This is a genomic window from Ignavibacteria bacterium, from assembly GCA_016707005.1.
Classification (GTDB): domain Bacteria; phylum Bacteroidota; class Ignavibacteria; order Kapaibacteriales; family Kapaibacteriaceae; genus UBA10438.
Map to the genome: position 1 here is coordinate 1 of JADJIQ010000001.1, position 57,500 is coordinate 57,500.

Annotated in this window: 58 protein-coding genes, 3 tRNA genes and 2 rRNA genes (1 of these 63 running past the window's edge); 49 read left to right on the plus strand and 14 right to left on the minus strand. The window is 53.1% G+C overall.

All coding sequences use genetic code 11. The features are described 5' to 3' along the window. The first annotated feature begins 130 nt into the window (after positions 1–130). From IPI29_00005 to IPI29_00170, 34 genes are all read left to right on the plus strand, one after another. Positions 131–430, plus strand: coding sequence for a hypothetical protein (locus IPI29_00005; protein MBK7410931.1), 300 nt, complete (start codon positions 131–133; stop codon positions 428–430). Positions 431–471: 41 nt separating this feature from the next. Then, positions 472–612 (plus strand): hypothetical protein, encoded by a 141-nt coding sequence (locus IPI29_00010; protein MBK7410932.1) that lies wholly within the window; start codon positions 472–474, stop codon positions 610–612. A 390-nt stretch (positions 613–1,002) separates the two neighbouring features. Continuing rightward, positions 1,003–1,440, plus strand: coding sequence for a hypothetical protein (locus IPI29_00015; protein MBK7410933.1), 438 nt, complete (start codon positions 1,003–1,005; stop codon positions 1,438–1,440). Between the two features lie 171 nt (positions 1,441–1,611). Then, positions 1,612–1,866 (plus strand): hypothetical protein, encoded by a 255-nt coding sequence (locus IPI29_00020; protein MBK7410934.1) that lies wholly within the window; start codon positions 1,612–1,614, stop codon positions 1,864–1,866. Positions 1,867–1,876: 10 nt separating this feature from the next. Then, the gene (locus tag IPI29_00025; GenBank protein ID MBK7410935.1) at positions 1,877–2,107 is read left to right on the plus strand and encodes a hypothetical protein; all 231 of its coding nucleotides are present in this window, start codon (positions 1,877–1,879) and stop codon (positions 2,105–2,107) included. Next, complete coding sequence (locus IPI29_00030) at positions 2,064–2,306, plus strand: hypothetical protein (GenBank protein ID MBK7410936.1); 243 nt, start codon at positions 2,064–2,066, stop codon at positions 2,304–2,306. The genes IPI29_00025 and IPI29_00030 overlap by 44 nt, the downstream gene beginning before the upstream one ends. A 162-nt stretch (positions 2,307–2,468) precedes the next feature. Then, a complete protein-coding gene (locus IPI29_00035) occupies positions 2,469–2,681 on the plus strand; it encodes a hypothetical protein (GenBank protein MBK7410937.1) in 213 nt (70 codons plus the stop codon). Beyond that, positions 2,638–3,351 carry a hypothetical protein gene (locus IPI29_00040; protein ID MBK7410938.1) on the plus strand — a complete coding sequence of 238 codons (714 nt, stop codon included), beginning with the start codon at positions 2,638–2,640 and terminating at the stop codon, positions 3,349–3,351. The genes IPI29_00035 and IPI29_00040 overlap by 44 nt, the downstream gene beginning before the upstream one ends. Then, the gene (locus tag IPI29_00045; GenBank protein ID MBK7410939.1) at positions 3,348–3,653 is read left to right on the plus strand and encodes a hypothetical protein; all 306 of its coding nucleotides are present in this window, start codon (positions 3,348–3,350) and stop codon (positions 3,651–3,653) included. The genes IPI29_00040 and IPI29_00045 overlap by 4 nt, the downstream gene beginning before the upstream one ends. Positions 3,654–3,744: 91 nt before the next feature. Continuing rightward, positions 3,745–3,948: a hypothetical protein gene (locus IPI29_00050; GenBank protein ID MBK7410940.1), complete on the plus strand. Its 204-nt coding sequence runs from the start codon at positions 3,745–3,747 to the stop codon at positions 3,946–3,948. A gap of 73 nt (positions 3,949–4,021) precedes the next feature. Beyond that, the gene (locus IPI29_00055; protein ID MBK7410941.1) at positions 4,022–4,456 is read left to right on the plus strand and encodes a hypothetical protein; all 435 of its coding nucleotides are present in this window, start codon (positions 4,022–4,024) and stop codon (positions 4,454–4,456) included. A gap of 52 nt (positions 4,457–4,508) precedes the next feature. After that, positions 4,509–5,204: a hypothetical protein gene (locus tag IPI29_00060; GenBank protein MBK7410942.1), complete on the plus strand. Its 696-nt coding sequence runs from the start codon at positions 4,509–4,511 to the stop codon at positions 5,202–5,204. Between the two features lie 49 nt (positions 5,205–5,253). Continuing rightward, positions 5,254–5,535, plus strand: coding sequence for a hypothetical protein (locus IPI29_00065; protein MBK7410943.1), 282 nt, complete (start codon positions 5,254–5,256; stop codon positions 5,533–5,535). A 64-nt stretch (positions 5,536–5,599) separates the two neighbouring features. Further along, complete coding sequence (locus IPI29_00070) at positions 5,600–5,956, plus strand: hypothetical protein (protein ID MBK7410944.1); 357 nt, start codon at positions 5,600–5,602, stop codon at positions 5,954–5,956. A 283-nt stretch (positions 5,957–6,239) separates the two neighbouring features. Beyond that, the gene (locus tag IPI29_00075) at positions 6,240–8,948 is read left to right on the plus strand and encodes a hypothetical protein (protein MBK7410945.1); all 2,709 of its coding nucleotides are present in this window, start codon (positions 6,240–6,242) and stop codon (positions 8,946–8,948) included. Positions 8,949–9,137: 189 nt separating this feature from the next. Continuing rightward, positions 9,138–9,740, plus strand: a complete 603-nt coding sequence (gene rpsD, locus IPI29_00080) for a 30S ribosomal protein S4 (protein ID MBK7410946.1) — start codon at positions 9,138–9,140, stop codon at positions 9,738–9,740. 206 nt (positions 9,741–9,946) lie between these two features. After that, the gene (locus tag IPI29_00085; GenBank protein ID MBK7410947.1) at positions 9,947–10,879 is read left to right on the plus strand and encodes an ROK family protein; all 933 of its coding nucleotides are present in this window, start codon (positions 9,947–9,949) and stop codon (positions 10,877–10,879) included. 44 nt (positions 10,880–10,923) lie between these two features. Next, a complete protein-coding gene (locus IPI29_00090) occupies positions 10,924–11,571 on the plus strand; it encodes a DUF2723 domain-containing protein (protein MBK7410948.1) in 648 nt (215 codons plus the stop codon). Beyond that, positions 11,568–14,006 carry a hypothetical protein gene (locus IPI29_00095; GenBank protein MBK7410949.1) on the plus strand — a complete coding sequence of 813 codons (2,439 nt, stop codon included), beginning with the start codon at positions 11,568–11,570 and terminating at the stop codon, positions 14,004–14,006. The genes IPI29_00090 and IPI29_00095 overlap by 4 nt, the downstream gene beginning before the upstream one ends. Further along, positions 14,003–14,671: a rhomboid family intramembrane serine protease gene (locus IPI29_00100; GenBank protein MBK7410950.1), complete on the plus strand. Its 669-nt coding sequence runs from the start codon at positions 14,003–14,005 to the stop codon at positions 14,669–14,671. The genes IPI29_00095 and IPI29_00100 overlap by 4 nt, the downstream gene beginning before the upstream one ends. Before the next feature lies 1 nt (position 14,672). Beyond that, the gene (locus IPI29_00105; protein ID MBK7410951.1) at positions 14,673–15,887 is read left to right on the plus strand and encodes an MFS transporter; all 1,215 of its coding nucleotides are present in this window, start codon (positions 14,673–14,675) and stop codon (positions 15,885–15,887) included. A gap of 123 nt (positions 15,888–16,010) precedes the next feature. Further along, positions 16,011–16,799, plus strand: coding sequence for a T9SS type A sorting domain-containing protein (locus IPI29_00110; protein MBK7410952.1), 789 nt, complete (start codon positions 16,011–16,013; stop codon positions 16,797–16,799). 50 nt (positions 16,800–16,849) lie between these two features. Then, positions 16,850–16,923, plus strand: a tRNA-Pro gene (locus IPI29_00115). A 417-nt stretch (positions 16,924–17,340) separates the two neighbouring features. Then, on the plus strand, positions 17,341–20,490 hold the full coding sequence (locus IPI29_00120; GenBank protein MBK7410953.1) for a T9SS type A sorting domain-containing protein: 3,150 nt from the start codon (positions 17,341–17,343) through the stop codon (positions 20,488–20,490). Positions 20,491–21,011: 521 nt separating this feature from the next. Beyond that, a complete protein-coding gene (locus tag IPI29_00125) occupies positions 21,012–21,227 on the plus strand; it encodes a helix-turn-helix transcriptional regulator (GenBank protein MBK7410954.1) in 216 nt (71 codons plus the stop codon). Beyond that, positions 21,220–21,546, plus strand: a complete 327-nt coding sequence (locus tag IPI29_00130) for a HipA N-terminal domain-containing protein (protein ID MBK7410955.1) — start codon at positions 21,220–21,222, stop codon at positions 21,544–21,546. Before IPI29_00125 ends, IPI29_00130 begins: the two co-directional genes overlap by 8 nt. Next, on the plus strand, positions 21,543–22,517 hold the full coding sequence (locus tag IPI29_00135) for a HipA domain-containing protein (GenBank protein ID MBK7410956.1): 975 nt from the start codon (positions 21,543–21,545) through the stop codon (positions 22,515–22,517). Before IPI29_00130 ends, IPI29_00135 begins: the two co-directional genes overlap by 4 nt. Beyond that, positions 22,507–23,883, plus strand: a complete 1,377-nt coding sequence (locus tag IPI29_00140; GenBank protein MBK7410957.1) for an MATE family efflux transporter — start codon at positions 22,507–22,509, stop codon at positions 23,881–23,883. The genes IPI29_00135 and IPI29_00140 overlap by 11 nt, the downstream gene beginning before the upstream one ends. A 76-nt stretch (positions 23,884–23,959) precedes the next feature. Then, complete coding sequence (locus IPI29_00145) at positions 23,960–24,253, plus strand: DUF1778 domain-containing protein (protein MBK7410958.1); 294 nt, start codon at positions 23,960–23,962, stop codon at positions 24,251–24,253. Beyond that, complete coding sequence (locus IPI29_00150; GenBank protein ID MBK7410959.1) at positions 24,250–24,741, plus strand: GNAT family N-acetyltransferase; 492 nt, start codon at positions 24,250–24,252, stop codon at positions 24,739–24,741. The genes IPI29_00145 and IPI29_00150 overlap by 4 nt, the downstream gene beginning before the upstream one ends. 10 nt (positions 24,742–24,751) lie before the next feature. Beyond that, positions 24,752–24,940 (plus strand): type II toxin-antitoxin system VapB family antitoxin, encoded by a 189-nt coding sequence (locus IPI29_00155; GenBank protein MBK7410960.1) that lies wholly within the window; start codon positions 24,752–24,754, stop codon positions 24,938–24,940. Next, positions 24,937–26,085 (plus strand): exo-alpha-sialidase, encoded by a 1,149-nt coding sequence (locus IPI29_00160; protein MBK7410961.1) that lies wholly within the window; start codon positions 24,937–24,939, stop codon positions 26,083–26,085. Before IPI29_00155 ends, IPI29_00160 begins: the two co-directional genes overlap by 4 nt. Positions 26,086–26,087: 2 nt before the next feature. Continuing rightward, positions 26,088–26,342 carry a hypothetical protein gene (locus IPI29_00165; GenBank protein ID MBK7410962.1) on the plus strand — a complete coding sequence of 85 codons (255 nt, stop codon included), beginning with the start codon at positions 26,088–26,090 and terminating at the stop codon, positions 26,340–26,342. A 99-nt stretch (positions 26,343–26,441) separates the two neighbouring features. Further along, positions 26,442–27,035, plus strand: coding sequence for a hypothetical protein (locus tag IPI29_00170; GenBank protein MBK7410963.1), 594 nt, complete (start codon positions 26,442–26,444; stop codon positions 27,033–27,035). 2 nt (positions 27,036–27,037) lie between these two features. Here IPI29_00170 and IPI29_00175 read toward each other — a convergent pair whose 3' ends face one another. Then, the gene (locus IPI29_00175; protein MBK7410964.1) at positions 27,038–29,860 is read right to left on the minus strand and encodes a TonB-dependent receptor; all 2,823 of its coding nucleotides are present in this window, start codon (positions 29,858–29,860) and stop codon (positions 27,038–27,040) included. Positions 29,861–29,942: 82 nt separating this feature from the next. On the opposite strand from IPI29_00175, the gene IPI29_00180 reads away from it, so the two are divergent. The 6 genes from IPI29_00180 (at position 29,943) to folP (ending at position 35,739) form a co-directional block, all read left to right on the plus strand. Further along, positions 29,943–30,395, plus strand: coding sequence for a MarR family transcriptional regulator (locus tag IPI29_00180; protein MBK7410965.1), 453 nt, complete (start codon positions 29,943–29,945; stop codon positions 30,393–30,395). Continuing rightward, positions 30,392–32,365, plus strand: coding sequence for an NAD(+) synthase (locus tag IPI29_00185; protein MBK7410966.1), 1,974 nt, complete (start codon positions 30,392–30,394; stop codon positions 32,363–32,365). Before IPI29_00180 ends, IPI29_00185 begins: the two co-directional genes overlap by 4 nt. Positions 32,366–32,437: 72 nt before the next feature. After that, positions 32,438–33,094: a response regulator transcription factor gene (locus IPI29_00190; GenBank protein MBK7410967.1), complete on the plus strand. Its 657-nt coding sequence runs from the start codon at positions 32,438–32,440 to the stop codon at positions 33,092–33,094. Between the two features lie 27 nt (positions 33,095–33,121). After that, positions 33,122–34,021, plus strand: a complete 900-nt coding sequence (locus tag IPI29_00195; GenBank protein ID MBK7410968.1) for a DUF58 domain-containing protein — start codon at positions 33,122–33,124, stop codon at positions 34,019–34,021. Between the two features lie 21 nt (positions 34,022–34,042). Then, positions 34,043–34,939, plus strand: a complete 897-nt coding sequence (locus IPI29_00200) for a 4-hydroxy-tetrahydrodipicolinate synthase (GenBank protein MBK7410969.1) — start codon at positions 34,043–34,045, stop codon at positions 34,937–34,939. Between the two features lie 8 nt (positions 34,940–34,947). Continuing rightward, complete coding sequence (folP, locus tag IPI29_00205) at positions 34,948–35,739, plus strand: dihydropteroate synthase (protein MBK7410970.1); 792 nt, start codon at positions 34,948–34,950, stop codon at positions 35,737–35,739. Between the two features lie 80 nt (positions 35,740–35,819). Here folP and IPI29_00210 read toward each other — a convergent pair whose 3' ends face one another. The 6 genes from IPI29_00210 to sppA all read right to left on the minus strand — a co-directional run bounded on the left by IPI29_00210 (position 35,820) and on the right by sppA (position 41,947). Beyond that, the gene (locus tag IPI29_00210; GenBank protein MBK7410971.1) at positions 35,820–37,310 is read right to left on the minus strand and encodes a sigma-54-dependent Fis family transcriptional regulator; all 1,491 of its coding nucleotides are present in this window, start codon (positions 37,308–37,310) and stop codon (positions 35,820–35,822) included. A gap of 5 nt (positions 37,311–37,315) precedes the next feature. Then, positions 37,316–37,759, minus strand: coding sequence for a hypothetical protein (locus IPI29_00215; protein ID MBK7410972.1), 444 nt, complete (start codon positions 37,757–37,759; stop codon positions 37,316–37,318). After that, a complete protein-coding gene (locus IPI29_00220) occupies positions 37,759–39,207 on the minus strand; it encodes a glutamate--tRNA ligase (protein ID MBK7410973.1) in 1,449 nt (482 codons plus the stop codon). Before IPI29_00220 ends, IPI29_00215 begins: the two co-directional genes overlap by 1 nt. Next, positions 39,204–39,626, minus strand: coding sequence for a 6-pyruvoyl tetrahydropterin synthase family protein (locus IPI29_00225; protein ID MBK7410974.1), 423 nt, complete (start codon positions 39,624–39,626; stop codon positions 39,204–39,206). The genes IPI29_00220 and IPI29_00225 overlap by 4 nt, the downstream gene beginning before the upstream one ends. 4 nt (positions 39,627–39,630) lie before the next feature. Next, complete coding sequence (gene queF / locus IPI29_00230; protein MBK7410975.1) at positions 39,631–39,969, minus strand: NADPH-dependent 7-cyano-7-deazaguanine reductase QueF; 339 nt, start codon at positions 39,967–39,969, stop codon at positions 39,631–39,633. 142 nt (positions 39,970–40,111) lie between these two features. Continuing rightward, a complete protein-coding gene (gene sppA / locus IPI29_00235) occupies positions 40,112–41,947 on the minus strand; it encodes a signal peptide peptidase SppA (protein MBK7410976.1) in 1,836 nt (611 codons plus the stop codon). 184 nt (positions 41,948–42,131) lie between these two features. Between sppA and IPI29_00240 the strand changes: the two genes are divergently transcribed. Continuing rightward, complete coding sequence (locus IPI29_00240; GenBank protein MBK7410977.1) at positions 42,132–43,373, plus strand: S-adenosylmethionine:tRNA ribosyltransferase-isomerase; 1,242 nt, start codon at positions 42,132–42,134, stop codon at positions 43,371–43,373. Here IPI29_00240 and IPI29_00245 read toward each other — a convergent pair. From IPI29_00245 to folB, 4 genes are read right to left on the minus strand one after another with little or no spacing between them, the layout of a single operon-like run. After that, positions 43,334–44,296, minus strand: coding sequence for a hypothetical protein (locus IPI29_00245; protein MBK7410978.1), 963 nt, complete (start codon positions 44,294–44,296; stop codon positions 43,334–43,336). The two genes, IPI29_00240 and IPI29_00245, sit on opposite strands and share 40 nt — an antisense overlap. Next, positions 44,269–46,185, minus strand: a complete 1,917-nt coding sequence (locus IPI29_00250) for a DNA primase (protein ID MBK7410979.1) — start codon at positions 46,183–46,185, stop codon at positions 44,269–44,271. Before IPI29_00250 ends, IPI29_00245 begins: the two co-directional genes overlap by 28 nt. 6 nt (positions 46,186–46,191) lie before the next feature. Next, positions 46,192–46,671 (minus strand): 2-amino-4-hydroxy-6-hydroxymethyldihydropteridine diphosphokinase, encoded by a 480-nt coding sequence (gene folK, locus IPI29_00255; protein MBK7410980.1) that lies wholly within the window; start codon positions 46,669–46,671, stop codon positions 46,192–46,194. An 8-nt stretch (positions 46,672–46,679) separates the two neighbouring features. Continuing rightward, entirely contained in the window at positions 46,680–47,063 is a 384-nt protein-coding gene (gene folB, locus IPI29_00260; GenBank protein ID MBK7410981.1) for a dihydroneopterin aldolase, read from the minus strand. Between the two features lie 96 nt (positions 47,064–47,159). Here folB and IPI29_00265 point away from each other — a divergent pair, with 96 nt between their 5' ends. The 3 genes from IPI29_00265 to rfaE2 are packed head-to-tail and all read left to right on the plus strand — an operon-like array spanning position 47,160 to position 49,166. Further along, positions 47,160–47,675: a ferritin gene (locus tag IPI29_00265; protein MBK7410982.1), complete on the plus strand. Its 516-nt coding sequence runs from the start codon at positions 47,160–47,162 to the stop codon at positions 47,673–47,675. A gap of 19 nt (positions 47,676–47,694) precedes the next feature. Continuing rightward, the gene (gene rfaE1 / locus IPI29_00270; GenBank protein MBK7410983.1) at positions 47,695–48,702 is read left to right on the plus strand and encodes a D-glycero-beta-D-manno-heptose-7-phosphate kinase; all 1,008 of its coding nucleotides are present in this window, start codon (positions 47,695–47,697) and stop codon (positions 48,700–48,702) included. Beyond that, on the plus strand, positions 48,699–49,166 hold the full coding sequence (rfaE2, locus tag IPI29_00275) for a D-glycero-beta-D-manno-heptose 1-phosphate adenylyltransferase (GenBank protein ID MBK7410984.1): 468 nt from the start codon (positions 48,699–48,701) through the stop codon (positions 49,164–49,166). The genes rfaE1 and rfaE2 overlap by 4 nt, the downstream gene beginning before the upstream one ends. On the opposite strand, the gene IPI29_00280 is transcribed toward rfaE2, so the two are convergent. Genes IPI29_00280 through IPI29_00290 form a run of 3 tightly spaced genes read right to left on the minus strand, consistent with a single transcriptional unit; the run spans position 49,144 to position 53,050 of the window. Then, complete coding sequence (locus tag IPI29_00280) at positions 49,144–50,364, minus strand: hypothetical protein (GenBank protein ID MBK7410985.1); 1,221 nt, start codon at positions 50,362–50,364, stop codon at positions 49,144–49,146. The genes rfaE2 and IPI29_00280 overlap by 23 nt on opposite strands. After that, a complete protein-coding gene (locus tag IPI29_00285; GenBank protein MBK7410986.1) occupies positions 50,361–51,572 on the minus strand; it encodes a hypothetical protein in 1,212 nt (403 codons plus the stop codon). Before IPI29_00285 ends, IPI29_00280 begins: the two co-directional genes overlap by 4 nt. Positions 51,573–51,574: 2 nt before the next feature. After that, entirely contained in the window at positions 51,575–53,050 is a 1,476-nt protein-coding gene (locus tag IPI29_00290; GenBank protein MBK7410987.1) for a glycogen synthase, read from the minus strand. Positions 53,051–53,188: 138 nt separating this feature from the next. On the opposite strand from IPI29_00290, the gene IPI29_00295 reads away from it, so the two are divergent. The 5 genes from IPI29_00295 to IPI29_00315 form a co-directional block, all read left to right on the plus strand. Then, the gene (locus IPI29_00295; GenBank protein ID MBK7410988.1) at positions 53,189–53,914 is read left to right on the plus strand and encodes an SIMPL domain-containing protein; all 726 of its coding nucleotides are present in this window, start codon (positions 53,189–53,191) and stop codon (positions 53,912–53,914) included. A gap of 284 nt (positions 53,915–54,198) precedes the next feature. Next, positions 54,199–55,683: ribosomal RNA gene (locus IPI29_00300) — 16S ribosomal RNA — on the plus strand. Positions 55,684–55,841: 158 nt separating this feature from the next. Further along, positions 55,842–55,915: transfer RNA gene (locus IPI29_00305), tRNA-Ile, on the plus strand. A 15-nt stretch (positions 55,916–55,930) separates the two neighbouring features. Next, positions 55,931–56,003: transfer RNA gene (locus IPI29_00310), tRNA-Ala, on the plus strand. Between the two features lie 294 nt (positions 56,004–56,297). Beyond that, positions 56,298–57,500 (plus strand): 23S ribosomal RNA (locus tag IPI29_00315) (it continues 1,584 nt past the right edge of the window). Together the 16S and 23S rRNA genes with 2 tRNA genes alongside form the textbook arrangement of a ribosomal RNA operon.

The window sequence follows — 57,500 nt, forward strand, 5'->3', positions numbered from 1 at the left end:
TCACACCAGGTAACAACCAGATCCTAATCTCCGGGTCCCGTAGGTGTTCCGGTGTGGTCGAGCTCGCTTCCAATAGCTACAACGGTTCCGTTCCAACCAGATCTCTACTGGAGCCAACAGCACTGCTGGGATGACAGTAAACAATGGAGCATCGATTGTTCTCTTAACAGCCGGCGCGATCAATGAAGCAAATAGATTCATCGGCAGCGGTTCCACAACCAATGCTGTTGACCTCGCAACTGCAGAAGTAATGGTGTCCTTCCAATCGCTAACGGGGGTACGGGGCTCAGTACTACGCCACTCTCGAATCAGATCCTCGTTGGAAATGGGGCCGGCTACTCACTTACGAATCTCAGCACGATTGCTTGGATACCGGGTGGTAACACAGGTATCACAGGAGCTAACAACATCCTTGGTATCACAGATGTAAACGCAAATCCTCTTCGGATTTTCACAAACAATGTTCAGCGCATGACCATTGCGTCTGATGGATTAGTCGGTATTGGAACTGCTCCAGTTGCAACGTATCAGTTGGCATTAGCTGGGAATCAGCGATTCACAGCAGTAGGCACCCTCAACAATCTCAGCGGCTGGAACGGAACCCAGGCTTGAGCAGACCACCGACGTGTTCGGCTTTCACGACTTCGTCTTCAACATCGCAATGGATCCAATGGCATTGTTCGAAACAGATCCAGCTGGTCCGGCCTTGGTCGACTGGGACTAAGCGGGCACTGGTGTTCAATCTAACATCTGCCTATAAACCCGTGGCGCTGCTCAGAATATTGCCAACACTGCGAATGGTGAGTTTCAGTTTCCCGCGGCTTCAACCACCCTCGCCCCCTTGTATGTTCTCCCATTGGACGTGCCGCCGCGGCTTTTTCGAGAATGTTGATGTCGGTATCGGCGACGCTACTCCTAAATACGTTTCACCGTTGGTAACGCTTCTGAGTTTCGGGTTAGCGCAACCGGCGATCTGATTCGCATTAAGAACGTTCCGTACGTATGGCCCGCAGCAAAACGCAACTGGTGTGCTTACAAACGACGCAGCTGGCAACCTTTCTTGGTCTCCTGTTAGTGCAACGTCGCTCGCCAGGAGTTCTACCAATCGCCAACGGCGGTACTGGTTCTTCAACAGCAGGTGGCGCCCTGACAAATCTTGGCGCACAACCGGTAGATGCAGAACTCACAGCGATCTCTGGGCTAGCAGGCACTGGCTTCGCTGTTCAAACAGGCGCCGGTACATATGGACAACGCACCATCGTAGGCGTTTCGCCGATCAGCGTTGCTGATGGGGTGCACGGTGTTGCGGGCAATCCTACGATCTCTTACTGGCATCGTTCCAGTAGCGAATGGCGGAACAGGTCAAGACTCTCCTCTGCGCAGCAACGACCGGTTCGATCATGTATGCAAGTGCCCCCTGGCGTGTTCTCAACACTTTAGTGTTGGTGCAGCAGGACAGATACTTACGGTATCTGGCGGAATTCCTAAAGTTGGGCTGCCCGGCTAGCAGTTCGTTCTCTGCTATCACAACCGGTGTGAACGCAGGTCAGACACCAGAATTTGGTTTGAGTTCATCACTCGCGCCAATCTCGACAGGAACCATCACTGCGAATGTATTGTCCGGCCCTCGCCGTAACGGTATGGTTTTGCACGCACAGCTGCAGGCACGTTCACAAACCGCACCATCGTCGGTTATCACCCATCAGTGTTGCAAATGGCAGCGGTGTTGCCGGTGACCCAACGATCTCACTCACAGGAATTGTTCCTGTAGCGAATGTGGAACAGGGCGGACTTCTGCCGTACCAATTGATCAATCATGTACGCCAACGCGGTCGGTGGCTTCACAACCTTACCAGCAGCATCTAACGGCGACGTCTTGACACTCACAGCTGGTGTGCCATCAGGGTGCCAACAGCTGGAAGCTCCATTTCTCGCGATCACAACAGGAACGAACGCCACTGCAACGATGACCGTGAATAACGGCGCATCGATCTTGCTTGGTACTGCTGGCGCGATCATTCAGTCGAACGAGTTTTATTACCCAAGCATCGGTTGGTGCGCAGTTGATCTCGCCACAATGGAAGTCAACGGCATCTCCGATCGCTAACGGCGGTACGGGTTCGTCAACAGCAGGTGGCGCACTTACAAACCTTGGCGCACAACCGGTAGATGCAGAACTCACAGCGATCTCTGGACTGGCAGGCACTGGCTTCGCTGTTCAAACAGGCGCTGGGACATATGCACAACGCACAATCGTTGGTGTATCTCCGATCAGTGTTGCAAATGGCAGCGGTGTTGAGGGGTAACCCAACGATCTCACCCACAGGAATTGTTCCTGTAGCGAATGGTGGAACAGGGCAGGACTTTCTGCCGTACCAATTGATCAATCATGTACGCCAACGCGGTCGGTGGCTTCACAACCTTTACCAGCAGCATCTAACGGCGACGTTTGACACTTCACAGCTGGTGTGCCATCATGGGTGCCAACAGCTGGAAGCTCATTCTCAGCGATCACAACAGGAACGAACGCCACTGCAACGATGACCGTGAATAACGGCGCATCGATCTTGCTTGGCATCGCTGGCGCGATCATTCAGTCGAACGAGTTTATTACAAGCACATCGGTTAGTTCTGCAGTTGATCTCGCTACAACGGAAGTCATCGGCATCCTCGATCGCTAACGGCGGTACGGGTTCATCAACAGCAGGTGGCGCTCTTACAAACCTTGGCGCACAGCCGGTTGATGCAGACCTCACATCTATCGCTGGTGTTGCTACAACAGGCATCCTTGTTCGCACTGGTGTAGACACTTACAATACCCGACTCATCGCAGGTACAGCCAACGAGATCACCGTAACAAATGGCGATGGTGTTGCTGGTAATCCGACGATCTCAATTCCAACTGCAGTGACATTCACTGGTAAGACAGTGACTGGTGGTACGTTCACCGGTTCAACGCTCTCCGGTGTGACAACCAAGACCGGTACTATGGTGAACACAGCCAATACAGCAGCCGCTGTAGCACCAACGGCACTTGGAGCGCCATTGGCAGCCTTTGTGAACACATGGGAGAAGGTTGAAATCAGCAACAACGGAACAGGCGGAACAGCCTATGTGTCTCTTCCTGCCGGTACAGATGGTCGCAAGTATGCACGCTTCCGGTACAGCTGGACAGCTGGTGCGAACGCCGTTGTTGTCCAGCCGGGGACAATGCAACAGCTACTGCCATTGCATTCGGTGGTGGCGCTGTGGGTACAATCGTTGCCCACATGGTCTACTCTGGGGACGAATCCGCTGGGTTATCCTGTCAGCAATCAACAATCCGTAATCAGCAAGGAATCATCCAAATGAAACGCACAAACATCTTCATCGTTGCGATCACAGGGATTCTCCTTGGAGTCGTTGTTGGTAACGCTCAGCCTCAATCTGGTTCCCAGGTTAAGGGTTGCGCTCGTACACTCACGGACCAAATGAGAAACTGCAACGGCCAACAACCGTCAGTTAAAGAGAAGTCGAAGTCAGGGGGCGAATCGGCTCAAGGACGCGAAGAAAAGGAAACGTCTTGTAATCAGTGGGCATTGTACGACTACTACAACTGTGGCAACCTCGGAAAAGCAGGCCAGTTCCTACGATCCCGTATACCGGCACAGTGACAACGCCGAAGTCGACAACCGTAGTGCCGGCAAAGAAGACGGCAACTACGCAGCACTAAGTGATTCTTGCATTAGAACTCAACGAGCAATCATGATCTCTCGAATACTGTTGTCACTTCTTCTCACTGTGGTGTGCAGCCTGCCTGTTTGGGCGCAACAGCACAACGCACAAGAACTTCGTGTTACGCAACCAACGAATGGTCAGTCATTCGTATTGCTGCCATCAAGTTCAACCGTGCAACAGACGATCATTTTCCCGACGGACCCACCACTCACTACGGGTTTCGCCTGGTAGTGCGTTCTGTGTCTGGCGATACAGTGACCACCGCTTGGGGCCACCATGGGACCCATCGGCATCATCGTATTGGGTGAGGAAAACAGCTGATCAAGCGGAGGCTGCGCAGGCCTACGTTGATGCAACGGATATGCGGTTCTACGTGGCTCCGAACAAGGCATACTACGTTGAAGGCTTCTTCCGGATAAATAACTCAGGCGATGCAAATGCTGACATGCGGATCGACTTTGAGGTTCCCTCCGGCACCTCGATCAACTATTATTACGTGAGCTCCACACAGACCACTGGAACGTTTCAAGTAAACGATGCCGACGTAGCGGCCGGCTTTACGGAGTCGGTAGATGCACTGCTTCAAGTGAACAGTGCGCAAGTGCGTTACTACAACATCCAAGGCTATATCGTAACTGGCACAACACCTGGCTTTGTGCAGCTGAGGTTCAGACGCGATGGCGGAGCCGGTTCTGTGAATCTCTTGCAGAACTCGGTGATGAAGATTTTCACGGACTAAAAACAACTGCCGAAACTCGAAAGAGTTCTTGGTGTACTGGGACGAGCATACAATGAACCAACGCCGAATTGTAACAGCGCTAACCGTTTTGGTATGGATGGTAACTGTTGTTGCTGCGCAGAATCATGGAATGACGAGGCTGAACCTATCTTCTGGCACCAACGGCAGATCCGTTTCAATTGTAACAGGCCAGATCCTTGTACAACAGTCTCTGATGTTTCCTTCGTCATTACCTACGGTAAATCAGCTTCTCGTCGTAAATACGGTGAATGAGGCTGATATTGTCTCGCAGTGGCAGGATCCTGCTGGTGCAGGAGCAGTTGCGACATTTGTTGTGAAGGCTGCTGACCAGGACATCGCAACGAATCCCGCCTATGCCGATGTGACTGATTTAACGTTTCCCGTGATCGCCAACCGACTCTATGAATTCTGCGCCTTCCTGCGTTGCAGACGAGTCGGTGGTGGAGCCAATATGCAGATACAATTCACTGTTCCAGCAGGAACAACGATGTCGTATTATTTCATACGAAACAATGCTGTAGCAGACGATGCAGGAAACTTTGTTGAAACGTCGGACTGTAACCTTCCTTTACCAGCTGACCCCAACGTTCTCACATTTGAAGTGCGCGGAACGATTCTGACGGTGGGAACACCAGGAAACATCCAGATGAGATTCCGTTCTTCGGTCAACGGACAAACCGTTCGCATGCTCGCTAACTCGTACATGCGCGGCACCTCACTACCGTAAGAAAAGCACTCAAAGAATCACGACACAGGCAACATGCAGTATGATGACCATGAACTATCGACTTGTTTCCTTTCAGATCATCCTTTTGATGATCTTCAGCTTCATGGGCGTCTCGGCTCAGAATCAGATCACAACGAACTTCAACTTGTTCGACCCGATCACGGGTAAACCACTGATCTTTCTGCCGGGAACAAACACTGTTCAGCAGAATGTGACCTTGCCTTCCACTCTCCCTACTGTTGGTCAAACGCTTGCAGTAACTGCAGTTTCCGGGAATGACATTACAACGGAGTGGGTCAGCGGGTGGCACGATTGCAAAATCTACGTTTAAGGTTCAAAAGACGGATGAAACGAATACATCTAATGTCACGTTCGAAAATGTGGACGACTTGTTCGTGCCAGTTGCCATCAACAAGGTCTATGAGCTCAATACTGTTATTCGATTCTACTCGTCATCTGCGGCAGCGAATATTCAGGTCAACTTCTCAGTTCCCGCAGGTACTACCATTGCATGGTACTACATTATGATCTTCCCTGGAGTCAGTGATGACAACGGTAACTACACAGAAGCCACGAATCTGGAGTTTGCAACAGATGTTGCACCAACTCAACGCATCTATGAGCTTCGTGGTATTGTTATCACAGGTGGAACTGCCGGGAACGTCCAATTGAGATTCCGAAGAGTAAATGGTGCAGGTGGCGATGTTGTAACCTTGCTCAAGAACTCTATCCTGCGCTTTACAACGAACTGATATACCATTGTTTCATATCAAGCCCCTTCGTGAGTTTCACTGAAGGGGCTTTTTCGTACGTGTAGATACCGCAAAAAGGTACGTGGGAACCCTGATAGAGTTTCTACTGTTGAACCCTAGCCCATGAGGCGATAGTTTTGATGCCCCGATATTTCTGAGAGGTTGTCATGGCTTGTATCTGTACGCTTACACACGCGTTAGCTCACCTTCGAGCCATGCCATTCGACCGACAAGAAGATGGGAGTGAGTCAATTTTAACACAACGTTGCTTTGTAATCTCACCATGCGAACACCAATAGTACTCCTCTTCGGTCTGCTGATCTCGTCAGTTGCAGTCCAAGCACAAGGCGGATCAATCGTTCCGTCTCTGATGCTCGTTCAAAGTGGCAATGCTAATCGCGCTACGTTGTTGCCACCGTCTGGTCTTACGAGCCCTGTTAACTTCACTCTTCCAACCGTTGGTGGAACGCTTCTAGTAAGCTCCTCAACGGCATCGCCCACCTTTGGTGGTCTTACGGTCTCGGGCGGATCGATCTCGCTCGACCCGGGTGTGGGGAACGACCTTACGCTGCTAAACATCCCGGCTGATGGAGCTACAACGATATTCCTCACCCTCGATGGTTTAGGAAGACTTCGTACCAACACCGTCTCTGGATCTACTTCGTGGTCGCTTAGCGGCAATGCGATAACATTGGGTGGAACTGGTGGAGGTCAACAATACCTCGGAACCAGCAATGCACAGGATCTGGTCCTTGGATCTGGTGCCACAGAGCGTATGAGGATTACGTCCGCTGGTAATGTGTCCATCCCCAGCATCGTCACTCCACAGGGCTCTCGTCTTAGTGTCTCGAGCAATCAAACCGCAGCTCTTACCCAGGACGCTGCAATGGTGAACCTCAATGCCACTTTTAACGGAGCTGCGGCATCGTTCGCAGCGCGGGGAGTTGCAACCACTACAATTTTGACGAACAGCTCGGGTGGAATCACTCCTCAAGGGGTTTATGCACGCCTAACAGTTCAGAATAGTAGTGGAACCATTGCCGATGCTGCCGGCGTGTATGCAGACTTTTCACGCACATCAGGTGGTGGTTCACTTACACTTACCCGTTATACTGGTTTGCGCACTCGGTTTATCGCAAACAACGCGAGCATCCAGAATGGTATTGGCTTGTTTGTTGACGGACCCAACAACACCGGTGTCTTGCTTCCGGCTACGGGATATACCGGCATCCTCATCGACACGATCCCGGCTTCCGGTACTTCTACCAGACGTGTGTTCTTCTACAATGCACCTCCCGGAGAGCAGGTACTGATCAGTGCTAACGGAGCGTTGGCACTTGGGACGGCAACTCCAGCCGCAACTTCGCGCTTCGAAGTAGCGGGAACGGCAGGAACGCCCAATGTTCGGCTTAGTTCAGTAGGGGGCGTTGCAAAGGCGATTCTTCCGGTTGGCTTCGATCGTGTCCTCGTTTCGAATTCGTCCGGTGATGTTGACAATGTCTCATCTGCTACACTCGTTGGTTCTACAGCGTGGTTGCTGGGTGGTAACACCGGCATTACAGCATCAAACAACATCATCGGTATTGCTGAAGCAAATGCGAATCCGTTGCGTTTGTTTACGAACAATGCGGAACGAATGCAGATCGCCTCGGATGGTAGAGTGGGCGTTGGTGTAGCACCTGTTGCAAGTTATCAGCTTGCGATCGCCGGAAATCAGCGCTTTACGAATGCCACGTCATCAACGATCACGTCCAACCAAGAGCTGATTCTCGAGCAATTGGGAGATACCTATGGTACATCTCGTCTGCGCATACAGCATAGGGATGGCTCCAATGGAGCACTCTTCGAAACGCAAGCAGGTGGTGGTGCGCCAGACCTCGTAGACTTTGGTTTCAAACCGGGTTCTGGTGTCCAGTCGAATATCCGCCTGGAATTCCGTGGCAGCTCACTGAGGAACCCAGCGAACAGTGCGAACGGTGAGTTTCAATATCTCATGGCTTCAACCACATCGCCCCAGTATGTATTCTCCATTGGACGAGCAGCCGCGGCATTTGAGAATGTTAATGTCGGCGTAGGAGATGCAACGCCTGATGACAGGTTCACCGTTGGAACAACAAGCCAGTTTCGGGTCAATGCTGCCGGAGACCTCATCCGTATCAAGGATGTTCCTTACGTATGGCCAGCAGCAAATGGGGCTGGTGTTCTCACCAACAACGGAAGCGGAACCCTGAGTTGGACTCCATTGCCATTGCCGGCCGGAACAACCACAAATTCCACTCTTCGTTGGAACGGCTCTGTGTGGGCTGAAAACACCGCCGTTCTTGCCGAGGCAGGGGGCAACGTTAGCACAGCCGGTGATGTTACCATCCAGAATGCCAAAGAATTGCGACTCGTTGAGGCACTTGCCGATGGCACGAACTTTAGTGCGTTTAAATCAAGCGCACAGGCAAACGACATCATCTATACGCTGCCAACAACACAACCTTCAAACGGTCAGGTCTTGTCGGCATCAACGGTTTCCGGCAGCGGCCCCTACAACGTTTCACTTGGCTGGACAGGCTCAAGCGGCAACCTCACCATCGTCCGCAATGCCACCACCGACGCAACGAATAGTACCACCTACCAAGATGTTGTGGAATTGAGTGTGACTGTTGTTGCCAACACCACGTATACGATGGATGCATTGCTACGCACACAGAACTCAAGCGGTAATGATAACATGGACATCGCTGTGGCATTTCCGAGCGGCACTGCCACGTATTCGATTGAACGCGCAGATGCCAACGGTGGTGAAACCACCGTTTTTGATGCAACATCTCCTGCTGAGATCCAGAACGTTGATTCAGACAACAACGAGAGAGTCTTTCGCATTCAAGGTGTAGCGTACATCGGAGGCACCGGAGGCACACTGAAGTTGCAGTTCCGGCGTAGAACAGCTGGTCCTGAAGACGTACGGATCCTCTCCGGCTCCTATTTCTCCGTTGGCCGTTAACGACAAACATCTAGCTGAGTAACCCCGTAACTGAGTAACCCTTTAACTGGGTAACTACGTAACTCTGTAACTAGGTAACTAGGTAACTAGAAGATTTCTTATCTTCGTGGCTCTCCCATTCCGGCGATACCCCGGGTGGAGGAGGATCATCCACTAATATTGCCCCGATTCATTCGGGAGCGAGGTACCATGAAGTACAATGGCCCAAAGGTCAAGCTATCCCGCAAGGTGGGATTTGCGATGACGCCAAAGGCGCGCAAGTACATGGACCGCAAGCCGGCCCCTCCGGGTCAGCACGGTGCATCGAAAAAGCGTGCGAAACTCTCTGACTACGCAAAGCAGCTGATGGAAAAGCAGCGCCTGCGTCTTCAGTACAATCTCCACGAACGTCAGATGACGAACTACATCAAGAAGGCTTCCCGTATTCAGGGAAACAAGGTGGACATCTTCGTCCAGCTTCTTGAGCAGCGTCTCGACGCCCTGGTGTTCCGCTCGGGCCTCGCTCGTTCGATCTATGCTGCACGTCAATATGTCCGCCACGGACACGTTACGATCAACGGCAAAAAGGTCGATATGCCGGCATATTCGGTTCAGCCAAATGACGTGATCGCCGTGAAGGATAAGAGCCGCAAGCTCGAAGCCATCCAAGAAGCCATCCGTTCATCTGCACCGCCGCCCTATATCGAAATGAGCAAGGCAGATTATTCGTTCAAGTTCCTGTACATGCCGCCACGGGAAGAAGTCCCGATCGTGTGCGAAGTACCACTTGTGATCGAATACTATAGCCGTTAATCGGCTTGATAAGCGCCTTTTTCAAGCGCCTTCTTTAAGCCAGACTTTCTACAATGGTAGTGCTACGGGTGACCGTGGTGCTACCATTTTTTTTTGGCCGACAGGTGCCACACCTAAACAGGTCACCTAAACAGGTCACCTAAACAGGTCACCTACACAGGTCGCCTACACAGGTCGCATTACAGTCATACAGGCTAACTTGCATGATGAACGGAGCAATCGACATCGGCGGAACCAACATCAAATATGGTGTTGTGTCCCATGATGGATCGGTCTTGTGGGACCAGTCCAAGCCAACGTTGGCAGCGGAGGGTCGGGATGCGGTAGTGGAACGTATCCGTGGTGTGGTGAAGCAGATCCTTGAACGGAACCCGGAGGTGGAGTCTATTGGGATCGGCGTTCCGGGCGTGGTAGACCCCGTCACAAAACACGTGCAGGCGCCCCCTAACCTACCGGGGTGGGATGATGTTGACCTCATACGTGAGATACAGAGATACGGAGATACGGAGATAGAGAGTTACGGAGGTACGGAGATACAGAGATACGCTCCGCTGACGATTGGTTTGGAGAACGATGCCAATGCGGCGGCTCTCGGTGAGGCAATGATGGGGTCGGGGGTCGGACATCCCGATTTTCTCTACGTGACCCTTGGGACGGGCATTGGCGGGGGAGTGATCCTGGGCGGTGAACTTTACCGCGGACCGCACGGCGATGCCGGTGAGGTTGGACATATCATCCTGGACGCATGGGCTAGGGAAGGGGCGTTGGACCCCCGACCATTCCGCACGGGCGTGATGGAAGAATACGTGGGGATCCAAGGGATCCTGCGCATGGCCAGGGAGCAGGGCGAGGATGTGGAGAATGTTCGCCGGATCCAGAATGATGCGGTGTTCAAGGAGGCCGGACGTCTCATTGGACTTGGACTGTGCTCAGCCCTGGCTGTCTTGGGATTGCGGGTGGTGATCCTCGGTGGGGGAGTGGCGCAAGCCCCCTTCATTGTAGAGTCGATCAGGACTACAATGGAACGGTATGCAATACCGACAATAGCTCGCTCGTTGACAGTGCTACCTGCACGCTTCGGATCACAGGCCGGACTCATTGGCGCCGCCGCCGTTGGGAGGGCTGCCGTCCGTGGTTGATGTCGTACCTTTGCAAGATTCACACCATCGTATCATCAGGGCACATGCAGAATTCAAATCGTTCGCTGCACTATGCGTTCGCCTCGATCGCGTTCCTCGTTTCATTGGTCACCTTCCTGCTCACGGTTCAACCAACCGTCCCGTTCTGGGACTGCGGTGAATTCACAGCAGCTGCCGTTCAGCAGCAGGTACCACACCCACCGGGAGCTCCGCTCTTTCTGATGTTGGGCAAACTGTTCCACCTGTTGCCGTTTGGCGACCCGGGGTGGAGAGTGAACCTTGTCTCTGTGTTCTCGAGCTCAGCAACAATTGTGTTGCTCTATCTCATCACGGTACGCGTGATCCGCAACTTCTTCACGGAAGATCTTGGGAAGCTCAGCAATGCAATGTTGGTCTACGGTTCTGCCTTTGTTGCAGCAATGACGTACACGTTCACCGATACGTTCTGGTTCAACGCTGTTGAATCGGAAGTGTATGCGGCATCATCACTCTTTGTTGCGATCATCGTCCACCTGATGATGGTATGGAACGAAAAGGCAGACGATCCGGGTCACGAACGCTACCTGCTTCTTATCGCCTACATGATCGGCCTTTCCATTGGCGTACACCTTCTGTCGATCCTCACGATCTTCTCCCTGGTGCTGATCATCTATCTCCGCAAGTACCAGTCTCAACGAAGACCTTCCTCATGACGCTTGGTATCGGACTGGTGTCGTTCTTCGTGATCTACACGCTGGTGATCATGAAGCTTCCTGCACTGTTCGCCGGACACTTCCCATTCAAGAACGATGCGGGCGAGTTCCTCTCCGACGGCAGCATTTGGACGTTTGTTGGCATCGCCCTCCTGGGTGTTGCTGCATATGGCGTGTACTATGGAAAGAAGACCAATCACGGTGTTCTTTCGCTTCTCTCTACGTCCTTCCTGCTCATCTGCCTTGGATATTCAACGTACGGACACATCCTCGTCCGTGCTAACTCCAACCCGCCGATGAACGAAAACAAGCCCGATGATCTCGGCAAGCTTGTAAGCTACCTTGGTCGCGAACAATACGGCGAAGCTCCAACATGGCCCCGTCGCTACCAACAAGAACAACGATTCATCAATAACTACTTGAAGTTCGGTGCATGGGAACGTGCTCCGATGCAGGTTGTGACACGTAAGGATGGAGCTCGCTTCCAACGTCCGGACTTCAGCTCATGGAAGACCAACGGGAAGTCCAAGTACAACGGTGCAGAGTTCGCCTATCTCTGGGACTATCAGATCGACCACATGTATCTGCGGTATTTCCTCTGGAACTACATGGGTCGGACCAGTGACGTACAAGATGCACCCGCCTATAGCCCCCTTACAGATGCAAAGGTGGTTGAGTCCTTCAATCACAAGAACGGCTATGCATCACACTTCCCGATCAACTACTTCGCACTTCCTCTGATCCTTGGTCTGGTTGGAATGTTCTTCCACTTCCAGCGCGATCGAAAGATGGCATGGGTCTACCTCGTGCTCTTCCTCATGACCGGTGTGCTCGCTGCTATTCAACAGAATCAGCAGAATCCGCAACCACGTGAGCGCGACTACTTCTATGTGGCCTCGTTCATGATCTATGCGATGTGGGTTGGTCTTGGTGCCTTCTTCCTCTTGGAAAAGCTCAAGAACAATGTTGCTGCGGTAGGGGGCGGATTGGCTGCCGTATTAGCACTTATCCCCGTCAACATGGCATCGCAGAATTGGTTCACGCACTCACGTGCAGGGAACACACTTGCGTTTGATTATGCATACAACATCCTGCAGTCGGTGGAGAAGGATGCGATCATCTTCACCAACGGCGACAACGACACCTTCCCTGTGTGGTATCTGCAGGACGTTGCTGGTGTACGTCGTGATGTACGTGTGGTGAACCTCTCGCTTGGTCAAACAACATGGTATGTGGAGCAACTCAAGAACCGCGAACCATTCGGTGCAAAGAAGCTGCCTCTTACGTTCACAGACGAACAACTGCTTGTACCAGAGGATGATCCCAAGGCATTGTCGTATGACTTTGCTCCGGCACGTGTTGTTGAGATCCCTGTGCAACGTTCCATCCTTGCCAAGTTCACGACGGACTCGGCGATCATCAATGGCGGCGTGATGCGCTTCACATTCAAGGGTGGTGGCGGACGTCAAGGACAGACAGGACAACCGGAATACTTCATCGGCGTGCAGCACAAACTCGTGCTCGATATCCTTCAGCAGACCAAGTTCGAACGACCGATCTACTACTCCACGTCTGTTGGTGATCCATCATGGGCCGACGAATACGTTGGTCTCGATAACTATCTCCGTCTCGAAGGTATGTGCTTCCGTGTCTGCCCTGCTCCACAAGCATCGGCTATCGGTGAAGGTGTGAACGAGGCCATCATGGAGAAGACCCTCATGACGGACATGGCCTTTGATGAGGTTCATAACGACCCGAACATCGGTCTCAAGTTCCGCAACCTGAACAACCCGAAGGTGTACTACGATGACGTTCATCGCGGATACATCCTCAACTACCGCAACATCTTCTACAAGTACGCAACCTATCTTCTGTACGACAAGAAGGACACCGTACGTGCCGGTAAGGTTCTGCAGAAGATGAATCAGACATTGTCGCTCGATCTCTTCCCATTGAGCGTAATGTTTGAGTTGCAGCTTGCTCGTTTCTATGAGACATGCGGACTTCAGAAAGAGGCGGACGACATGGCAATGCGTGCACTTGCCAGTGCCGAAGCCATCATGAAGACGCCATCACTCCGCGCTCAGGAATCCAATATGCCGGAAGATGCCCAGCCGGAACTCATCGCTGCTGATGCATCGGTCATTGCCGGGAAGTGGGATCTTGCTCTGCGCTACTATCGACAATTGGGTCAAGGCTCAACAGCCGATCCGATCCTGAACTACAAGATCGACGAGATCGAGATCATGAAGAAGGAACGTGCAAAGGACTTCGCAGGGGCACTTGCCGTTGCTGAAGGACTGCGCGGGAAGTACTCCATGATGGCGCCTGATCGCAGGACACAACAAGCGGCACAGGAGCTTGAGCAGCACATCGTGACCCTTCAGAGAAGGCTTGGACGTGCACCGCAACCAGCCATTTCCATGGTGCCGTGAACGACCTCTCGTTATCGCCGTTAACACTCACGATCGTGATCGCCACCTCGGCGGTCACGATCGTTGCGTTTCGGAATAGACGACTCTTTCACATGCTCATGATGGATGTTGATGCCGTCCTCGGTGAACGGGGCGAATGGTGGCGTATTCTCACCAGCGGATTCGTTCACGCAGACTATCCGCACTTGTTCATGAACATGTTGTCGCTGTTTCTCTTCGGCACCTGGTTCGAACACGTCGTCACCTCCTGGCGCTTTGGTCTTACCTACGCCCTAGGCATCATCATCGGTTCCTTTGTCTCGCTCATCGTCCACCGTCACAACCCCAACTATCTCGCCGTGGGTGCATCAGCCGGCGTCTGTGCCATTGTTGGTGCTGCCACTGTTGTCTTCCCCGATCTGCGCATGATGGTCTTCCCATTGCCGTTCCCCGCACCGGCATGGATCGTGGGAGCGTTGTTCATTGTGTATTCCGTTGTTGGTTCAAAATGGGGTGGTGACAACATTGGTCACGAAGCCCACCTCGGCGGCACCTTTGCCGGTGTCAGACTCATTGCCGCATTCTATCCCGCACTCGCCCTCGAGCATTGGCCCTACATCCTCGTGATGATCGCAGCAGGGGCAGGGGGCTATGTGGTTTCTCGACGTATCAACAGGCACAGGTAGCATGATCGCCATTGTTGACCTTGTACGTAACAAGAGCAACCTCGATCCGTGGCAGCGCAACCTCCTCGTCTTGTGGTTCGCACAGTTCATCGCCATGGTTGGCATGAGTGCATGTATTCCGTTTCTTCCGCTCTTTGTGCGTGACCTTGGTGTTGCGCAGGAAGACGCTGCGTTGTGGAGTGGGATCATCACCGCAGCCCCCTTCGTAATGTCGAGCCTTCTTACGCCGCTCTGGGGAAGCCTTGGCGACAAATACGGTCAGAAGAGCATGGTCGTGCGCGGCATCCTTGGTCTTGGAATTGCCATGACCCTGATGGGATTTTCCAACAGCATCTGGATGCTCCTTGCGCTCCGAATTTTCCAAGGGGCTGCCAGTGGATTTGTGGCTTCCAACAATGCCTTTGTGAGTGTCCAGACGCCCCCTGAAAAAGTCGGCATTGCCCTTGGGACATTACAGACATCGATCAGTGCCGGAAACATCATGGGTCCACTCGTTGGTGGTGTGATCAGCGATGCCATCGGATTCCGTCCGGTCTTCTTCTTTGTTGGTGTGATGTGTGCCATCAGCCTTGTGATCCTCATCTACAAACTCCGTGAGGAACGTGTTACCGTTTCGTCGCGTGGTGCGCGTGTATTGGGCAACGTACGAGTTGCGTGGCGGAGTGCGAACATTCGATCCCTGCTCATCATGGTGATGATGGTGCAGACCGCCATCGTGATGGCAACACCGATCTTCCCGTATTACCTTGAACAGCTCGGTGCACCCACGTCCATGCTTTCAACGCTTGCAGGTATTGTGGTGAGCATTGTGGGAGTCTGCACCATCATCAGTGCACCGTGGTGGGGAAGCAGAAGCGACTCCTTTGGATTCCGTCCAACCATGATCATCGCCGGAAGTATCGTTGGCAGTGGGATGTTGTTGCAGGCCATCGTCCCATCGTACGAATGGTTATTCCCCGTCCGTACCATGATGGGTCTCGCTGTTGGGGCACTATTGCCCTTGATGTACGGCGAGCTCTCCCGCAATGCCCCAAGTGGACGTAAAGGCGGCATCATGGGGCTGGCCAGCAGTGCAACGTTGATGGGCAATCTCACCGGCCCCCTCATCTGCAGCGCTATTGCCACCACATTACCATTGCGGTGGGTGTTTGTTGCCAGTGCGCTTGTGATGAGTTTTGCCATCATCACAGGTGTTGGCAAAAGCCGCACAGTCTGAACTGTGGGCAGATAAGACCGTGTTGTAACATCGTTATCTTTGTAGCATTCTTGCACGTAACATCGGGCTAAAGCCCGATGTAAGTAACTCCGTATCTCCGTATCTCAGTAACTAGAAAAACACATGATGCGCACTCTCCTCCTTCTCGTCTTGATTCTTCCTGTTGTTGCAGTTGCCGAGCCAAGCGGTCAGGCCGGCCGCACATCCACCACCACGGCAGGCTGTGGGGACTGTCACGGCGTTAGCCCAAAGACAGCCACCACCGTCACCCTCGAAGGTGGAGCCCGCATCGTAGAACCCGGTTCCACAACAACATTCACGATTATTGTTGCTCATCCCTCCTTCCCAAGTGCTGGCGTAGGGATTGCTGTCCGTACCACTGAGACAGGCACGGTAGCCGCGGGCACACTTGCTGTCCAGGCTGGATCCGGATTGCGCGTGCGTTCAGGAGAGATCACCCAATCGTCGGCGCGTAGTATGTCAGGTGGGAGCATTCGCTTCACCTTTACCTGGAAAGCCCCTTCCGCAGAAGGCACGTATTACATGCAGGCCATTGGCAATGCCGTGAATGGTAACGGCAATGATGATGCAAATGATGCATGGAACTGGATGCAGCCGGTAGCGCTCACCGTCAAGGCCGCAACGAGTGTTGCAGAGGACGAGTTCCGCATTTCCGGTACCTATCCAAACCCTTGCAGACCAAACCAGATCCTCACGCTTGGTCTGGATGGAAATGGACCGATGACCGTTGTAATTTCGGACGTGTCGGGCAACATCGTCCACCGCGTCACAGCAGAATCCAACGGTACGGGACTCCCCATCAGCGTTCCATCGCTCCCCTCCGGCGTCTATGCTGTTGTCGTTACCGACGGACCACGCACCCGCCGCACCTCGATCCTCATTACGGATTAGCACATTAGCAGATTAGCACATTAGCACATTAGCACATTAGCTTGTGAGAACAGCGTATAGCGCAGCCCGGTAGCGCGCCACTTTGGGGTAGTGGAGGTCGTGGGTTCAAATCCCGCTACGCTGACTAAGAAGTAATGACTTCACTCGCTTCGCTCGTAATGACGTAATGACAGAGTGACGTTGTTTTGTCATTACGTCATTTCGTCATTTCATCATTTCATCTGAGGTCCCTCGCTGCGCTCGGGATGACGCTGCACTGTCTATCGTATTCGTGTTAGAAAGGCGAGCACCATCATGGATGGTGCTCGCCTTTCTCTTTTGAAAGAGAATGCGATGGTAGCGTCATCCCGAGGAGCGTAGGGGCACGGCATGCCGTGCCCTGAGCGACGAGGGACCTGGTGCCTGGTGCCACATAGGTGCCGGGACCAAATCAGTACAGGGTTGCCAGACATCAAACCGGGGCGTAACTTGTCCGGCCGAATCACAGGATGTCCCAATGTGATACCCCTGCCGTGAAATGGGCCTAAGAGTACGAACGATATTGCTTGTTGCATTCGCGTTATGGACCAACACTGATTTCTGGGCGCAGTCGTTTGCATTCAATCATTGGTGGATCGTGGCCAATGGGATCACTGTTGGGTGGAATGCACCAACGTACGATAGAAGTTATTACCTCTCTGTCGCCTCGGAAGGGTGGTGGGGCACTGCGAAGTACTCTGCGTACAAAAATGGTGCAGCAATGTGCTGGTTAGGACCATACAACGAAACTGGACTGATCGCTGATGCCCAGGGTGTGCGGAGTCTCAGCGATCCCAAGTCGACAGATACCTCGAAGTTCTACGTGCCATACTTCTGGCAAGGGTCTCGTAGGCGAAACACCGGCTATGATGACCCCCTTAATTACCCATCTGGGATGAGCCAGGTTGCGTTGTTCCCAATGCCGGGTAACAGCAGACTGTTGTACTTCGCAACACCCAAGAGCTATTCCGATTCAGCATCGTATGGTGGGTATATCAACAGATCGTTGTCGATCCTTGACCTTGATAGCCGAACTGTGAAGTCCGTTGATTCAGTTCTGCAACCATTGTTCGACATCGATCCCGCCCTTGAGATACCAACGGAACTTGTTAGTGCTTGTGCCGATCCGCTACGCGGGGTTACCTGGCTTGTGTTTGTTAACAAGCCTACATCGGGATCGGCCAATATCATCTTCTATGCGTTAAGAATAGAGAACGATACGATTCACAAGCCAGTGCGATCAGAGGTGTCAGGCAGAACAGATCTAAGAGGTAAGCTCACGTTCTCTACTTCAGGAGATATGGCTGCCATCGGAAGCAGCATCTATCGCTTTCATCATGGTTCGGGTACGTTCAACGTCCACTGCACTCTGAGTGGCAGCTCGTTGTCGAATAGCCCTGCGTTTTCGCCCAGGGGTCGGTATGTGTGGGTTCCCGGATACAAGAGGGATACTATGGGCGACTCGTCCAGTGTTCTGTATCAATACGATATGCGGCATCAGGGTCCGATGTTGACTCCGGTTGCAACCCTGGACATGGGTCAGATGCGCTGGCACGATGCCGGAGGATATGTTGCACATGCACTCTCGCCGGATTGCAAGTTGTACTTCGCCATGGAGTCCATGGTGTTTGCCCTCAAGCATCCGGATGAACTTGGTATTCAAACAGATACACTCCTTTCAGGTCGGGATCATCTCTGGTCGTCGATCAATGGTATGCCGAGCAGGTTCATGAACTTTCACGGAATGCCGGATCTGGTCAATCAGTTAACGTTTTCACTCGACTCGACATCCTGCCTGTGGCCGAAAGCCAGCTTTGTTGTCGACACCGTCTGCCTTGGTGAATGCGTTACCATGGATAGTGTCTTTTACGCTGGCGTTGAAAAGTGGCGGTGGACTTTTGAAGGGGGCACACCTCGGACGTCTGACAATAAAAAGCCCCCTTGCGTAACCTTCAACTCTCCAGGCCTTCACAAGGTGACGTTGATCTATAGCAATGGAGTTGCCGTTGATACTGTTGAACGATATGCAAATGTGCTACCGCCACCTGATGTAGATGTCGGACCCGACCTCTCCGTGTGCCTCGGGGACACAGTGTTGCTTACGGCGACAGGTGCCACGAAGTATCGTTGGTTCCCGACCATCGGCCTGAGCGATCCGGATTCAGCAAGTACAAGGTTGGTGCCAACAGCAAACAAGTCGATCTACGTCGTTCGTGGGATTGATAGCAACGGCTGTGAAGGACTTGATACGATCGTGATCACGCGAGGAGCACTCAACGCACAGATCAACGGCGTCAGGGATCTTTGTAGGGGACAATCAGTAACACTGAGAGCAAGTGGCGGGGTGCGATTCAAATGGCTTGACGAGTTTGGCACGGAATTCAGTGATACGCAGAATGTAACGGTACGTCCTTCAGAAACGGCTACCTATCGCGTTGTTATATCTTCGGGTAAGTGCGAGGATACAGCTTCGATCACAGTAAATGTTCATGACAACCCAGAGCTACTACCGATAGGGGATACGACGATCTGTAGAGGTGAGAACCTATCGCTTCAGGCGAGGGTGGTTGGGGATAGTAATGTTACCGTAGAATGGAGGAATACGTCCGACAACTCCGTGGTTATCAGTAGAGTGCTCAGCGTAGCACCGACGGCCAGCACTTCCTATGTGGTGCACTGTCGGTCCATTCATGGGTGTGAAGACTCTGCATCGTTTACTATTATGGTCAAGCCGCAAGTTCCAGCTGCAATGGTCGATACAACTGTCTGCGACGGCCAGGTGCTCACCATCGGTGGTGTATCGGTCGTAGCTCATGCAGATACCTCGTTTGTGCTCGTACGGGAGTCGTCGGTCACATGCGCTGACACGATCCGCGCAACCATCGTGATTGATAGGCCATCACTTACCGTGAATGACGCTACGGGATGTCGAGGGCAGATGGTCACACTCATCGCCACGACAAACTGCACCATCGTATCCTGGTACAGCGAGAACAACGACTTGCTCGGTTCTGGTACAACGATAGATCTTCAGCTGGACGGTTCACAACGAGTCCTGTGTGTAGCAACGTCACCAGTGGGATGCACAGTTACCGACACAGCAAACATCGTTGTAACAAGGGCACGAGAGATCCTCATCAGTCATGGATCTGCATCCGGACCTGTTGGCAGTACACTCACCACAAACTTGAGTGTAGTGGCTGATGAAGAGGATATGCCCCTTGTCATCAACATGACCTCTACCTATCCCGGTCTGGTACCCGAACGAATATCTTCAGGACAAGTGTTGAACGATGGCACCAATATGCTCCCTGTGAAGATACTGGTGGGAGACACGGGGGTCTCAACGATCACATGGAGGACGTACCTGTCGTCAATGCGTCAGCATATGCTCGACGCTACTCCACAGATCGAAATCGACGAATGTACTCGCGCTACGATTACGAGGGGTGTTGTGACCATTGAAGGGTGCGCGCTCGAATTCCGAACAATTCAGATGGCGAATATCACGCGCGTTACGGTCTTTGACCTAACCGGAAGATTTGTATCCGAATTGCCAACAGAGAGTCTAAATGGCGGTCAATTGATGCTCCATCAGCTTCCTCCCGGCATCTATATCGCGCGAATTCAATGGGGTGCTTACGAGGAGTACAGGAACGTGCTCACATATTGAGCTTAGCATGTACACCACTCGACTCTTTGACTTTCTACTGATCGCTCCGATGGCACAGCTCTCACAGTCTGCTCCACGGCAGACGGACAACATGCGGTGATGCTGTACAATTGTGACGAGGGTCGTTGTGAAGTGACGAAATGACCAAGTGACCAAGTGACGTCACTCGCTTCGCTCGCAATGACGGAGTAGCGAGGTCCCTCGCTGCGCTCGGGATGACGCTGCTCTGTCTAGTGTATTCGTGTTAGAAAGGCGAGTACCATCATGGATGGTGCTCGCCTTTCTTTTTATGTAGAAGAACGACGGTAGCGTCATCCCGAGGAGCGGAGCGACGAGGGACCTGGTGCCCGGCACCATAGGTGCCGGGCACGGTCTGATATCGGTCTGATATCGTACCCAATCGGGTACAAAACATCGTAAAAGCCACATAATTGTACCCGAACGGGGCGAAAATGACGTTATCTGAAGAAAATGTACCCGAAAGGGTATGTTTTCTCGTGTAAATAGCTACATTTGGTTCCATGGAACCTGAACAACCAACCGTTGCGATGTTTGTAAAAGAACAGCGCAAACGAAACGGACTCACACAGTCTGATCTGGCCCGTATGGCTGGTGTGGGGTATAGGTTTGTGCGTGAACTGGAGAGCGGAAAGAAGACCCTCCGACTGGACAAAGTGAACCAGGTGCTATTGATGTTTGGGTGCGAGCTTGGAGTAGTGAGGCACAACGATGCGTAGCGCACAGATCTACTTCGCTGGAACACGAGCAGGCAGACTTGTTGAAGATGCGTCTGGGTATCTCTTTGCCTATGATGAGGCGTATCTATCGTCCACGGAACCTGTGGCGATAAGCAAGACACTGCCGTGTCGATCTGAACCCTATCACAGTAACGTACTCTTTGCCTTCTTCGATGGATTGATCCCGGAAGGATGGCTACTGGCACACGTGGAGAATGTGTGGAAGGTGAATCAACGAGACCGAATGGGCTTGCTACTTGTAAGCTGTCGAGAAACGATCGGTGCGGTGAGTGTACTTCCTGAAGAGGAGATGGAATGACGCTCGACATCAATCGATGCCTCTATTGCTACAAAGAAATTCCTGACGCTGGGCCAGACTTCCATGCGGCCTGCTCACGGAAGTTCTTCGGAAAACCAGAGCCCCCTGAGATCGAATTCTCAGAACGTCAGCTTCAAGAACTGGCAGAACGATTTGTACGAACACGAGAAGCAGTTGGAGGCGTACAGCCCAAGCTCTCTTTGTCTACCCAGAAGAAACGAAGCGAAGTACATGGACATGAACGGCTCACTGTTGTTGGCCTTAACGGCGACTTCATCCTCAAACCACAGAATAAACGCTACCCGTACCTGCCTGAAGTAGAAGACCTCACAATGCATTTGGCAGAAGTCGCCAACGTGCCTGTTGTTCCACATAGTCTTGTGCGACTTGCCTCGGGTGAGTTGGCGTATATCACTCGACGGATCGATCGGATTCGAAAAGGTGTGCTCCATATGGAAGACATGTGTCAACTCACAGAACGACTCACGGAAGACAAATACAAGGGCTCATACGAACAGGTTGGAAAGGCTATCACAAAGTACAGCCATCAGCCCGGACTTGATCTTGTTCGGTTCGCTGAACTTCTGGTGTTCTGCTACCTTACGGGCAATGCAGACATGCACCTCAAGAACTTCTCACTCATTCAGCTGCAAGGAAACGCGTTTGTTCTAGCACCGGCGTATGACCTAGTGAATACGTCGATCCTTATGCCCTCTGACACAGAAGAGCTTGCACTCCCGCTCAATGGACACAAGTCAAAACTCAATGGTAAACATTTTGAGAAGGGCTTCACCACAATGGGTCTTACTTCAAAACAACAAGAAGGCATTCTGGAAAAGTTCAGTGATAAGCTGAAGGTTTGGACAGAAATGGTATCAGCAAGTTTTCTTCCGGAAGAGTATAAGGTTGCATACACAGCTGTGTTGAGTTCAAGATTCACTTCCCTTTATCGAGACGTTTATGCTACGTGAACTACGCGATGCAATAGCCGGTACAGATGCGGATTACACCACGATCCCTCTTCGTAAAGCCATAGTGCTCCTTGCCGTTCCGATGGTGTTGGAGCTGGTGATGGAGTCTACGTTCGCGCTGGTCGACATCTTCTTTGTCGGAAAACTCGGGAGCACGGCTGTTGCAACAGTTGGGCTAACGGAGTCATTCCTTTTCATCGTCTATGCTGTTGGTATGGGGCTTGCCATGTCCGTAACAGCGATCATCGCCCGACGAATCGGAGAAAAACATACCGATGAAGCAGCAACTACTGCGGTACAGGCCATCATTGCTTCGATCGTAATCTCCGCTCCGATCGCCGTGATCGGTCTCATCTACGCTCCAGAGCTCCTTGCCCTCATGGGAGCCGATGCCAATGTCCTCGCTACGGGTCCGGCCTTCACACGCTGGATGTTAGGGGGCAATGTAGTGATCATGCTGCTCTTTGTGATCAACGCCATCTTTCGTGGTGCCGGTGATGCATCGATTGCCATGAAGGTATTGTGGCTGGCAAATGGCATAAACCTCGTCCTCGATCCTCTGCTGATTTTTGGCTGGGGACCAATCCCTGCCTTTGGAGTGGAGGGGGCTGGTATGGCAACCACTATCGGTAGGGGATGCGGAGTAGCGTTCCAGTTTTGGGTACTCTTTAACGGCAGTAAACACCTGCGACTGACACGGGAGAATGTTGTTCTCAACATCAAGTCTATGGTCGCGATCCTCCGCACGTCTATCGGCGGAATAGGTCAGATGCTTGTTGGCATGACGGCGTGGATCTTCCTCTTGCGCATCCTCGCATCTGTTGGGACCGATGCCGTGAGTGCTTCAACGATCGCCATTCGCATCATGATGTTCTGCCTCATGCCCGCGTGGGGGATGAGTAATGCAGCTGCAACACTGGTTGGCCAAAACCTGGGAGCAGGGAGTCCGGATAGAGCTGAGTCGGCAGTGTGGAAGACCGGCATGTACAACATGGTCTATCTGGCTGTGGTGTCGGTGGTGTTCTTCTTGTTTCCCGAGCCCCTTATCGGACAGTTCACCAAAGATCCCCGAGTAGTATCGATCGGCGCAGAATGGCTAACGATCCTCTCGTATTCATTCGTTGTGTACGGATGGTGGATGGTGGCTGTTCAAGCATTCAACGGAGCAGGAGACACGCGCACCCCAACGTTCATCAACATCGGCTTCTTCTGGTGTCTGCAGATACCATTGGGATATGTGCTCGCCATCAAATACTCCATGGCACATTCAGGAGTGTTCTGGGCAGCCTTCATCTCCGAGACATCTGTGGGATTATTTACGCTGTGGCTCTTCTCCAGGGGGAGCTGGAAGAAGGTTGTGGTGTAAGTAAACACTGCGACTTGTAAGTCAGAACGATTGTGCTATATTGTTGGTACAATGTACGTACAAAGGAGTAAGCATCATGCAAGCCACGGAACGAATAGCCATTCGAATCGATTCGGCCGCTAAAACAAGAGTCGGTGAGATTTCGAAAAAGCATAAAATGTCAAGCTCAGAGTTCATCAAGAAAGCGATTGATTTTTACATCCGCTACATTGATCTAGAGGAATCTGAGACGATTACACTTACCCGCGACGATTTTTCGCGTCTACGTGCACTACTTCTTGCAGACGCAGAACCAAATGAGCGGCTGAGAAATGCCGCCCATGCATATCGCCAAATCGAACAACGACAAATCGATGCGCGTGTAAAGTGATCACTGTTGCTTTCGATCCAGAGACACACGATAGGGTATCTTTCGATTGTGGCATTGTTGAGATCAATTCCTTTCTTCGACAACGTGCAAGACAATTCACGAAGAAGGGTCTGGCAACATGTTGGATATTGGAGGGGGACACTGAAAGCGACGTCAGTGGATTCTACACGCTAAGTGCGACTTCAGTCACAGCTGAGGTTGCCAAGGTTGCCGTAACACGCGGACTTCCATCAGAGATTCCAATACCTGCCGTATTGATCGGCCAACTGGCAGTAGACCAACGTTTTCAAGGTCAGGGCAAGGGGAGCCTACTATTGATCGACGCCTTGAAGAGATCAAAAGAACTTGGTTTGGGATGGGCTGTGGTTGTTGTAGACGCTTTTGATGAGAAGGCAGCACAGTGGTACGAGACCTTTGGATTTATTCGGATATCTTCCAAGCCAACTCGGCTCATTATTCCGAGAATTACAGTAGAGAAATTGCCTTAGGAGTCAGCCAATGAGAACTTCCCTACATATTGATGAAAAGCTTCTTGAGAAGGCTCGCCGACTAAGTGGAATCAGTGATCATTCGACCTTGATTCATACGGCACTTGCTAGTCTAATCGAACGAGAGAGTTTACGACAACTCGCCTCTCTGAAAGGTTCGGAACCGCAACTCACAGAAGTTCCTCGACGGAGAGCATGAAGATGATCCACGGTGATATGAGCACTCGATACATAGTCTTGATCTTCCATCTCTTCGTTGGAACAACGCTTGTTGCCCAAGACAACGGACCGTGGAACAGTCCACTCATGTGGGCCGAAGAAACAGCGCCGGATGTGTTCTCCACACCTCGGATCTTTCAAGATTCTGCCGGTGTGCCAAGTGTGATCCGTAGAGGAACGTCTGATACTCTCTTGTGTGCATTTCAATGGTTTAGGGAGCCCCGTAATACTCCTACATGGGATAGGGTGGCGGTGAAGATGAGTACAGATGATGGCGTATCGTGGACGCAGCCGGTGCCGATCGTGATCGATGGGCTTCCTACCGGATATCAACGACCGTTCGATCCTACGCTCGTGAGTTTCAAGGATAGTATTCGGATCTACTTTTCGTCGAGCGTACGAATGCCAATGGGTGGACTCGACTCGCTTGTCAACACCTACTCTGCTGTTGGGACGGATGGTATTCACTACCGCTTTGAGCCGGGTGCTCGCTTCGACAATGAAACACGTCCGGTGATCGACCCCGCCGTGATGTTCTCAAATAACACATGGCTGCTTACAGCTCCCATCGGCGCTCCGCAAGATGGTGCGTATCAGGCTTCGAGTTTGGATGGCCTGAACTTCACTCGCATGCAGGACATCCCTTCAGACAATCAACACAACTGGACCGGCAACATGATGATCGATGAGGAGGGGACACTCAAGTTCTACGGGAGTGGTCCGATGTTGTGGAGAGCCCCCTACATCGGCTTTGGCTCGTGGGGCCAGTATCTCTCGCTTGGTATTCGCGGCGGCGATCCGTCGGCCATTGCACGAAGATCATCAGGCAAGGGGCGATGGATGGTGTTTGTGGGGCCGAGGTACACAACGTCGACTGATTATGACGGTTATGACAATTATGACAGATATGACGGAGTGACGGTGTTTCCGAATCCGGTGTTGGAGAGATGTAGACTGGCCGACAAATATTTGGGTGAAAACAGAGTGATGCTCACTGATGCGATCGGTTCAACAGTTACCTGCAACGTGTTCTCCGGCGAAGTAGATATGCGCGACGTAGCGCGAGGGTCATGGGTGCTTCGCACAATGCGCGGCGAGTACATCGGCCAGATCGTGCGTTTATAGGTATGCCGATCGTATCACGAAGTACACGGTACGCAGCAGGAGTTGCTGTCCTCGTTTTGTTCCAGCTCGCTCCTCTTACAATTCCATTCGTATGGATGACGGATATGTCCGTCGCGGTCAAGAGCGTGCTCTCTGCTCTCCTCGCTCTTGGAATACCGGAGATCGGCGTTCTGCTGGCCATAGCCCTCCTTGGTAGACGAGAAGTCCGGCGAATATGGAGACGCACGAAGCGATGCCTGAAGCAGCTCGTGACGTAATGACAGAATGACGGAAGGGCGAGATATTGACTATGTTACGCATATAGATCTCGTTTCCTTTTTGCAAAGAACGATCATTGTCGTCGTAAAGGAGCATCCATGAAAACAGCCCCTTCGCCCCTTCGCCCCTTCGCCTTTCTTCTGCTTCTGCTCCTGCTTTTGAGCCCACCTCTTTCAGCACAGATATCTATCAGCGACGGGACGAGTACTGACAAGCCAAATCTCGATGCAGCGTTTGAGGTGTCATCAAGTACGCAGGGTATACTGCTGCCACGATTGAAGCTTATTTCAACGGATAGCCCAAAGCCCCTTCGCAGTTTCTCTGCAGGGATGATCGTGTATAATCTTTCGACCACAGATGGCGAAACAGGCGTAACTCCGGGATTGTACTTCTGCGATGGAGAACGGTGGGTGCCGGCTGGTGGCGGCAAGGTAGTGGTGCAGGACGTTCAAGAGAAGAAGGCACAACTACGCGGCATCTATCGTCCACCAATGGAATGTCGAACGTTCGACATCCATGTTGATGAAGCGATTCCTGAAAACGCTGTTGTTATGCTCACACTAGAGCATGCAGGGGAAACGCCTACCTGCCTGGCCATCCGAGAGATCGATCGTGAGCGGGGTATTGTTTCAGTGAACAGCAGTCAGCTCCTGCCCACATTTGCGCGCATTCATTGGATGGTGGTTGAATAGCGCTATTGTTTCGCAAACGCCTTTAGATCGTAGCTGAAGGTCAGCATGGCGTATTGCGTGAGTGCGTTCGTGCGTGTGTCCTCGATGGAGATGTCGTTCACACTGCGGTTGATAGCGTCGTTCTGACGCAGGATGTCAAAGATGGTGAGACGGATCTCAGCGGCACGATTCTCTAAGAAGCGATATCCGATGCCGGCATTCCATACCGTGTAGATGCGATCAAAGGATGTGCCGAGTCCTTCGTACAGCGTGTTGTTTACATCCGTGCTGCAGGCGATAGCTCCGATATTCCAGATCACGCGCAATGAAGCAACGTGGTTGAAGTAGTTATCGTCGGCCGTGCGTTGCAAAGTGTTGGCTACCCACGTATACATGCCATTGTACGAAACAGAAACATCCAGGTCTTCGGAGTTCGCAGAGCCAAGGAAGAACCCGAGTGAGCCGGTTGTAGAGTTGGCGTAGTTGGTCTCTGTGTTGATACGTCCGGGGGTGCGCGTATAGTTCACGCCGGAGGTGAGATTGAGATTCGCACCGAAGACAGGGAATCCGTAGGTGAAGAAGCCCCGTGCACTCCACATACCCTCGAGGTTGACGTTGGTTGTGATCTGTGTGCCCGGACCAACAACGACGTTATTGCCGATCACGGAATCGTTTTGTGTGATCACGTTGGCTGTACCGATGTAATTGGCAGTGTAGTTCAGATTCAATACGCCGAACATCGTCTTACCGGCCATCCAGTTCGAATTCATCACTCGTGCGTTGAAGCTGTGAGAATACTCCTGCGCGAGATTGGGATTGCCGATCCGCAACTGCACAGGATTGGAGTTGTCTACCACATTCTGAAGTTGCGTGATGGAGGGGGCTGATGTACTTGTGCGGTAGAACATCCGAAGATTGCTCTGCTGCGAGAACTTGTGCTGGATCATCAACGTTGGCAAGACGTTGGTAAAGGTGCGCGAGACGTCGCCTTGTTGAGGGAACTGCTGTATACCCTCGAGCACGGCGTATTGATAGTTACCACCGGCTGTGATGATGGTGTTCTCCATGCGCAGTCGATACAATGCGCCGGCCCTGTGCGTTTGATAAGTGTTCTCGTATGTATTGCTCAGGATCGTATCGAGCTGTGTGAACTCTCCTGAAGAAGGGTCGAGACTGTTCGTGGTTTTGGTTGACGTGTTGCGAGTGTAGTTGGGCTCGTAGGAGATCTGCAACATGTCTGTCTCGCCAATGGGCTCGGTCCAAGCCAGTTGACCACCCAAGGTGAGTCCGGTTGACCCGCCATCTGAACGTTGATCAAGGGTATAGACGGTATCGAGGTCCGTATAGAATGCATTCTGCGATGTTAATGCAGAAGAGTTTGTGCGGTTCGATCCGTCGATGTTGAACGTGGCAGCAAGAGAGCGACCGCGGACCGGGAAGAGGTGACGGTAGGTGGTGCTCACCGAGGCTGTGTACCCGGCGTTCGTACCGCTATTGTCTGTGTTCGTAGCATTGAGCGTGTCGGCATCGGTACTGGTGAGCCCCTTAACAATGCTGTTCGTATTGGAGTTTTGGTAGACCACTCGCGGGGAGATGATCAGAGCGTTTGCGGAGTCGAGCGTTGACTCGATCCGAGCATTGAAGCGATGATTACGCGACAACGTGTTGGCCGTATTGAGTTCGCTATATGCCTGATCGGCGATAGACGGCGTGATGTACGTTCGGTCGAGTGTGGTCTCGCGATCGTTGTCGGCGTAATTGAAGAAGTAACTCGAGGAAACATTGGTTGTGCCGAACAGATCGCTGTAATTCAAGCCAAGGGAGTTTGTTGTGCTGATGCCACCTTGTTGTCCGGTAAAGAAGTTGGAGAAGCTTGATCCACCTCCACCACCGCCTCCACCCGTCATACGCATCATGGAACCGCCGGCTCCCGATCCGGCGAACCGACCCATCATGCGCCCCATCGGCGAGCCGCCCATACCGCTTGCACCAAGAATGTCTTGGAAGGCAAAGTTCTGTTGGTTGATATTGTTGGAGAGGCCAAGGATGGTTAGGCGCTGGGATTCTCGGAAGTCGTTTACCGTGAGACCTGCTGAGTATCGTTGGTCGGTACCATAGCCGCCGTACGTGCGACCGAATGCTCCGTTGCGCTTGTCCTTCTTTGTGACCACGTTCATGGTCTTCTGCGTGTTGCCGTCGTCGAACCCCGAGAACATCGAAAGATCACTACCACGATCATAGACCTGCACGCGATCTACCATGTCTGCAGGGAGATTCTTCAGCGTAGCCGAGGCATCATCACCAAAAAACTCACGTCCGTCTACCGTTACCTTGCGGAGTTCTTCGCCCTGTGCCTTGATCGTGCCGTTCTCCACGGTGATGCCGGGCATCTTCTTAACGAGATCTTCAGCCGAAGCATTGGCATTGGTCTTAAAAGCCGATGCATTGTAGTCGATGGTATCGCCGCGAACTTCAGCTCGAATTGCCATGCCTTCTACCTGTACTTCGCGATTGTTCACCGTATCGCGCTTCAGACGATAGGTGCCTAGGGTTGACGTGTTGGAGCGGATAAAGGTCGTTGACTCTTGTTTTCGATATCCAACGTAGGTGATGGAGATCTTGTACGCCCCAAGCGGAACGTCCTTCACCTTAAAGGCTCCTTCGCGATCGGCAAAAGCCCCCTTCACGATGGATGTGTCCTTTACGGAGATAAGTCGGACCGTGGCACCAACAAGGGGCGAATCATCATCGGTATCTACCACTTTGCCGCGAACATCTGTAAGTTCTTGTGCGGAAAGGAGGTTAGCTGAGATGAGGAGGGCGATTGCGAGGAGGAGGGATCTCATAGAACGACGTAGAACGATTGAACCTCGGAAAAGGTTTAGTCAACCGCATTCACCATGCCGAAAACCCATAGGTTTGTAGACTATGGCGAAACACTCAGACAACGACGTACCCAAGTTCTTCCGAGGTCCGGGCGTAATGCTCCTCTTGGCCTCGTCACGCTGGCGTCTGGCAGCAGACGCGGTGTTCGAGGATTGTAAGGTCTCTGCGATCCAGACAATGATCCTTGTCTCTACGCAGGCCTTGCATAACGAAGACGGTCCGGCCAATCAGGTGGACATCGCGCGGTTTGCAGGATTGGACGTGATGACCATGTCCAAGAATGTCCGCATCCTAGAAAGCAATGGCCTGGTCAAACGCACCACCAATCCTCGTGATTCACGAGCACGTACGGTTGAGCTTACAAAGGAAGGCGCAGCCAGATTGAAGAAGTTGGAGAAGGGGCTGGACAGAGCCGACGAGAAAGCATTCGACGAACTCGGCGGTATTCAAAAGATGCGAAGAACGTTGGCAGCGTATCTGGAGTCAGCTCGATGAATCCTTCCCTGATCACATCACTCGGCTACCTCCGCGTTGCAGCCTTTGCACCACGGGTCTCCGTAGCCGGTGTGGATGAGAACGTTGCAGAGATCCTTGCTGTTGCAGAACGTGCAACGGCAGACGGCGTAGAGGTTGCGGTCTTCCCCGAGCTCTGCATCACGGGCTATACGTGCGGTGACCTATTCCGTCAACCAACGTTGTTGGACGGAGCCCGTGCCGGACTCGACAAGATCCGACGCTGGAGTGCTGGTGTCCCGATGGTTCTCGTTGTAGGCCTGCCGATCGTGAATTCGGGCAGACTCTATAACGTAGCGGCCGTTGTTCAAGACGGACATGTCCTTGCCTGTATCCCAAAGACATTTCTTCCGAATACACAAGAGTTCTACGACCTGCGATGGTTCTCCAGCGGTCGTGATGCCGTTGACGAGACCATTCTCCTTGGTGATGCCGAAGTGCCGTTCGGCACAGACATTCTCATCACCGACGCTCAGAATCCATCCATCACGATCGGCATAGAACTCTGCGAAGATCTGTGGTCCATAGAGCCCCCTTCAGGAAAGATGGCCCGCGATGGAGCTACCCTTATTCTGAACCTCTCTGCCAGCAATGATCTCGTTGGCAAACCGCAGTATCGATCCGACCTCGTGCGAATGCAATCTGCACGAACGTATTCTGCCTATGTCTATGCATCGGCCGGACCTACGGAGAGCACCACCGATATGGTCTTTGGCGGACACTGCCTCATCGCCGAATGCGGAGATGTAGTTGTTGAGGGAGAACGCCTTGTTTTGGAAGGGGCTTCTGTTGTTGCCGATGTCGATCTAGACCGTTGCGTACGAGAACGCCTCAACGGTACTTCGTGGTCGCAAGAATTGAGTGAAAGTATCTATCGTGTAGTGGAGACAGCGGTTCGCAGAACGATCAAGACGGACGTGCGAAGACGCATTGACCCAACACCATTTGTCCCGGCTGACCGCGGAGACCGTGCCGAGCGGTGCGGAGAGATCCTCGCCTTGCAAGCTACGGCCCTTGCTATTCGGCTTCAGCGGTCCCATGCAAAGGCAATGGTTCTTGGGATCTCGGGTGGACTTGATTCAACCTTGGCGTTGATCGTCTGCTCACTCGCCTGTAAAAAACTTGGCTGGGACAACGAGAACATCGTGGCCATCTCAATGCCCGGGTTGGGCACTACGGAACGAACTCGATCGAATGCACAGGAGCTTGGCCTTACGTTCGGGGCATCGTTCTTCAACATCCCGATCACGGATGCCGTCAATGCACACTTCTCTGATATCTCCCACGATCCCGAGAATACCAACGTTGTCTTTGAGAATGCCCAAGCGAGAGAACGCACGCAGATCCTCATGGACATGGCCAATACGGTAGGTGGCATTGTTGTTGGTACGGGGGATCTCTCGGAGATCGCCCTGGGGTGGAGCACGTACAATGCCGACCATATGTCGATGTACAATCCCAACGCCGGTATTCCCAAGACACTTGTTCAGCACCTGATCTCGTGGTATGCCGATGTCTCTGCGGAGGACGTGGCAAATGTGCTTCGAGATGTACTGGATACGCCGATCTCCCCGGAGCTCCTCCCAACCGGAACCAATGGAGAGATCACCCAGCGAACGGAAGATGTTATAGGTCCGTATGAGGTGCACGACTTCTTCCTGCATCGGTTCATTCGCCTCCACGAACCGGTGAGAAATATCGCCATCCTTGCCTGTATGGCCTACGGTGAGAAATACCGGGCAGGCCAGATCCTGGGGTGGCTTGAGGTGTTCCTCAAGCGATTTATGGCCAATCAATTCAAGCGGTCATGTATGCCGGATGGCGTCAAAGTAGGCTCTGTAGCCCTTTCTCCAAGGGCGGATTGGCGCATGCCCAGCGACGCCAGTGCAGCACTCTGGATGGCTGAACTCCGTATCATTACGGAAGAGCTGAACGTAGATATGCTGAAGTAGTATATCTGTTCGTACTTTTGCGGACGGTCCTTAGGGACCACGAGGTGGCACCACACGAAAGCATGAACGCCAATGCCGATCAAAGTCATCATTGCAGACGATCACGAGATCTCGCGGATCGGAATCCGCAGGCTGTTATCAATCGCTCCTGATATCGATATCATTGGTGAAGCCGTAGACGGTGCACATGCCTTAGAAATCTCACGGTTAAAGAAGCCGGATGTGGTTCTTTTGGATGTTCTCATGCCGAACGTCTCCGGGATCGAAGCGGCCCAGCGCATCAAGGCGGAGATGAAAGAGATCAGCGTGATCATGCTCAGCGCTGCGGAGGACGAAAAGTCCATCGAACGTGCGATGTATGCCGGCGCTGATGGCTACCTCTCCAAAGAGGTCACCTCAGAAGAACTCGTTGCAGCCATTCGTACTGTGATCCTCGGCGAACGTGTCTTCAGCAGATCCATCCTCAACCTTCTCGAAGGCAAGGTACAGGATCAGAAGACAAATGAGCCCCCTGTGACTCTCACCAAGCGTGAAGAAGAGATCGTTACGCTTGTGGCAAAGGGGCTTACGAGTCAAGACATCGCAAAGAAGCTCTTCATCAGTCCGCGGACAGTGGAAACACATCGCGCTCGTATCATGGACAAGCTCGGCGTGAACAACGCTGCCGGCTTGGTACGTTTTGCCTTGCTGCATGCCACGTATTTCAACGTGGGCAACAACGGCGAATGATGTACGTCGGTCGAATCCACCGACGCTATGAGCAAACCCCAAACCTATCTCACGCCTGAGACCGTTGCCAAACTCGGCAGCATGGAGATCCGCGCCCGCCTCGTGGTGGAAGGGTTCATCACGGGTCTACACCGCTCACCGTTCCATGGTTTTAGTGCGGAGTTCGCAGAGCACCGTCAGTACCGACATGGTGATGAACTCAAACGTATCGACTGGAAGATCTACGGTCGCAGCGATCGTTTCTACGTAAAACAATACGAGGACGAGACCAACCTCCGCGCCATGATCTGCGTGGACATGAGTGCCTCGATGAACTACGCGTCTCCGGGCAACATCACCAAATTCGAATACGCTACGTATCTCGCAGCAGCACTCTCGTACCTTGTTTTGCAGCAACGCGATGCTGCTGGTCTTGCCCTGTACAACACAGACGTGCAGACATTCTTGCCGTCACGCTCGAAGATGTCGTATGTGCAAGAGCTCATCAGGGCATTGGATACTGCCACACCTGCATCTACTACGGGGACAGCAGTTGCGTTGCACCATATAGCAGAGCGACTCTCTCGTAGGGGGCTTGTTGTGATCATCAGCGATCTCTTCGATGATCCGCAGACAGTCCTCCAGGCGTTCCGACATTTCCGTCACGACCAACATGATGTGCTCGTGATGCACGTGATGGACCCACGTGAAGTAGACTTCAACCTCGGTGCTCCGGCCGTGTTCCGAGACATGGAGTCCGGCACAGAGATCACCACACAACCCAATCAGATCAGACACAGCTACCACGCTGCCGTTGAAGAATTCTGTCAGACACTCAAACGTGGGTGTCACATGCAGAACATCGACTACATGCGCGTGACCACAGACATGCCGTTCGATGTGGCCCTGCGTGAGTATCTGGTGAAGAGACATTCCATCAAGGGCTAATTCCTGCAGGACGCTACACACATGATCACTACCGGACTCCATACTGCTGTTGTAACTCCGTTCACCGCCGATGGTGACCTGGATATACCAGCATTCAAACGTCTGCTCGATGTGCAACTCAACGGCGGCGTAGACGGCATTGTGGTCTGCGGCTCAACAGGCGAAGGCGCCACGCTCAACACGCAGGAGAAGATCCAACTCTGGAACACGGCAGTTGAGCATGTTTCGGGGCGCGTACCGATCATCGCCGGTACCGGCTCCAATGACACACGCGCAACTGTCGAGCTCTCTCGAGCGGCAAAGGCCTGCGGCGTGCAAGGTCTGTTGCTCGTTACACCGTACTACAACAAGCCATCACACAACGGTTTGCTCGCACACTTCCGTGCGATCAGTGATGCCGTTGATCTTCCACAGATCATCTACAATATTCCCGGACGATCGGCCCAGAACGTTGGACCAGAAACACAACTTGCCATCGCAGAGACATGTGGAAACGTTGTGGCAACAAAGGAAGCATCAGCGAATCTCGAACAGATGTGCGAGATCATTCGTCACGCACCGTCGCATTTCAGTCTTCTTGCCGGTGATGATTCACTGGCGTTGCCCGCTATTGCCTGTGGCGCAACCGGTACCATCGCCGTGATCTCGAACTATCTGCCGCGTGTGTTCGGGACGCTCGTCCATGCAGCCCTTGCCGACAACATGCTGCGTGCGCGCGAGATCCAGATGTATCTCATGCCATTCTACAAGGCCAACTTCATCGAGACCAATCCATTGCCTGTGAAGTATATCCTTCACAAGCTTGGTCACATCGCACTGGAATACCGCCTGCCCCTTATCACTCCTCTCGCTTCCACCATGGACCGTTTGGATGCTGTGGTAACAACCATTGACGACACCTGGACACCCGTCGACTAGGAGTACCTATGCAACAGCCCCAGATCATGGGCATTGTGAACATCACCCCGGATTCGTTTTCCGACGGAGGGTTGTTCAATGACCCGCACGTGGCCATCAATAGAGCACTGTTGATGATCGAGCAGGGGGCTGATTGGGTTGATATTGGCGGAGAAAGCACACGTCCCGGAGCAACACACGTTCCGGTCGACATGGAAAGCAGGCGCGTGATCCCCGTTGTACGCGAGATCATTGCAGCCAACGCCAATGCCAAGATCTCCGTGGACACCTATAAGTCCATTGTGGCACGTCAAGCACTACAGGCTGGTGCACACATGATCAACGACGTAACCGCCGGAACATACGACCCGACGGTCTTCGACGTCGCCGTTGAGTACAATGCACCTATCATCCTCATGCACATGCTGGGAGATCCGCAGACAATGCAGAACGACCCGCAGTATGGTGATGTGGTGCAAGACGTGCGCCAATACCTCACGCAACGTGTGGAGGCAGCGCGCGCCGCCGGAGTAAAAACCATCTACGTCGATCCGGGTATCGGCTTCGGCAAGACCCTCGATCACAACCTTGCCCTTCTTCGCAATCTCGATGCCTTTGCCGATCTCTCAGATGGCATCGTCCTTGGAATCTCGCGTAAACGCTTTCTCGGCACCATCACCGGCATCGAAGACCCCGCCCAACGCGACGCAGCAACCGCACTCACTCATGCACTGCTATGGCATTCACCGGTTCACATGATCCGCGTGCATGATGTGCCGTTGCATGTGCAGCTAAGACAGCTCTCTCGAAGAGTCTTATGACGTTATGACTCATATGACGATTATGACGATTATGACGTCATGGCTGTCATACCGTCATACCGTCATAACTGTCATAACGGTTAGGCCCGATAACGATGCACATCGATCCCATACTTGCGGATCTTGTTGTGCAGGGTTTCGCGGCTGACGGCGAGGATGGCGGCCGCCTTGGAGACGTTGCCATTTGTGCGTTCGAGGGTCTTCTCGATCTTCATCTTGTCTACCATCGCAAGATCGTCCTTGAGGGAGCGGTCCTCACCAAGGTCTATCTGTGAGCCGTTGGTTGCGACTGGTTCATGAGAAGGGGCTTGTGGTGCGGGAGCAGACGCTGCAACGGGTTGCGGTGCGGCGGCGGCAACAGCGCCTACAGCGGTGGCAACGCGATGAATGGGCTGTGACGAAGAACGCTTGAGGATGCGGTGGAGATCGGTGATCTCGAGCTGATCGTTGGACATGGTCTGCAGTGCTACACGCAGAACACTGGCGAGCTCGCGGACGTTGCCCGGCCATTGATACTGTTGGAGATACTCAACGGCGGCAGATGACACGGTCTTCTGATCGCCCATCTCCTTGTTGTGCTTTGCGATGTAATGCTCAACGATGAGCGGTACGTCTTCAATACGCTCGCGGAGTGACGGGATGTAGATCTCGCACTCACGCAAACGGTGATAGAGTTGCTCACGGAACCTGCCATCACCCATGGAGGCAATGAGGTCGCGGTCCGTTGCACTTACAAATCGGATGTCCACTTCTTCTGTCTCAACCGATCCCACTCTGCGTACTGCCTTCTGTTCCATCGGCAACAGGAGGTTGGCCTGGAGCTCAAGCGGCATGTCGCCGATCTCGTCCATGAACAACGTTCCCTTGTGTGCCTGGTGGAAGAGTCCGCGCTTGGTATCCATGGCGCCAGAAAACGCCCCCTTCATATGACCGAAGAGTTCGCTTTGGAAGAGCTCGCGGGGGATGTTCGGAATGTCTACTGTGATGAACGGGTGTTTGGAACGACGGCTCACGCCATGCAGGGCGTGGGCAACGAGTTTCTTTCCTGTACCTGTTTCACCGGTGATGAGGACGTTGAGGTCTGTGCGACCGTATCGTAGGATCTTGTCGGCCACTTCCATCATGATGGCACTGCGACCGATGATGCCCTGACCTTCAACAACGCGACGCAGCTCTTCATTGGAGGAGTCTGCCTTGACGCGTTCCATTGCGCTTGTGAGAACGGCAACGAGTCTGTCATTGGTAAGGGACGACTTATCGATGAAGTTCAGTGCGCCAAGCTTGGTTGCCTTTACGGCGGTTTCAATGGTCCCCTTACCGGAGATCATGATGATCGGGATTGACGGGTATTCGCGGATGGATCTGCCAAGCACGTCGATACCGGTCATCGAGGATTCGCTGCCGAACTCGATGTCCAGCAACATGAGACCAACCTCGCGACTGCTTGTTTCGAGGAAGCTGAGCGCTTGCTCGGGACTGTTGCGGATCTCCGCATTCCACCCTTCGCCACGTACAACGTCGGCTAGAGTAGCACAGAAATCACGGTTGTCATCAACGATGAGGATCTTCATGGTGTTCAATCGCGGGGAATCAGCTTCATCAGCTGGTCATAGAGTTCGCGCATGTCACGGCTCTGGAATGTCTCCAGATCCGGGTTCCATACGGCCCGTAAATATACGTCAGAGCGGACGTTGCGGTATTCGATGTATCTGGCCCTTGTTCCGCGCACGTTCAAAGCCTGCGTCTTAAGAAAACAACTCATCACGTCCTTGGCCAGATCGCAGTACTTGGACTGTTCCACGGCCAAGGAGTAGCCCCCGTCGGCCCGTTCTGCGATGGACCCACGGTAGGTAAACAATTCACCCTTCGTATTCATGGTGAATTGTTCTACTGTTCCAAGCGAATCATGTTCCGTTCCCCAGCGAATGACGAGGTCCACTTGACGGTCTGTGACGCATGGAGCCACCTTGTCCGGACGTGGCGTTGTACAAGACGTAGCGGCCAATGCCGCAAGGATCATCAGGAAAGGAAGGAGTCGAGCCGCACCGAACATCGTTGAGCCCCAAGCAAGTGTACCGTACCAAAAAGATCTGCCCCAACCTCTCGATGTGTAAGGATCAGTCGAAGGGGCTTCATGAACGCACCCATCTTCAATCCTGCAGATTCAGCAGCGGACTGGGAAAGCCCCTTGAATGCATCGAGATCTGCGATCGTGGCATCGTTGAGCCCATCACGAAACGTTTTGACTGCCGTACGTAGTGTATCGTTCCCTGAGATCGATGCAGCAAGTTCATCGGATAGGGGGCTGAGCACATCTCCAAAGAGGTAATCGGCAAAGTCCGTTACGTCCTTGAGGAAGTGCACACGCTCTCGCACGAGTGCGATCACAGCAGCCACGTAGGCCGGCTCGATGTACTGATATCCGCGGGCTGTGAGCGCTGGTAGGAGTTCACTGGCGAGTTCATGGGGGTCTCTCGACTTTAGATACTCGCCATTCATCCAGTCGAGCTTCTTGTAGTCGAACACGGCTCCGGCCTTATTCACACGCTCTAGGGAGAACGCTTCGATAAGCTCGTCATGCGAAAAGATCTCGCGGTCTGTTCCCGGATTCCATCCGCAGAGGGCTACAAAGTTCACGAGTGCGTCGGGGAAGAATCCCTTCTCACGGAAGTCGCGCACCATCACGTCGCCATGACGTTTGCTCATCTTCGAACGGTCGGGATTGAGCAACAGCGGGACGTGCGCAAACGTTGGAGCCTTCCACCCAAATGCTTCATAGAGCAGAACGTGTTTTGGTGTTGACGGAAGCCACTCTTCTGCGCGGATCACGTGGGTGATCTCCATCAGATGGTCATCCACAACATTCGCAAGGTGATACGTAGGGAAGCCGTCGCTCTTGAGCAGGATCTGATCATCGATCTCTCTGCCGGCAAATACAACATCGCCGCGGATCTCATCATGGAAGCGTACGTCTACATGCAATGGCACCTTGAGACGTATCACATGCTGGGCGTTCTCAGCGAGCAGTCGTTGTGTTTCGTGTTCACCAAGCGTGAACTGATTGCGCATCGTTGATCGGTCATACTTCGGAGCGATACCTGCGGCCTGCTGACGCACACGCATGGCATCAAGCTCCTCCGATGTATCAAAAGCGTAATAGGCAGATCCGTTCTCAACCAGCTGCATGCCATAGGTGCGGTAGAGATCGAATCGTTCACTTTGCGTGTATGGTCCGTGGTTACCACCAACGTGCGGACCCTCGTCAAAGGTCACACCGGCCCATGCCAGTGAAGAGATCTGTTCCTCTATAGCCCCTTCCACAAGCCTTGTACGGTCTGTGTCTTCGATACGAAGGATACAAACACCGCCGTGGTGTTTCGCAAAAAGGTAGTTATAGAGCGCTGTCCGCAAACTTCCGATATGAAGGAAGCCAGTTGGGGAGGGGGCAAATCGAACACGTACACTCATACAGCACTCTCCACTTCTGCAAAGGTCTTCTCCGTTTCGAACACGCGGACGCGAACGGCGTCCACGCGATGTCCGGCAGGGAGTTGTGAGATCACATGCTCAAGTAACATCCGTGCGATGTTCTCGGCAGTTGTTGGAAACTCAACAAGGACGGACTTCATCGAGTTCTCTTCGAGAAATGACCGAACAACGGTATCCGATGTGTCGCACAAGAATGCATGATCGAGCTCATCGATCTTCTTTTGGATCAAGAGCTTCATATCGAAGTAATCCATCACCATCCCGTGAGCATCAGGCTCACCAGAGAGGATCACATGTGCTTCGTAGGAATGACCGTGGATGTTCTTGCAGAGTCCGTTATGAAACGGCAACCGATGTCCCATTTCCCAACGGAACTGTTTTGAGATCGTTGTTCGCATTAGATCAGGCCTTGGTGTGTTCGGCTTCGATCACGCTGTGAATGCCACCGCGGGTCTTCCATTCAGCCGTTACCTTCATCCACAATGGGTCACAGACACCAACAAGATCATCAAGGATCTGATTCGTGACCGCTTCGTAGAAAATGCCCCTGTTGCGGTAGTCGAGGTAGTAATATTTCAGCGCCTTGAGTTCTACGCAGACCTCATTCGGCACATACTGCACGGTGATGGTCCCAAAATCCGGCAGCCCCGTCATAGGGCAAACCGATGTGAATTCAGGGTTTACATGCGTGATCGTGAATCGGCGTCCCGGCCGCGGATTCGGAAATGTTTCGAGTTCCATATCGTAAAAATAGCGAACAGCGAACAGAGAACAGCGAATGTTCGCTCTTCACCGTTCGCTGTTCTCTGTTAACCGTTCACTGTTCTGCGTTCGCTGTTCTGCGTTCGCTGTTCTGCGTTCGCTGTTCTGCGTTCGCTGTTCACTACTCCACCGGTATCGTCATCGGCAGCATCACCATCGAATGTTCGGTGAGACCGATCTCGGCGAGCTTGGCAGCGTGCTGGACCTGTTGGCGGAGACCGATTGGCAGCGACTTCATGAGTTGCTGTGTTGAGGTCTCTGAGCCGGTGATGGAATTCATCACATGTTTTGCTACGGCAGAGCGGGCTTCGGTGTTGTCCTCGTCCTCGTCTTTGAGGCCGAAGATCTTGAGGATGGCCGAGATGTTGTCTACGCGCTCGGGGTAGAACGAGATCTCTACGTTTTCTCCCTCGCTCGCCCCGATACGCTTCTTCACGAGATTGATGGCATCGATAAGGCCGCCGCTTACATCAACAAGGCCTACGTTCTTTGCGGCTTCGCCAGTCCAAACACGACCGCGGGCAAGCAGGCGTGTTGATTCAAAGTCCTTCTTGCGCGAATCGGCCACTTTTTGAACGAATCTGCGGTAGATGCCTTCTCCGAGTGAACGGAACTGCTTCTTGTCGGCATCCGTGTTTGGCATGAGCGGGTTGAGGAAGTTCGATGACTTCCCGAACGACACGGTGTCCATCGTAACACCGATCTTCGACATAGTGCCGGAGAAGTTCGGAATGGCCATGATCACACCGATCGATCCGGTGATCGTTGACGGGTGGGCAATGATGGTATCACAGGCCATGGCGATGTAGTACCCGCCAGAAGCCGCAACGTCGCTCATCGATGCATAGACCGGCTTGGTCTTGCGAATCTCGAGGATCTCTGCCCAGATCTCGTCAGATCCGTAGGCAGAGCCACCCGGACTGTCGATACGAAGGATGATGGCGTCCACATCATCATCATCACGCGCTGCACGGAGATCACGAATGAGTGTTTTGGAATAGATGCCGGACGCATCGAATGGGTCGGTGTTCTTTCCGGAGCTGATCGCGCCGGTGGCATAGACAATGGCGATGCCCTTGTCACTCGTGGTCGTGTTTGACTTGACCTTGGATCTCATGTACTGAGAGATCGTTACCGTGCGAAGAGAAGGATGGTCGGTTGAATCGTCGGGGTTGAGGCGCTGATGGATACGTTCCTTGAGTTCTGCTTCACGTGCGAATCCATCGATGAGGCCGTATTTCTTGAGCGAGTCAGGAACGTACATTCCAGCGTCAAGGAGGGAGCGGACGTCAGATTCATTGAGCTTCCTTCCTGATGCAACGGCCTTGATGAACATCTCCGAGCGTTGGGCGATGAGAGCGCGGATCTCTTCCTTGGCCGGTGCTGACCAATTGTCGCGACTCATGGTCTCGGCTGCAGACTTGTACTCTTCAAACTGTTCTACGTGCCAAGTAACACCGATCTTGTCAAAAAGGCCCTTCATGAAGGGGGCTGATGCACCAAATGCATTGAACTCCAACATGCCTTCCTGCGGCATGAAGATGGAGTCGGCAGTGGAGGCCAAATAGTAGTGCGACTTCGTGCCCGCATCAATGAAGGCATAGACGAACTTGCCGGATGTCTTGAAATCAACGATGGCCTGACGAACCTCGGCGAGCTTGGCCATCCCGATGCCCATTCCGCCAGCGCGGAAGTACAGTCCCTTGATCTTATCGTCGGTCTTTGCCTTCTTCAGCGCATCAAGCACATCGAGCAGCGACGGGCCGGAAGGACCATCATCGCCAAAGTTGAACACCATCTGCGGTTTGTATTCTGGCAAGCCCCCTGACAGATCAAGGATGAGGACAGATTTGTCGCGGACGTCTACTGTTTTTGGTTCGGTGTCAATGCTGGATACGATCATGTTCATGAACAGACCAAAGACCACGATGATGATCACGAGTAAACCGCCGATCACCGCAACAGATATCCACCAACGTGAACGACAGCGAGGACCGTAGCCAACTCCAGGCGGTGGGGGAATAGGGGATTGGGTCTGGTTATCTTGCATGACAAAACCTTTCTGTCTGGTGGCGTGGAATCGGCCTGTGTACGAAGGCAGGTTCCGAAGGTTACAGAATGCCAATTTACGCTGTTGAACGATGCCCTCAAGCTTTGTCCCTCCGTCTATCCTCCTTGCCGACCATACGTATGTACTCCCTCCTGAGAGGATAGCAGCTCATCCGTTGCCACGCCGCGACGAGAGCAAGTTGCTTGTGTACCGAGCAGACAGTCGCACGATCGACCACCAAACGTTCCGTGAACTACCCTCGCTGCTACCGGAGCGGTCCCTGCTGTGTGTGAACCGAACGCGAGTGATCGCTGCTCGCATTCACCTTACAAAGCCCACAGGGGGCATTGTAGAGCTTCTCCTGACAGATCCGCTGCGCCCGATGAAGGACCCGGCGGTGGTTCTTGCCTCGCATGAACGATCAGTGTGGAGGGGGCTTATCGGTGGACGGAACGTCCAGCCGGGGATGGTTCTAAAGGAGCCCCATAGTGACCTCTGTGCAACGGTGATCGATCGAAATGGTACGGAGGCATCTGTGGAGTTGTCCTGGGAACGGGATATCTCGCTCTCGCAGGTGATCTCCGAAGTTGGCCACCTACCGCTTCCGCCCTACCTCCACCGCGAGGCTGATGAGGATGATGCCAAACGATACCAAACGGTCTATGCTGTTGAAGAAGGATCTGTGGCAGCTCCAACGGCCGGACTGCACTTTACGGACGAAGTGTTGTCGGCATTGAAGGATCGCGGTATCGACCGCGCAGACTGCACACTCCACGTAGGACTTGGCACGTTCCGTCCGGTGGAGGCAGAGGATGTGAAGGATCACACCATGCATGCTGAGCGGTTTGGGATCACACGCGATTCGCTCCTGCAAATGTATCGTCATGCCACGTCGGATCAACCATGGACAACGGTGGTAGGAACAACATCGTTGCGGACAATGGAATCAGTCTATGCCTTTGGTGCTAAGATCTTGCGCGACGGACCGAGTGCTCATCCATCTGCAGACGTAGATCAATGGGATGCGTTTGATGTTTCACTGGATAGCTATCCCCGCGCTGACGTGCTTAATGCCGTCCTGCAATGGATGGACGCCAAGAGTGTTGATGAGGTATGGGGCGAAACACAACTTATGATCGCACCGGGCTGTCGCATTGCAATGGCCGACGCTCTCATCACCAACTTTCACCAACCTGGCAACACGTTGTTGATGCTAGTCGCCGGCTTCTGCGGCGGTGATCAGTGGCGTGAGATCTACGATGCTGCGCTCAACAACGGATATCGATTCTTGAGCTACGGCGATTCATCGCTGCTGATCCGCACACCCGGCTGACCTCCCTTGCGGGCGGTAACACGTACGAACGGGGGATCGGTGGAGATCACGCGGACGTTGTTCGGCGCAAGAACGCGCGGCCGAACGAATCCGCTCTGCGGTCGTTCCGTGATCTCTGCATGCAGATCCTTTGCCGTGATCTGAGCTACATCGTCCACGCCGCCACGCACCACAACGCGGATGCGCGATGGATGAACATCCATGTACTCCGATCCTTGGGAGGTGGCCAACGTTACGGGTACATCCATCACCATAAGGTCTGCAGATTGTTGCACGTTGAGCTGCACACGAACGACCGACGGAACAACGTTCACGAGAGACATCAACGTGTCACTCACCGGAACATCCAACCCGGCGGATTCATGGACATCTTCAAGAGAGAGGCGTTGCGTTGACCATTCCTGAATGCGCTCAACGATGCTCTTCGTTCCGCGAACCTCCACCTCCTGCATCATCGATTGCGGTTCCGATGCTAGGAGGAAACCTTGTCTGCAAGAGATGTTGTGCTGCACGCGTAGTGGCACTCGTTTCACAGCAAGATCACCGGTAGCCAGATTGATCTCGCTTGGAACTACAGAGATGGTTCGAAGGGGTATAGCAGAGACCAGGCCGCGTAGGAGATCCGGACTCTCGGCCTTGTACGTGGATGGTCCGGTTGCGCGAAGACGTTGGAGGTCAAGCGTGCATGCTGCGGCCTTTGTGAAATACTTCAGGTTCAGAAGTTGAAGACCGGATGCACGTACGCGCACGGAGAGGGTTGCCGGAACGGTAGAAAGTAATGCTTGGTTTGGAGGCGACACCACAACGAACGGCACAATGATGTCGTCCTCGTACGATCTCGTCAGTGACACATATCCCCACAGGCCAACGGCCGCAAGGATCGCCCCACCTAGAGTCAGGAAACTGAAACGTCGTGCTGCCATGAGAGGTCTTTGGGGTCAGTGTCAAAACAACGACGCAGATCCTCGCGCCGTTTGATCATCGCTGTGATCTGGTACATGAATCGTTTACGTTCGTCCACATCGATGGTGGTCTCAATGGTCTGTGTCATAATGTCGATGCGCTGATGCAGGCGATGTATCTCGATATTGAGAAGAGCATCCCGCACAGGTCTGGCGATGTCGTACGTTGGTACATCCACGTTGAACCTGCCCCATGCATCACTCGGAGAAGAGACGGCAAAAAGGATGTCGGCCAGTTCACGTCGTTCATCTGTTGTGAGTTCTTCATCGTTCAGCACTTGTTGAACCCATTCGCCGTGCTCAACTTCGGCAACCAGGATGCGACGGAAGATGCGCTGACCAGACTCACTCCAGAAGGTCTTCTCCGTTACATGGAATCCGTTGAGGAGAAAGCTGAGTCCATCATCTAAGGTCATGGCCACACGGATCAATTCACGTTCAGGTGGAAGCAGAACGGCTACTGGACGGGGCGCGATCTTCGCGTCTGGTCCACCCGATTGCGTGATCGCTTGCTGCTTCGTGTCTTGACGCTGATCATAACGCTGGGCTGGTCTGCGATTGGTGATCTGTGAAAGTTCAGAAGCCAGCAATCGCTCATCAAGACGGAATCTCTCGGCAAGATCTCGCACAAGAAACTGATGGCGAAGTGTTTCCGGAACAGATGCGATCCACTCCAACATCGTACGAACGGCCTTGGCTTGCTGCACGGGATCATCGAGCAATCCCATGCGTTGGAATCTGTCGGTCTGATACACAAGCCAGGAAGGGGCTCCATCGATCAACGCCCGCAAGGCGTCGGCTCCACGCTCACGCACCAAGGAGTCGGGATCAGTCCCCGGCGGCAACAGCACACACTTCACATCAAAACCGCCGGCAAGTCCGAGCTCGATACCGCGAGTAATGGCCTTCTGTCCGGCCTCATCACTATCGAAGACAAGAACGACCGTGTCTGCATATCGCTTGATCAGTCGAAGCTGATCCTGCGTAAGCGCCGTTCCCGAGCTTGCAACCGTTGCCGTGAATCCGGCTTGGTGAAGGGAGATCACATCAGCCTGACCCTCAACGAGAACGGCGGTACGATGTTCGGTGATGGATCGTTTCGCGCGATCGAGTCCGTAGAGAACTCTACTCTTGTCAAAGACGATGCTCTGAGGTGAGTTGACATACTTTGGCTGACCTGGTTCATCGGTAAGTGTGCGGGCACTGAAGCCCACCACACGTCCAGCATCGTCACAGATGGCGAACATCGCTCTGCCACGGAACCGGTCATACGTCTTGCCGTCTTCTCGCGTGATCACCAATCCGGCATCAACAAGATGTTCGATCGCAAAGCCGCGTTCGAGCAAGTGCTTCATGCCGGCATCCCACGATGCAGGAGCAGCTCCGAGTTTGAATGCCTCCGATATCTCTTCTCCGAATCCGCGCTTTGTATAGAAGGCGCGTGCAGGAGCCCCGTCTGAGGAGTTCAAGATGGAACGGTAGAAGTCAGTGGCTTCGCGCAGAGCTCGGAGGGCAGCATCCTTACGTGCAAGTTCGCCCGTTGGATCGTCTCGTTGTTCTTCCGGGATCTCAATGCCGCTTCTACGTGCCAGATGTTTCACTGCGTCAACAAAGCCCATGTGCATGTGCTCTTCGACGAACGTGATCACATTGCCGGCCTTACCGCAACCGAAGCACTTGTAGATACCGCGCTCGGGGTTGACGTTGAACGACGGAGTTTTTTCGTTGTGAAAGGGGCATAGTCCGAGGTAGTTCTTGTTCGTGCGCTTGAGCTTTACATGCTCTCCGATCACGTCCACAATGTCTGCTTGTGACCGAACTTGATCGATGATATGTTCAGGGATGCGCATTGATTATCACTCGGCTATCGCAACGGATGAAGTGTCCGGACACACATTGAGCAATTCTCCGATGGACATCCCTGTCCTCGGAGACACCATCTCGGGTGCGATCTCTTGGCAGGGGGCTAACACGAACCGACGTTCTTCCATTCGTGCATGCGGGATATGCAGGTCTCCGTCATCCACGATCACATCTCCCACGAGGATCACATCGATATCGATCTCACGTTCTCGCCAGCGCTCACGCTGCTGTCGGCCCAATTGATTCTCGATATTCTTGCAGCGGTCATGGATCTCTTGCGCCGATAGATCACTGGATCCAACGATCGCTGCATTGATGAAAGGCGGTTGATCGGTGTATCCAACCGGATCCGTGAGCCACATTTGCGATCGGAGCGTGTCGGAAAGGATCGTTCGCTCGATCTCGGTCATGGCTGCCCGCACCATTTCTCGCGAGTTGCCGATGTTGGAGCCGAGAGAGAGGAGAACGCGCATGTCAGTGATCAGTCTTCGCGGACAACAGTGATCTCAGCTTCGACGTGGTCGAGAACCTGCTGAATAGGAACGTTGAGTTTGCGAACACGCACCGTTGTCTGACGAACGGCAACAAAACGATCGATGATGGCCGAAGCCATATCAAAGGACAACGTTTCGATCAGTTCGCAGGGCTCACCGTTCATGTGTTCGTTCACAAGGAAGAGCACTTCTTCGTAGTTCACGGTGTCGCTGAGATCGTCACTGACAACAGCCTTCATCGTGTCATACCATACATCCACATCCACCTGAAAACGACCGCCGAGGTTGCGTTCTTCCTCACGGACGCCGTGGAAGGCAAAAAACTCAGCGTTTACGATGGAGAGTCGGGTCAGTGTGGTCTGGCGTTTCATTTGTTCTTCCGTTCATGTGGTGGTTAGGACCCCGAAACTAGCCCCGAATTGGGTAATTTCGTGACATACTCTCTTGCAAAAGGAACCTCAATGCCAATGAAACCAAAACTCGTAGACGCCTTCAACATCCAGATCCAAGCCGAATTCCAAAGCTCCTATACCTATCTCGGCATGGCTGCATGGTTCGCCGAGCAGAATCTGCCGGGCTTTGCCCAGTGGATGCGGGTGCAGTGGCAAGAAGAGACCATGCACGCCATGAAGCTCTACGACTTTCTTCACAATCGTGGTGAGTCGGTTACCCTTCGCCCCCTTGCTGCACCGGTCAAGAAATACACGTCAGCCGTACAGGTGTTCGAACAGGTTCGCAAGCACGAGATGGCGATAACGGCAAGCATCAATGCGTTGTATGAACTCGCATTGAAAGAAAAGGACCTACCTGCACAGATCGTCTTGCAATGGTTCATCAATGAGCAGGTGGAAGAAGAAGCGCTGGTGGTAGAGATCATTGAGCGATTGAAGCTTGTGGGTTCAGACGGTCCTTCTGTCTACCTCCTTGATCGTCAAATGGCTACCCGTCCGGCTCCTGCTCCAACATCCGGCGCTCAGGCGTAAGAACACGTTCCCGAACTCTATGCATCACCTCTCACGCGAACGAACACAGAACCTTTTAACGGCTCTCCGCGGAATGGAGATCGGCGTGGTAGGGGACATCATGCTCGATAGGTATTTCTGGGGGAGCGTTCATCGCGTCTCCCCGGAAGCGCCAGTTCCTGTGGTGGACATTGACAATGAGAGCTTCCACCTAGGAGGGGCCGCCAACGTTGCCACCAATCTTCTTGGGCTTGGTGCACAGCCCCTTCTCTGTGGAGTAGTGGGTGATGATTCATCGGGGAAGATGTTGCGTGAGATCGGTCTAGCAGCTGGACTCGATGTTGACGGCATTGCCGTTGAAGAGGGCAGGCCTACAACGGTGAAGACGCGAGTGATCGGCAATAACCAGCAGATCGTTCGGCTTGATCGGGAGACACGAGCACATGTGGCTCCAAATGTGATCGAGTCCGTGTCGGACTTTCTTCGCAAACGGACGAGTCTGCGTGGGATCATCCTTGAGGACTACGACAAAGGGTTCCTCTCTCCGCAGTTGATCGCCTCCGTGATGGCTGTTGCCTCGGAGCGGTCGATACCGGTGTTTGTTGATCCGAAGCGTCGACACTTCTTCGATTTCACGTCATGCACGCTCTTCAAACCGAACAGGAAGGAAGCTGCAGATGCATTGGATATACCGCTGAAGACCGACGCTGATGTACGCGAAGCAGGAGCGATGCTTTTGGAAAAACTCGATTGTGATAACGTGCTTATCACATTGGGATCCGAAGGCATGATGCTGTTTGAGCGCAGTGGTGAAGTAAGCAGCGTTCCAACACGTGCGAAGAATGTGGCCGACGTCTCCGGTGCCGGTGATACCGTCATCGCAACGTTAGGAGCAATGGTGGCTGCAGGTGCGTCCATGCGCGAGGCCGCTGCACTTGCGAATGTTGCAGCGGGATGTGTTGTGGCGGAACCGGGTATCATCGCCATCACGGCCGATTCTCTTTTGTCCGCCGTCCACGAAGACGAGACTTCAACACGACCATCATGATCCTTACCACCGATCCAGAGATCGTATCCCTGCGCGAATCATTACGTGAACAAGGGAAACGCATCGTCTTCACAAATGGCGTCTTCGACATTCTGCATGCCGGACACGTTACCTATCTGGAGAAGGCTCGTGAGTTCGGTGATGTTCTTGTGTTAGGATTGAATTCCGACGACTCGGTCCGCAGACTCAAAGGTCCGGAACGCCCTGTCAATTCGGAGCTCGACAGAGCAACCGTTATTGCCGGACTGCGCTCGGTTGATCATGTTGTCATCTTTGGAGATGATACGCCCCTTCATATCATCGGACTCTTGTTACCCGATGTTCTTGTGAAAGGGGGCGACTATACACGTGATACGATCGTAGGTGCTGATGTTGTTGAACAACATGGCGGACGTGTCGAAACGATACCGCTACTAGAAGGTAGGTCTACTACCTCCATCATCACTCGCGTGAGAACGGTTTGAACCACGTTTCACCGATACTAACGGTGAATGTGAGGCGAAGGAATAACTCAGACAACGCGCCGTTTGAAGGACCTCGGTATCCACCCATTACGGCAGCATCAACGGTTGCACTGGCGCCGAGAGGGAAATCGAATCCACCAGAGGCGAAGACTTCGTCGATATTCTCACCCTTGAACGTATAATACTGACGTTGGAAGCCGGCACCTGCACGGAATCCCCACTTTTCTCCAAACGTAGGAGCGTATTGAGCTGCAGGTCTGTCAAAGCCAAATGTTGCTCTAAGTGAACGAGAATAGGTGGCATCTGAGCGCGGGTTCACATCAACACTTGAATGATCTCCAAACTCAAGGTCGATCCCGTAACGCGAGCGTCCTGATTTGATCGAAGCACCGATACCGACGCTGTACGGCAGTTCGGTTGTCGACTGCACGGCACGCGTTGAATCAAAGTAAGGGCTGCCGCTCAACGTTCCGGCTGCACGATAGACGATATTCATTGAGCCGCGCGGACCACCCGATACAAAAGCTCCAAGCGACAAGGCCGGAGTTGCCTTATAGTACAATCCGCCTCGAAGCAGGATGCCGCGAACATCATAGGACGTTGTTGACGTAACCAACTCTCTGTAACCATCGATGAAGATGTTATCCGAGAGCGTGATCACGCCGAACAGTGTCTGGATGGATACGCCGCCGTAGAAGTCGCCAAGCCGACCGGATGCGCCGATCTGAATGCTGGACGTTCCGCCGGTACCTTGTTGTTGACTACGTCCGGTAACGGCCGAGCCATCGATATCTGTCTTGAGTTCACGCCTCACAACGTAGTTCACAGATGAATACGGGACCACGCCAAATGAGACCCCAAACCCATGTGCAGTATCGATGGCGAACAGTACCATCAGACCATCGATCTCGCCGTTGTTCTGAGCGATCGAGTTCCCGTTGTCTGTGACGAGGTGCTGGTTAAATCGATATCCGGCTTGAAGCCGGGTGTACGGAGAAAAGCCCAGCAAGGCCGGGTTGACGATGTTGATCCCGTGATCGCTTGGCATGGCGATGGACGTGCCGGACATCCCGTCATAGAGTGCACCAACAGTTCGACGCAGATCGCCAAGGCCAATGGACGAATAGTTGGAGCCCCCTTGACCAAACGCAGTGAGTGGGATGGCTAACAACACGAGGATGAGGAAGGGGCGCATCATTTATCGAACACGCCTGGTATCGTGTAGGCCACCGTTACTCGAGGGCGGAGGTAGTCTGCTGCGTTGAGGCCATAGATGTGAAGTCGGTTCATGCGCCATGTTTCGTACACACCGGACGGCTTGATGATCAACTCAGCCGGACCACCGTACTTTCTGATCAACTGCAACATCGGTCCGATATTCGTGAAGATGTAAACGCCGGATGCGTCGTCTCGGGCCGAGAGTTCGATGATAGAACCGATCGGCGGGCTGTATCGAATGGCGATCACTTCGTCGCGACCGAAGAGGCCATAGGTTGATGCAGCATCGTTGACCGTGATGCGAAGAGTGCCACCAACGATCACCGAGTTATTTGGAATGGAGTCGAGATCGATCTTGAACGACGTACGGTGAATGCGTGCCCCTTGAACAAGAAGTTCACCGGCTTGGGCCTCAGGTGTATTCACAAAATTGGCAACGGCACTTTCTACAAAAACCGTGTCGAGCGCTTGAGTGGTATCACGTTTCTTCGTGATCACACGGAGCTTCATGACTTGGATCACACCGTCAAGATTGCGAAACTGGCGGATGACCGACGTGTTCGACGGAAGAAGTACGAAGCCGAAGACCTCTTTTACAAGTGAGGAATCTCTTCCGGCAACCATCCATCGCTTCACCGCATCAACGTCGAACGGAACGCGGATCATTGAGTCTGCAGGAACCGTTACTTGTTCGGAATACGTGCAGACCGGTGCATCTGCTGTTGAATAGAAGTCGGTGCTTCCGTCTGCTGTCCAGATCGAATCCCATGTTACGTTCGCAGACCACGAGCGTTTGAGTTCATATGCAGTGAACGAGACCGAGCGATCTGATGTGTCCCCATACCGATAGTCTTGCGGGAACATCTGTAGGTCAGCACTGACAACATCGTAAGCTGAATCCGGTCCGAGATCCGGATAATTGGTGAATTCCATGAAGACCCGAGCTTGATCATTCTGCGTGTTCCCGATCAAGAAGTAGGTGGAGTTCACAAGTGGTTCACGGACGGACGACATCGTGTCATTGGAAAGCAATGGAGCATCCAATGATGAAAGAGCGTAGATCGTGTCGGTGCCGGGTACGACTTCAGAGCCCACACTTGTAGGAAGGTCGTTGCACGACGAAAGGATCACGCCAATGGCAGCGATCACTGCATAAAACGCGTGGGGGCCACGCCACGTTTCGAACACGGCTATTTGGTATCCTTGACCAGAGATCTGTAAAACTCGTCGTATCCCTGAGCTGATGCAGACCAGCCAACAGGTGTAGACATAGCCTTGGCGACGATCTCACTCCAGGCTTCGTGTGATGCGTGTGCTTTTTGAGCGCGTTTGAATGTCTTGACGATCTCGGCAGCATCCGTCTTCTTCATGATGAAGGCATTGCCTGCCCCCTTTGCCTCATCTGCGTCGATAAGACCCTCTGCGATTCCGCCCGTAGCACGGACGATAGGGATAGTGCCATAGGCAAGAGCAATGCGCTGGAACTGTCCGCTCACCTCATGTCGGGACGGCTTCACAAGAACCGTAGCGCCCGCCATGACGTGATGTAGGTATTCTTCATCATATCCAACTCGAACCTGAACCTCATGAGGATGTTTCTTCATGAGAGCATCGGCGGCCTTACGCAGCGGAGTAGGCATATCGGTTGCGATGATGACCTGAACTCCGGTTTTAATGAGGTCCGGGATGGCGGCGATGAATGCATCTGCTCCGCGCTCTTCTGTAAGAGGCCCGAGGAAGGCAGCGATCATCGCATCGTCCTTCACGGCGAGACCGGTTTCTTTTTGAAGGGCTTCGCGAGCAGATTCCTTATTGGAAGGATCCTTTACATCGTACTTCGCACGATTGTTCGAATCAGTCTTTGGGTTCCAATGGAGGAGGTCTATGCCATGACCGATACCAGCCAATGGCTTCTTATTCAGTAACGGAAGCCAGTTCTCCGTGAACTCTTTATTAGCAACGAGTTCAGTAGCATACGTCGGAGACAAGGTAGACACGCGGTCTGCATATGCCATGCCGGCGCGCAGGAAGTTCATTTTATTCTTGTACTTCGCCTTTTCCATTGCGTCTTCGGTAAGCCCCGTCTTTTGAAGGGACTTCAGAGGGAACACACCTTGTTCTTCGAAGTCCGAGATCGTCATAACGATCTTCGTCTTCTTGAACTCCTGTGGGTAGCGTGTACGGATATATGCCGGGATGAGGGCCGTTTGCCAGCCAACGCAGTGGATGATATCCGGGAACCAACCGAGCAATAGACATGTCTCTAGAACCGTGCGGTTATAGAATATGTAGCGTTCATCATTGTTCGGGAACGTAACGCCCGTGGTGATGTCTGCTTCGATACCCTTATTCACATCGAGGTAGTTCGAGTTCGTCGTGATATACGACTGGACCTTTACACGCGGGTTATTGATCGAGCTCGACTTTACAGTAGCCGGATGGGCTTCTGACCCGATCGGGATCGGGATATCGCGCAGTCGATTGATCTCGTGAATACGATTCTTACGTTCCGAGATGTAGCCATACTTAGGCATCATGGCACGAATGTCGTGTCCGATCTCTCGCACGCCTAAGCAGTGTGCATAACACAGGTCGGCAAATTCGGACGTCTTAATGAACGGGTAGATCTCGCTCGTGACGAACAGAATACTCAGCGGTTTTGCCATACGGAAGGGTGCAGTCAATGGTCCATAGGATTCGTCGAATAGCAAAAATACGGCTTTCGACCACTCGTTCGGTGTGGAGGGGGCGTATTTTGGCAGCCCGGTTCAGATCAGCCCCTTAAAAAACCTTGGAGAAACACTATGCAGTATCGACTTTGGGCAGCCATTGCAGTGGCTGCGGGTGTTGTGGCCGCCGCCGCATTGTTGGGCTCGGCGTGGACGGGAAGTCATCCACGGACAGAGAAGATCATCGTTACGGGGCTTGCCCAGCAGGATTTTGTAAGTGATCTCATTGTCTGGAGGGCATCGTTCTCGAGGATGGGGCCTACGGTGGCAAGTGCTTATGGTCAGATTCGGGCCGATGCCGACAGGGTAAAGAGCTATCTCATCTCAAAGGGAATCCCTTCCAGCGCTATCATCATCAGTGCCGTTGCCATCAATCCGGTATACCGATCCGTGCAGAATGGTGAGCGCTATGAGCAAGTTTTTGACGGGTACAATCTCAGTCAGAACGTGCAGGTAGAGAGTAAGGATGTTGACAGGGTAGAGATGTTGTCGCGGGAGATCAGCGAGCTTATTGATGCCGGCGTGGTCTTGAACTCACAGCCGCCTGAATACTACTACACAAAGTTGGCAGAGCTCAAGCTAGATCTGCTCGCTAAGGCGTCCAAGGACGGCACTGAGCGTGCGGAGAAGATCGCCGAGAACTCCGCCGGGCGGCTTGGCAAGCTGCTTCGAGCCGATATGGGGATCTTCCAGATCACCGCGCAGAACAGCAATGAAGATTACAGTTGGGGTGGTGCTTTCAATACGACATCTAAACGTAAGACAGCCTCGATCACCGTGAAAATGGAGTTCGACCTCTGATTTTTTTTCGCCTTCCCCCACCTTTTTTCGCATACCCATTTGGTGGAGTGGGGCAATACCCTTATGTTTGTCTCCCCTTCGCGCGGCACTGTCGCTAACGAAGGCGGAAAAAGTCGAAAAGTCGGTGTTCTTTGACAACAGGAAGCAAGCAGTAACAAAAAAATGGGTAGGACATATGTTCTACCCCCGTCATGGAGTGCACTGTGGAGCTGAGTAATCAGCGAAGTGGTGTTCCATGCGATCAATTCGGAAACAACAACAACAAGAACTAGAATCAACTTTCTACAACGGAGAGTTTGATCCTGGCTCAGGACGAACGCTGGCGGCATGCCTAACACATGCAAGTCTAGGGGTAGCAATACCACTGGCGCACGGGTGAGTAACACGTAGGTTATCTGCCCCCATCACAGACATAACCCCGGGAAACCGGGGCTAATATCTGATGAGGTCGCGAGATCAAAGCTTCGGCGGATGGGGATGAGCCTGCGGCTGATTAGCTAGTTGGTGAGGTAATGGCTCACCAAGGCGACGATCAGTAGCTGGTCTGAGAGGACGAACAGCCACACTGGAACTGAGACACGGTCCAGACTCCTACGGGAGGCAGCAGTGAGGAATATTGGTCAATGGGAGCAATCCTGAACCAGCAATGCCGCGTGTGGGATGACAGGGCTTCGCCTTGTAAACCACTGTCGGACGGGACGAAAGGAGGCCACGGGCCTCTGGGACGGTACCGTCAAAGGAAGGGTCGGCTAACTACGTGCCAGCAGCCGCGGTAATACGTAGGACCCGAGCGTTGTCCGGATTTACTGGGTATAAAGGGTGCGTAGGCGGCCTTGTGCGTCAGAGGTGAAATATCCGGGCTTAACCCGGAGGGTGCCTTTGATACGGCAGGGCTTGAGTGCGAGAGGATGAGGGAATTCCTGGTGTAGCGGTGAAATGCGTAGATATCAGGAGGAACACCGGTGGCGAAGGCGCTCATCTGGCTCGTAACTGACGCTGAGGCACGAAAGCGCGGGGATCAAACAGGATTAGATACCCTGGTAGTCCGCGCCCTAAACGATGTATGCTTGGTGTTGGGCCCGCAAGGGTTCAGTGCCGTAGGGAATCTGATAAGCATACCACCTGGGGAGTACGATCGCAAGGTTGAAACTCAAAGGAATTGACGGGGGCCCGCACAAGCGGTGGATCATGTGGTTTAATTCGATGCAACGCGAAGAACCTTACCCGGGCTTGAAGTGTAAGTAGTACAGAGATGAAAGTCGACGGACCCGTTAAGTCGGATGCTTACAGAGGTGCTGCATGGCTGTCGTCAGCTCGTGCCGTGAGGTGTTGGGTTAAGTCCCGCAACGAGCGCAACCCCTATCTCCAGTTGCCAGCGGTTTGGCCGGGCACTCTGGAGAGACTGCCTACGCAAGTAGAGAGGAAGGTGGGGATGACGTCAAGTCATCATGGCCCTTACGTCCGGGGCTACACACGTGATACAATGGCCGGTCCAACGGGCAAAGCCGCGAGGCAGAGATAATCCCTAAAGCCGGTCTCAGTTCGGATTGGAGTCTGCAACTCGACTCCATGAAGGTGGAATCGCTAGTAATCGCGGATCAGCACGCCGCGGTGAATACGTTCCCGGGCCTTGTACACACCGCCCGTCACGCCATGGGAGCCGGGGGTGCCCGAAGCCGGTAGTAATGCCGTCGAAGGCGAAATCGGTGACTAGGGCTAAGTCGTAACAAGGTAGCCGTACCGGAAGGTGCGGCTGGATCACCTCCTTTCTAAGGAGACCTGAGAAGAATATTTCTCTACGAGACATGAGCAATCAGTCTCGATAGTGTCTTTTTAATACTGGAAAGATCGTTCTGTAAATGCTTCCTGTTGTCAAAGAACACCTAACGGTGTTCTTTGGAACCGAACTCCATCAACGATTGCAGATGGGCCGGTAGCTCAGCTGGTTAGAGCACACGCCTGATAAGCGTGAGGCCGGTGGTTCAAGTCCACTCCGGCCCACGTGGTTAAGATGATGGGCCCATAGCTCAGCTGGGAGAGCGCCTGATTTGCATTCAGGAGGTCTACGGTTCGATCCCGTATGGGTCCACGGAAACGGTACATCTTTACGATGTATCTAGAATCCAAGAGTTCTTTGAAAACTGAAGAGGTTAATGTTCGTAAAACGAGAAAGCCGTCTATTGAGCAATGCGTGTAGGCATGGCCAAGAGAGTGCCCGAGGCATCCTGGAAAAAAGGTGTTGAGGAGCGTGATCGAGTCATGACGACGCACAAGCGATAGGCGAGCAAAGACGAAAACGATAGAAAACAAGCAAACGCGTAGAAACAATGCGCAAGCATTGGTGAAGAGAATTAGCGACGTACGTCGCAGGACGAAAAACAAACGGCAAGTTGTAAAGGGCACACGGTGGATGCCTTGGCACAGAGAGGCGAAGAAGGACGCAGCAACCGGCGAAACGCCGCGGGGAGCAGGAAGCATGCTTTGATCCGCGGATGTCCGAATGGGGAAACCCAATGGGAGTCATGTCCCATTACCCGCAAGGGAGCTAACCCAGGGAAGTGAAACATCTCAGTACCTGGAGGAAGAGAAATCAAACGAGATTCCCGGAGTAGTGGCGAGCGAAACGGGAATAGCCCAAACCGAGCACATGCAAATGCGCTCAGGGTTGTAGGACCCCATAACGGGATCCGGAGATGGTAGCAGAACGGCCTGGGAAGGCCGGCCACAGAAGGTGAGAGCCCTGTATGCGAAACCATTGAAGGCCCAGGGGTATCCTGAGTAGCGCGGGACACGAGAAATCCTGTGTGAAACCGGGGGGACCACCCTCCAAGGCTAAATACTCCTCTGTGACCGATAGTGAACCAGTACCGTGAGGGAAAGGTGAAAAGAACCCTTCAGAAGGGAGTGAAAGAACCTGAAACCGTGTGCTTACAAACGGTCGGAGCAGCAGCAATGCTGTGACGGCGTGCCTTTGCTTAATGAGCCTACGAGTTGCTCGTCTCATGCAAGGGTAAGGATATGGATATCCGCACCCGTAGCGAAAGCGAGTCTGAATAGGGCGAATCAGTATGTGGCGGCAGACGCGAAACCGTGTGATCTATCCATGGGCAGGATGAAGCGTGGGTAACACCACGTGGAGGTCCGAACGGGTGTGGGTTGAAAACTACTCCGATGACCTGTGGATAGGGGTGAAAGGCCAATCAAACTCGGTGATAGCTCGTACTCCCCGAAATGTTTTTAGGAACAGCCTCGTGTTTACTGTCTCGGAGGTAGGGCTCTGATTGGGCTAGGGCTGTCACAACGGTACCGACCCCAGATAAACCGCAAATGCCGATGACAGAATTGCACGGGAGTGAGGCTGCGAGGGATAAGCTTCGTAGCCGAGAGGGAAACAACCCAGACCACCAGCTAAGGCCCCCAAGTGGGTGCTAACAGGCAAAGGATGTGCAGTTGCATAGACAGCCAGGATGTTGGCTTAGAAGCAGCCATTCATTCAAAGAGTGCGTAATAGCTCACTGGTCGAGCGACTGTGCGCCGACAATAATCGGGACTAAGCATCCCGCCGAAGCTGTGGGCTCCGTAAGGA

What these genes read in the sequence shown, in the direction of transcription:
- IPI29_00005 (MBK7410931.1), top strand. Translation starts at nt 131, where the DNA reads ATGACAGTAAACAATGGAGCATCGATTGTTCTCTTAACAGCCGGCGCG.
- IPI29_00010 (MBK7410932.1), top strand. Translation starts at nt 472, where the DNA reads ATGACCATTGCGTCTGATGGATTAGTCGGTATTGGAACTGCTCCAGTT.
- IPI29_00015 (MBK7410933.1), top strand. Translation starts at nt 1,003, where the DNA reads ATGGCCCGCAGCAAAACGCAACTGGTGTGCTTACAAACGACGCAGCTG.
- IPI29_00020 (MBK7410934.1), top strand. Translation starts at nt 1,612, where the DNA reads ATGTATTGTCCGGCCCTCGCCGTAACGGTATGGTTTTGCACGCACAGC.
- IPI29_00045 (MBK7410939.1), top strand. Translation starts at nt 3,348, where the DNA reads ATGAAACGCACAAACATCTTCATCGTTGCGATCACAGGGATTCTCCTT.
- IPI29_00050 (MBK7410940.1), top strand. Translation starts at nt 3,745, where the DNA reads ATGATCTCTCGAATACTGTTGTCACTTCTTCTCACTGTGGTGTGCAGC.
- IPI29_00060 (MBK7410942.1), top strand. Translation starts at nt 4,509, where the DNA reads ATGAACCAACGCCGAATTGTAACAGCGCTAACCGTTTTGGTATGGATG.
- IPI29_00065 (MBK7410943.1), top strand. Translation starts at nt 5,254, where the DNA reads ATGAACTATCGACTTGTTTCCTTTCAGATCATCCTTTTGATGATCTTC.
- IPI29_00075 (MBK7410945.1), top strand. Translation starts at nt 6,240, where the DNA reads ATGCGAACACCAATAGTACTCCTCTTCGGTCTGCTGATCTCGTCAGTT.
- rpsD (MBK7410946.1), top strand. Translation starts at nt 9,138, where the DNA reads ATGAAGTACAATGGCCCAAAGGTCAAGCTATCCCGCAAGGTGGGATTT.
- IPI29_00085 (MBK7410947.1), top strand. Translation starts at nt 9,947, where the DNA reads ATGAACGGAGCAATCGACATCGGCGGAACCAACATCAAATATGGTGTT.
- IPI29_00090 (MBK7410948.1), top strand. Translation starts at nt 10,924, where the DNA reads ATGCAGAATTCAAATCGTTCGCTGCACTATGCGTTCGCCTCGATCGCG.
- IPI29_00095 (MBK7410949.1), top strand. Translation starts at nt 11,568, where the DNA reads ATGACGCTTGGTATCGGACTGGTGTCGTTCTTCGTGATCTACACGCTG.
- IPI29_00105 (MBK7410951.1), top strand. Translation starts at nt 14,673, where the DNA reads ATGATCGCCATTGTTGACCTTGTACGTAACAAGAGCAACCTCGATCCG.
- IPI29_00110 (MBK7410952.1), top strand. Translation starts at nt 16,011, where the DNA reads ATGATGCGCACTCTCCTCCTTCTCGTCTTGATTCTTCCTGTTGTTGCA.
- IPI29_00125 (MBK7410954.1), top strand. Translation starts at nt 21,012, where the DNA reads ATGGAACCTGAACAACCAACCGTTGCGATGTTTGTAAAAGAACAGCGC.
- IPI29_00130 (MBK7410955.1), top strand. Translation starts at nt 21,220, where the DNA reads ATGCGTAGCGCACAGATCTACTTCGCTGGAACACGAGCAGGCAGACTT.
- IPI29_00135 (MBK7410956.1), top strand. Translation starts at nt 21,543, where the DNA reads ATGACGCTCGACATCAATCGATGCCTCTATTGCTACAAAGAAATTCCT.
- IPI29_00140 (MBK7410957.1), top strand. Translation starts at nt 22,507, where the DNA reads ATGCTACGTGAACTACGCGATGCAATAGCCGGTACAGATGCGGATTAC.
- IPI29_00145 (MBK7410958.1), top strand. Translation starts at nt 23,960, where the DNA reads ATGCAAGCCACGGAACGAATAGCCATTCGAATCGATTCGGCCGCTAAA.
- IPI29_00155 (MBK7410960.1), top strand. Translation starts at nt 24,752, where the DNA reads ATGAGAACTTCCCTACATATTGATGAAAAGCTTCTTGAGAAGGCTCGC.
- IPI29_00160 (MBK7410961.1), top strand. Translation starts at nt 24,937, where the DNA reads ATGAAGATGATCCACGGTGATATGAGCACTCGATACATAGTCTTGATC.
- IPI29_00165 (MBK7410962.1), top strand. Translation starts at nt 26,088, where the DNA reads ATGCCGATCGTATCACGAAGTACACGGTACGCAGCAGGAGTTGCTGTC.
- IPI29_00170 (MBK7410963.1), top strand. Translation starts at nt 26,442, where the DNA reads ATGAAAACAGCCCCTTCGCCCCTTCGCCCCTTCGCCTTTCTTCTGCTT.
- IPI29_00175 (MBK7410964.1), bottom strand. Translation starts at nt 29,860, where the DNA reads ATGAGATCCCTCCTCCTCGCAATCGCCCTCCTCATCTCAGCTAACCTC.
- IPI29_00180 (MBK7410965.1), top strand. Translation starts at nt 29,943, where the DNA reads ATGGCGAAACACTCAGACAACGACGTACCCAAGTTCTTCCGAGGTCCG.
- IPI29_00185 (MBK7410966.1), top strand. Translation starts at nt 30,392, where the DNA reads ATGAATCCTTCCCTGATCACATCACTCGGCTACCTCCGCGTTGCAGCC.
- IPI29_00190 (MBK7410967.1), top strand. Translation starts at nt 32,438, where the DNA reads ATGCCGATCAAAGTCATCATTGCAGACGATCACGAGATCTCGCGGATC.
- IPI29_00195 (MBK7410968.1), top strand. Translation starts at nt 33,122, where the DNA reads ATGAGCAAACCCCAAACCTATCTCACGCCTGAGACCGTTGCCAAACTC.
- IPI29_00200 (MBK7410969.1), top strand. Translation starts at nt 34,043, where the DNA reads ATGATCACTACCGGACTCCATACTGCTGTTGTAACTCCGTTCACCGCC.
- folP (MBK7410970.1), top strand. Translation starts at nt 34,948, where the DNA reads ATGCAACAGCCCCAGATCATGGGCATTGTGAACATCACCCCGGATTCG.
- IPI29_00210 (MBK7410971.1), bottom strand. Translation starts at nt 37,310, where the DNA reads ATGAAGATCCTCATCGTTGATGACAACCGTGATTTCTGTGCTACTCTA.
- IPI29_00215 (MBK7410972.1), bottom strand. Translation starts at nt 37,759, where the DNA reads ATGATCCTTGCGGCATTGGCCGCTACGTCTTGTACAACGCCACGTCCG.
- IPI29_00220 (MBK7410973.1), bottom strand. Translation starts at nt 39,207, where the DNA reads ATGAGTGTACGTGTTCGATTTGCCCCCTCCCCAACTGGCTTCCTTCAT.
- IPI29_00225 (MBK7410974.1), bottom strand. Translation starts at nt 39,626, where the DNA reads ATGCGAACAACGATCTCAAAACAGTTCCGTTGGGAAATGGGACATCGG.
- queF (MBK7410975.1), bottom strand. Translation starts at nt 39,969, where the DNA reads ATGGAACTCGAAACATTTCCGAATCCGCGGCCGGGACGCCGATTCACG.
- IPI29_00240 (MBK7410977.1), top strand. Translation starts at nt 42,132, where the DNA reads ATGCCCTCAAGCTTTGTCCCTCCGTCTATCCTCCTTGCCGACCATACG.
- IPI29_00245 (MBK7410978.1), bottom strand. Translation starts at nt 44,296, where the DNA reads ATGGCAGCACGACGTTTCAGTTTCCTGACTCTAGGTGGGGCGATCCTT.
- IPI29_00250 (MBK7410979.1), bottom strand. Translation starts at nt 46,185, where the DNA reads ATGCGCATCCCTGAACATATCATCGATCAAGTTCGGTCACAAGCAGAC.
- folK (MBK7410980.1), bottom strand. Translation starts at nt 46,671, where the DNA reads ATGCGCGTTCTCCTCTCTCTCGGCTCCAACATCGGCAACTCGCGAGAA.
- folB (MBK7410981.1), bottom strand. Translation starts at nt 47,063, where the DNA reads ATGAAACGCCAGACCACACTGACCCGACTCTCCATCGTAAACGCTGAG.
- IPI29_00265 (MBK7410982.1), top strand. Translation starts at nt 47,160, where the DNA reads ATGAAACCAAAACTCGTAGACGCCTTCAACATCCAGATCCAAGCCGAA.
- rfaE1 (MBK7410983.1), top strand. Translation starts at nt 47,695, where the DNA reads ATGCATCACCTCTCACGCGAACGAACACAGAACCTTTTAACGGCTCTC.
- rfaE2 (MBK7410984.1), top strand. Translation starts at nt 48,699, where the DNA reads ATGATCCTTACCACCGATCCAGAGATCGTATCCCTGCGCGAATCATTA.
- IPI29_00280 (MBK7410985.1), bottom strand. Translation starts at nt 50,364, where the DNA reads ATGATGCGCCCCTTCCTCATCCTCGTGTTGTTAGCCATCCCACTCACT.
- IPI29_00290 (MBK7410987.1), bottom strand. Translation starts at nt 53,050, where the DNA reads ATGGCAAAACCGCTGAGTATTCTGTTCGTCACGAGCGAGATCTACCCG.
- IPI29_00295 (MBK7410988.1), top strand. Translation starts at nt 53,189, where the DNA reads ATGCAGTATCGACTTTGGGCAGCCATTGCAGTGGCTGCGGGTGTTGTG.